The sequence below is a fragment of the Rhodococcus sp. 1168 genome (assembly GCF_002091955.1).
Lineage (GTDB): Bacteria > Actinomycetota > Actinomycetes > Mycobacteriales > Mycobacteriaceae > Rhodococcoides.
On the sequence record NZ_MKKY01000091.1, the window covers coordinates 293,358 to 345,796 of the forward strand.

Annotated in this window: 75 protein-coding genes (2 of these 75 cut by a window edge); 11 read left to right on the plus strand and 64 right to left on the minus strand. The window is 61.9% G+C overall.

All coding sequences use genetic code 11. The features are described 5' to 3' along the window. The 3 genes in view from BJI47_RS22160 to BJI47_RS22170 are tightly spaced (at most 20 nt apart) and all read right to left on the minus strand, a layout consistent with a single transcriptional unit that may run on beyond the window. Positions 1–1,565 carry the 5' end (the start) of a tape measure protein gene (locus tag BJI47_RS22160; RefSeq protein ID WP_125458781.1) on the minus strand. Its footprint begins 3,364 nt before the window's first position, so the window shows 1,565 of its 4,929 coding nt (coding positions 1–1,565); the start codon lies at positions 1,563–1,565; the stop codon falls past the left edge of the window. Positions 1,566–1,585: 20 nt separating this feature from the next. Then, positions 1,586–2,119, minus strand: coding sequence for a hypothetical protein (locus BJI47_RS24235; protein ID WP_176225001.1), 534 nt, complete (start codon positions 2,117–2,119; stop codon positions 1,586–1,588). Next, the gene (locus BJI47_RS22170; protein ID WP_088945715.1) at positions 2,035–2,451 is read right to left on the minus strand and encodes a hypothetical protein; all 417 of its coding nucleotides are present in this window, start codon (positions 2,449–2,451) and stop codon (positions 2,035–2,037) included. The genes BJI47_RS24235 and BJI47_RS22170 overlap by 85 nt, the downstream gene beginning before the upstream one ends. A 324-nt stretch (positions 2,452–2,775) precedes the next feature. On the opposite strand from BJI47_RS22170, the gene BJI47_RS22175 reads away from it, so the two are divergent. Together BJI47_RS22175 and BJI47_RS22180 are read left to right on the plus strand one after the other, a co-directional pair. Further along, positions 2,776–2,967: a hypothetical protein gene (locus BJI47_RS22175; RefSeq protein ID WP_088945716.1), complete on the plus strand. Its 192-nt coding sequence runs from the start codon at positions 2,776–2,778 to the stop codon at positions 2,965–2,967. Beyond that, entirely contained in the window at positions 2,964–3,494 is a 531-nt protein-coding gene (locus BJI47_RS22180; protein WP_088945717.1) for a DNA-binding transcriptional regulator, read from the plus strand. Before BJI47_RS22175 ends, BJI47_RS22180 begins: the two co-directional genes overlap by 4 nt. Before the next feature lie 126 nt (positions 3,495–3,620). Here the strand turns inward: BJI47_RS22180 and BJI47_RS22185 are convergent, their stop codons facing one another. The 53 genes from BJI47_RS22185 to BJI47_RS22415 form a co-directional block, all read right to left on the minus strand. Beyond that, the gene (locus BJI47_RS22185; RefSeq protein ID WP_088945718.1) at positions 3,621–5,501 is read right to left on the minus strand and encodes an SGNH/GDSL hydrolase family protein; all 1,881 of its coding nucleotides are present in this window, start codon (positions 5,499–5,501) and stop codon (positions 3,621–3,623) included. A gap of 127 nt (positions 5,502–5,628) precedes the next feature. Then, positions 5,629–6,204, minus strand: coding sequence for a hypothetical protein (locus BJI47_RS22190; RefSeq protein WP_254900746.1), 576 nt, complete (start codon positions 6,202–6,204; stop codon positions 5,629–5,631). Positions 6,205–6,293: 89 nt separating this feature from the next. After that, positions 6,294–6,677: a hypothetical protein gene (locus BJI47_RS22195; protein WP_125458782.1), complete on the minus strand. Its 384-nt coding sequence runs from the start codon at positions 6,675–6,677 to the stop codon at positions 6,294–6,296. Further along, entirely contained in the window at positions 6,670–6,858 is a 189-nt protein-coding gene (locus tag BJI47_RS23840; RefSeq protein WP_139804873.1) for a hypothetical protein, read from the minus strand. Before BJI47_RS23840 ends, BJI47_RS22195 begins: the two co-directional genes overlap by 8 nt. A gap of 40 nt (positions 6,859–6,898) precedes the next feature. Continuing rightward, complete coding sequence (locus BJI47_RS22200; RefSeq protein WP_088945721.1) at positions 6,899–7,108, minus strand: hypothetical protein; 210 nt, start codon at positions 7,106–7,108, stop codon at positions 6,899–6,901. Then, positions 7,105–7,446: a hypothetical protein gene (locus BJI47_RS22205; protein ID WP_139804874.1), complete on the minus strand. Its 342-nt coding sequence runs from the start codon at positions 7,444–7,446 to the stop codon at positions 7,105–7,107. Before BJI47_RS22205 ends, BJI47_RS22200 begins: the two co-directional genes overlap by 4 nt. A 20-nt stretch (positions 7,447–7,466) precedes the next feature. Next, a complete protein-coding gene (locus tag BJI47_RS22210; RefSeq protein WP_088945723.1) occupies positions 7,467–7,829 on the minus strand; it encodes a hypothetical protein in 363 nt (120 codons plus the stop codon). Next, the gene (locus BJI47_RS22215; protein WP_088945724.1) at positions 7,807–8,040 is read right to left on the minus strand and encodes a hypothetical protein; all 234 of its coding nucleotides are present in this window, start codon (positions 8,038–8,040) and stop codon (positions 7,807–7,809) included. The genes BJI47_RS22210 and BJI47_RS22215 overlap by 23 nt, the downstream gene beginning before the upstream one ends. Before the next feature lie 70 nt (positions 8,041–8,110). Further along, complete coding sequence (locus tag BJI47_RS22220; RefSeq protein WP_088945725.1) at positions 8,111–9,151, minus strand: major capsid protein; 1,041 nt, start codon at positions 9,149–9,151, stop codon at positions 8,111–8,113. A 13-nt stretch (positions 9,152–9,164) separates the two neighbouring features. Then, on the minus strand, positions 9,165–9,536 hold the full coding sequence (locus BJI47_RS22225; protein WP_088945726.1) for a potassium transporter: 372 nt from the start codon (positions 9,534–9,536) through the stop codon (positions 9,165–9,167). A 48-nt stretch (positions 9,537–9,584) separates the two neighbouring features. Next, positions 9,585–10,277 carry a hypothetical protein gene (locus tag BJI47_RS22230; protein ID WP_088945727.1) on the minus strand — a complete coding sequence of 231 codons (693 nt, stop codon included), beginning with the start codon at positions 10,275–10,277 and terminating at the stop codon, positions 9,585–9,587. Positions 10,278–10,400: 123 nt separating this feature from the next. Continuing rightward, complete coding sequence (locus tag BJI47_RS22235) at positions 10,401–10,625, minus strand: hypothetical protein (protein ID WP_125458785.1); 225 nt, start codon at positions 10,623–10,625, stop codon at positions 10,401–10,403. After that, positions 10,625–12,277 (minus strand): hypothetical protein, encoded by a 1,653-nt coding sequence (locus BJI47_RS22240; RefSeq protein ID WP_088945729.1) that lies wholly within the window; start codon positions 12,275–12,277, stop codon positions 10,625–10,627. Before BJI47_RS22240 ends, BJI47_RS22235 begins: the two co-directional genes overlap by 1 nt. Next, a complete protein-coding gene (locus BJI47_RS22245) occupies positions 12,264–13,736 on the minus strand; it encodes a phage portal protein (protein WP_088945730.1) in 1,473 nt (490 codons plus the stop codon). The genes BJI47_RS22240 and BJI47_RS22245 overlap by 14 nt, the downstream gene beginning before the upstream one ends. Beyond that, the gene (locus tag BJI47_RS22250) at positions 13,733–14,995 is read right to left on the minus strand and encodes a hypothetical protein (protein WP_368655916.1); all 1,263 of its coding nucleotides are present in this window, start codon (positions 14,993–14,995) and stop codon (positions 13,733–13,735) included. Before BJI47_RS22250 ends, BJI47_RS22245 begins: the two co-directional genes overlap by 4 nt. Positions 14,996–15,134: 139 nt before the next feature. Further along, a complete protein-coding gene (locus BJI47_RS23940) occupies positions 15,135–15,407 on the minus strand; it encodes a hypothetical protein (protein ID WP_139804875.1) in 273 nt (90 codons plus the stop codon). A gap of 10 nt (positions 15,408–15,417) precedes the next feature. Next, positions 15,418–16,338, minus strand: a complete 921-nt coding sequence (locus BJI47_RS25075) for an HNH endonuclease signature motif containing protein (protein WP_125458786.1) — start codon at positions 16,336–16,338, stop codon at positions 15,418–15,420. Positions 16,339–16,547: 209 nt separating this feature from the next. After that, on the minus strand, positions 16,548–16,820 hold the full coding sequence (locus tag BJI47_RS25080) for an HNH endonuclease (RefSeq protein ID WP_088945733.1): 273 nt from the start codon (positions 16,818–16,820) through the stop codon (positions 16,548–16,550). A 692-nt stretch (positions 16,821–17,512) separates the two neighbouring features. Then, positions 17,513–18,295, minus strand: a complete 783-nt coding sequence (locus tag BJI47_RS22265; protein ID WP_088945734.1) for a hypothetical protein — start codon at positions 18,293–18,295, stop codon at positions 17,513–17,515. A gap of 258 nt (positions 18,296–18,553) precedes the next feature. Further along, on the minus strand, positions 18,554–19,012 hold the full coding sequence (locus BJI47_RS22275; RefSeq protein WP_088945736.1) for a hypothetical protein: 459 nt from the start codon (positions 19,010–19,012) through the stop codon (positions 18,554–18,556). Beyond that, the gene (locus BJI47_RS22280; RefSeq protein ID WP_254900747.1) at positions 18,987–19,523 is read right to left on the minus strand and encodes an HAD family acid phosphatase; all 537 of its coding nucleotides are present in this window, start codon (positions 19,521–19,523) and stop codon (positions 18,987–18,989) included. The genes BJI47_RS22275 and BJI47_RS22280 overlap by 26 nt, the downstream gene beginning before the upstream one ends. Then, a complete protein-coding gene (locus BJI47_RS22285; protein WP_088945738.1) occupies positions 19,523–20,269 on the minus strand; it encodes a nucleotidyltransferase domain-containing protein in 747 nt (248 codons plus the stop codon). Before BJI47_RS22285 ends, BJI47_RS22280 begins: the two co-directional genes overlap by 1 nt. Then, complete coding sequence (locus BJI47_RS22290; protein ID WP_088945739.1) at positions 20,266–20,847, minus strand: hypothetical protein; 582 nt, start codon at positions 20,845–20,847, stop codon at positions 20,266–20,268. The genes BJI47_RS22285 and BJI47_RS22290 overlap by 4 nt, the downstream gene beginning before the upstream one ends. A 99-nt stretch (positions 20,848–20,946) precedes the next feature. Further along, a complete protein-coding gene (locus BJI47_RS22295) occupies positions 20,947–21,378 on the minus strand; it encodes a hypothetical protein (RefSeq protein ID WP_088945740.1) in 432 nt (143 codons plus the stop codon). Then, on the minus strand, positions 21,375–21,764 hold the full coding sequence (locus tag BJI47_RS22300) for a hypothetical protein (RefSeq protein WP_088945741.1): 390 nt from the start codon (positions 21,762–21,764) through the stop codon (positions 21,375–21,377). The genes BJI47_RS22295 and BJI47_RS22300 overlap by 4 nt, the downstream gene beginning before the upstream one ends. Before the next feature lie 175 nt (positions 21,765–21,939). Continuing rightward, positions 21,940–22,380, minus strand: a complete 441-nt coding sequence (locus BJI47_RS25085; RefSeq protein ID WP_088945742.1) for an endonuclease domain-containing protein — start codon at positions 22,378–22,380, stop codon at positions 21,940–21,942. Then, a complete protein-coding gene (locus BJI47_RS22310) occupies positions 22,377–22,676 on the minus strand; it encodes a hypothetical protein (protein WP_254900748.1) in 300 nt (99 codons plus the stop codon). Before BJI47_RS22310 ends, BJI47_RS25085 begins: the two co-directional genes overlap by 4 nt. A gap of 85 nt (positions 22,677–22,761) precedes the next feature. Continuing rightward, positions 22,762–22,914 (minus strand): hypothetical protein, encoded by a 153-nt coding sequence (locus tag BJI47_RS24245; RefSeq protein ID WP_176225003.1) that lies wholly within the window; start codon positions 22,912–22,914, stop codon positions 22,762–22,764. Further along, complete coding sequence (locus tag BJI47_RS22315) at positions 22,911–23,120, minus strand: hypothetical protein (RefSeq protein WP_125458788.1); 210 nt, start codon at positions 23,118–23,120, stop codon at positions 22,911–22,913. The genes BJI47_RS24245 and BJI47_RS22315 overlap by 4 nt, the downstream gene beginning before the upstream one ends. Beyond that, positions 23,117–23,371 carry a hypothetical protein gene (locus BJI47_RS22320; RefSeq protein WP_088945745.1) on the minus strand — a complete coding sequence of 85 codons (255 nt, stop codon included), beginning with the start codon at positions 23,369–23,371 and terminating at the stop codon, positions 23,117–23,119. The genes BJI47_RS22315 and BJI47_RS22320 overlap by 4 nt, the downstream gene beginning before the upstream one ends. Continuing rightward, on the minus strand, positions 23,368–23,973 hold the full coding sequence (locus BJI47_RS22325) for a hypothetical protein (protein ID WP_088945746.1): 606 nt from the start codon (positions 23,971–23,973) through the stop codon (positions 23,368–23,370). Before BJI47_RS22325 ends, BJI47_RS22320 begins: the two co-directional genes overlap by 4 nt. Further along, complete coding sequence (locus tag BJI47_RS22330) at positions 23,970–24,191, minus strand: hypothetical protein (RefSeq protein WP_088945747.1); 222 nt, start codon at positions 24,189–24,191, stop codon at positions 23,970–23,972. Before BJI47_RS22330 ends, BJI47_RS22325 begins: the two co-directional genes overlap by 4 nt. After that, positions 24,188–24,430 (minus strand): hypothetical protein, encoded by a 243-nt coding sequence (locus BJI47_RS22335; RefSeq protein WP_088945748.1) that lies wholly within the window; start codon positions 24,428–24,430, stop codon positions 24,188–24,190. The genes BJI47_RS22330 and BJI47_RS22335 overlap by 4 nt, the downstream gene beginning before the upstream one ends. Next, positions 24,427–24,789, minus strand: coding sequence for a hypothetical protein (locus BJI47_RS22340; protein ID WP_088945749.1), 363 nt, complete (start codon positions 24,787–24,789; stop codon positions 24,427–24,429). Before BJI47_RS22340 ends, BJI47_RS22335 begins: the two co-directional genes overlap by 4 nt. A gap of 110 nt (positions 24,790–24,899) precedes the next feature. Then, entirely contained in the window at positions 24,900–25,448 is a 549-nt protein-coding gene (locus BJI47_RS22345) for a glutaredoxin family protein (protein ID WP_088945750.1), read from the minus strand. Next, complete coding sequence (locus BJI47_RS22350; protein WP_088945751.1) at positions 25,445–25,675, minus strand: hypothetical protein; 231 nt, start codon at positions 25,673–25,675, stop codon at positions 25,445–25,447. The genes BJI47_RS22345 and BJI47_RS22350 overlap by 4 nt, the downstream gene beginning before the upstream one ends. Next, positions 25,672–25,980 carry a hypothetical protein gene (locus BJI47_RS22355; protein ID WP_088945752.1) on the minus strand — a complete coding sequence of 103 codons (309 nt, stop codon included), beginning with the start codon at positions 25,978–25,980 and terminating at the stop codon, positions 25,672–25,674. The genes BJI47_RS22350 and BJI47_RS22355 overlap by 4 nt, the downstream gene beginning before the upstream one ends. Further along, positions 25,977–26,192, minus strand: a complete 216-nt coding sequence (locus tag BJI47_RS22360; RefSeq protein ID WP_088945753.1) for a hypothetical protein — start codon at positions 26,190–26,192, stop codon at positions 25,977–25,979. Before BJI47_RS22360 ends, BJI47_RS22355 begins: the two co-directional genes overlap by 4 nt. Then, positions 26,189–27,070, minus strand: coding sequence for a hypothetical protein (locus tag BJI47_RS22365; protein ID WP_088945754.1), 882 nt, complete (start codon positions 27,068–27,070; stop codon positions 26,189–26,191). Before BJI47_RS22365 ends, BJI47_RS22360 begins: the two co-directional genes overlap by 4 nt. Beyond that, the gene (locus BJI47_RS22370) at positions 27,067–27,954 is read right to left on the minus strand and encodes a YqaJ viral recombinase family protein (RefSeq protein WP_088945755.1); all 888 of its coding nucleotides are present in this window, start codon (positions 27,952–27,954) and stop codon (positions 27,067–27,069) included. The genes BJI47_RS22365 and BJI47_RS22370 overlap by 4 nt, the downstream gene beginning before the upstream one ends. Next, complete coding sequence (locus BJI47_RS22375; protein ID WP_088945756.1) at positions 27,951–29,315, minus strand: DNA cytosine methyltransferase; 1,365 nt, start codon at positions 29,313–29,315, stop codon at positions 27,951–27,953. The genes BJI47_RS22370 and BJI47_RS22375 overlap by 4 nt, the downstream gene beginning before the upstream one ends. Further along, on the minus strand, positions 29,312–29,479 hold the full coding sequence (locus BJI47_RS24250; RefSeq protein ID WP_176225004.1) for a hypothetical protein: 168 nt from the start codon (positions 29,477–29,479) through the stop codon (positions 29,312–29,314). The genes BJI47_RS22375 and BJI47_RS24250 overlap by 4 nt, the downstream gene beginning before the upstream one ends. Beyond that, positions 29,476–29,883: a hypothetical protein gene (locus tag BJI47_RS22380; RefSeq protein WP_088945757.1), complete on the minus strand. Its 408-nt coding sequence runs from the start codon at positions 29,881–29,883 to the stop codon at positions 29,476–29,478. Before BJI47_RS22380 ends, BJI47_RS24250 begins: the two co-directional genes overlap by 4 nt. A gap of 109 nt (positions 29,884–29,992) precedes the next feature. Next, positions 29,993–30,184 carry a hypothetical protein gene (locus tag BJI47_RS22385; protein WP_088945758.1) on the minus strand — a complete coding sequence of 64 codons (192 nt, stop codon included), beginning with the start codon at positions 30,182–30,184 and terminating at the stop codon, positions 29,993–29,995. Next, positions 30,181–30,339: a hypothetical protein gene (locus BJI47_RS24255; protein ID WP_176225005.1), complete on the minus strand. Its 159-nt coding sequence runs from the start codon at positions 30,337–30,339 to the stop codon at positions 30,181–30,183. Before BJI47_RS24255 ends, BJI47_RS22385 begins: the two co-directional genes overlap by 4 nt. Further along, positions 30,336–30,551: a hypothetical protein gene (locus BJI47_RS22390; RefSeq protein WP_088945759.1), complete on the minus strand. Its 216-nt coding sequence runs from the start codon at positions 30,549–30,551 to the stop codon at positions 30,336–30,338. Before BJI47_RS22390 ends, BJI47_RS24255 begins: the two co-directional genes overlap by 4 nt. Continuing rightward, on the minus strand, positions 30,548–30,847 hold the full coding sequence (locus BJI47_RS22395; RefSeq protein ID WP_088945760.1) for a hypothetical protein: 300 nt from the start codon (positions 30,845–30,847) through the stop codon (positions 30,548–30,550). Before BJI47_RS22395 ends, BJI47_RS22390 begins: the two co-directional genes overlap by 4 nt. A gap of 112 nt (positions 30,848–30,959) precedes the next feature. Next, a complete protein-coding gene (locus BJI47_RS24260) occupies positions 30,960–31,121 on the minus strand; it encodes a hypothetical protein (protein ID WP_176225006.1) in 162 nt (53 codons plus the stop codon). Continuing rightward, complete coding sequence (locus BJI47_RS24265; protein WP_176225007.1) at positions 31,118–31,381, minus strand: helix-turn-helix domain-containing protein; 264 nt, start codon at positions 31,379–31,381, stop codon at positions 31,118–31,120. Before BJI47_RS24265 ends, BJI47_RS24260 begins: the two co-directional genes overlap by 4 nt. Continuing rightward, the gene (locus BJI47_RS24270; RefSeq protein ID WP_176225008.1) at positions 31,378–31,647 is read right to left on the minus strand and encodes a hypothetical protein; all 270 of its coding nucleotides are present in this window, start codon (positions 31,645–31,647) and stop codon (positions 31,378–31,380) included. The genes BJI47_RS24265 and BJI47_RS24270 overlap by 4 nt, the downstream gene beginning before the upstream one ends. After that, positions 31,644–32,447: a phage antirepressor N-terminal domain-containing protein gene (locus BJI47_RS22405; protein WP_176225009.1), complete on the minus strand. Its 804-nt coding sequence runs from the start codon at positions 32,445–32,447 to the stop codon at positions 31,644–31,646. Before BJI47_RS22405 ends, BJI47_RS24270 begins: the two co-directional genes overlap by 4 nt. 40 nt (positions 32,448–32,487) lie before the next feature. Next, entirely contained in the window at positions 32,488–33,285 is a 798-nt protein-coding gene (locus tag BJI47_RS22410; protein WP_088945763.1) for a GIY-YIG nuclease family protein, read from the minus strand. Continuing rightward, positions 33,282–33,533: a hypothetical protein gene (locus BJI47_RS22415; RefSeq protein ID WP_088945764.1), complete on the minus strand. Its 252-nt coding sequence runs from the start codon at positions 33,531–33,533 to the stop codon at positions 33,282–33,284. Before BJI47_RS22415 ends, BJI47_RS22410 begins: the two co-directional genes overlap by 4 nt. Before the next feature lie 235 nt (positions 33,534–33,768). Here BJI47_RS22415 and BJI47_RS22420 point away from each other — a divergent pair, with 235 nt between their 5' ends. From BJI47_RS22420 to BJI47_RS22440, 5 genes are all read left to right on the plus strand, one after another. Beyond that, positions 33,769–34,320: a hypothetical protein gene (locus BJI47_RS22420; protein WP_125458789.1), complete on the plus strand. Its 552-nt coding sequence runs from the start codon at positions 33,769–33,771 to the stop codon at positions 34,318–34,320. A gap of 93 nt (positions 34,321–34,413) precedes the next feature. After that, positions 34,414–34,839, plus strand: coding sequence for a hypothetical protein (locus BJI47_RS24835; RefSeq protein WP_254900749.1), 426 nt, complete (start codon positions 34,414–34,416; stop codon positions 34,837–34,839). After that, complete coding sequence (locus tag BJI47_RS22430) at positions 34,836–35,063, plus strand: DUF3263 domain-containing protein (protein ID WP_368655917.1); 228 nt, start codon at positions 34,836–34,838, stop codon at positions 35,061–35,063. Before BJI47_RS24835 ends, BJI47_RS22430 begins: the two co-directional genes overlap by 4 nt. After that, positions 35,060–36,163: a site-specific integrase gene (locus BJI47_RS22435; protein ID WP_088945768.1), complete on the plus strand. Its 1,104-nt coding sequence runs from the start codon at positions 35,060–35,062 to the stop codon at positions 36,161–36,163. Before BJI47_RS22430 ends, BJI47_RS22435 begins: the two co-directional genes overlap by 4 nt. Positions 36,164–36,568: 405 nt before the next feature. Further along, the gene (locus BJI47_RS22440) at positions 36,569–37,624 is read left to right on the plus strand and encodes an alpha/beta hydrolase (RefSeq protein WP_088945769.1); all 1,056 of its coding nucleotides are present in this window, start codon (positions 36,569–36,571) and stop codon (positions 37,622–37,624) included. Between the two features lie 114 nt (positions 37,625–37,738). Here the strand turns inward: BJI47_RS22440 and BJI47_RS22445 are convergent, their stop codons facing one another. Continuing rightward, positions 37,739–38,212: a universal stress protein gene (locus tag BJI47_RS22445; protein WP_088945770.1), complete on the minus strand. Its 474-nt coding sequence runs from the start codon at positions 38,210–38,212 to the stop codon at positions 37,739–37,741. 113 nt (positions 38,213–38,325) lie between these two features. Between BJI47_RS22445 and BJI47_RS22450 the strand changes: the two genes are divergently transcribed. Both BJI47_RS22450 and BJI47_RS22455 read left to right on the plus strand, forming a co-directional pair. Further along, entirely contained in the window at positions 38,326–38,778 is a 453-nt protein-coding gene (locus BJI47_RS22450) for a cupin (protein WP_088945771.1), read from the plus strand. 112 nt (positions 38,779–38,890) lie between these two features. After that, positions 38,891–39,631 carry a GAF and ANTAR domain-containing protein gene (locus BJI47_RS22455; RefSeq protein ID WP_176225010.1) on the plus strand — a complete coding sequence of 247 codons (741 nt, stop codon included), beginning with the start codon at positions 38,891–38,893 and terminating at the stop codon, positions 39,629–39,631. 68 nt (positions 39,632–39,699) lie between these two features. On the opposite strand, the gene BJI47_RS22460 is transcribed toward BJI47_RS22455, so the two are convergent. Together BJI47_RS22460 and BJI47_RS22465 are read right to left on the minus strand one after the other, a co-directional pair. Beyond that, positions 39,700–41,187 (minus strand): MFS transporter, encoded by a 1,488-nt coding sequence (locus tag BJI47_RS22460; protein WP_088945913.1) that lies wholly within the window; start codon positions 41,185–41,187, stop codon positions 39,700–39,702. A 20-nt stretch (positions 41,188–41,207) separates the two neighbouring features. Beyond that, positions 41,208–41,783 carry a PadR family transcriptional regulator gene (locus BJI47_RS22465; RefSeq protein ID WP_254900750.1) on the minus strand — a complete coding sequence of 192 codons (576 nt, stop codon included), beginning with the start codon at positions 41,781–41,783 and terminating at the stop codon, positions 41,208–41,210. A 137-nt stretch (positions 41,784–41,920) separates the two neighbouring features. Between BJI47_RS22465 and BJI47_RS22470 the strand changes: the two genes are divergently transcribed. After that, a complete protein-coding gene (locus tag BJI47_RS22470; protein ID WP_088945915.1) occupies positions 41,921–46,066 on the plus strand; it encodes a bifunctional nitrate reductase/sulfite reductase flavoprotein subunit alpha in 4,146 nt (1,381 codons plus the stop codon). A gap of 125 nt (positions 46,067–46,191) precedes the next feature. Here BJI47_RS22470 and BJI47_RS22475 read toward each other — a convergent pair whose 3' ends face one another. Next, positions 46,192–46,785: a cysteine hydrolase family protein gene (locus tag BJI47_RS22475; protein ID WP_088945773.1), complete on the minus strand. Its 594-nt coding sequence runs from the start codon at positions 46,783–46,785 to the stop codon at positions 46,192–46,194. An 89-nt stretch (positions 46,786–46,874) separates the two neighbouring features. Next, on the minus strand, positions 46,875–47,753 hold the full coding sequence (gene dapA, locus BJI47_RS22480; RefSeq protein ID WP_176225011.1) for a 4-hydroxy-tetrahydrodipicolinate synthase: 879 nt from the start codon (positions 47,751–47,753) through the stop codon (positions 46,875–46,877). 273 nt (positions 47,754–48,026) lie between these two features. Here dapA and BJI47_RS22485 point away from each other — a divergent pair, with 273 nt between their 5' ends. Then, on the plus strand, positions 48,027–49,136 hold the full coding sequence (locus tag BJI47_RS22485; RefSeq protein ID WP_088945917.1) for a class I SAM-dependent methyltransferase: 1,110 nt from the start codon (positions 48,027–48,029) through the stop codon (positions 49,134–49,136). An 18-nt stretch (positions 49,137–49,154) separates the two neighbouring features. Here BJI47_RS22485 and BJI47_RS22490 read toward each other — a convergent pair whose 3' ends face one another. The 3 genes from BJI47_RS22490 to BJI47_RS22500 all read right to left on the minus strand — a co-directional run. Continuing rightward, positions 49,155–50,096 carry a TAXI family TRAP transporter solute-binding subunit gene (locus tag BJI47_RS22490; protein ID WP_088945774.1) on the minus strand — a complete coding sequence of 314 codons (942 nt, stop codon included), beginning with the start codon at positions 50,094–50,096 and terminating at the stop codon, positions 49,155–49,157. A 25-nt stretch (positions 50,097–50,121) separates the two neighbouring features. After that, on the minus strand, positions 50,122–51,486 hold the full coding sequence (locus BJI47_RS22495; protein WP_088945775.1) for an MFS transporter: 1,365 nt from the start codon (positions 51,484–51,486) through the stop codon (positions 50,122–50,124). A gap of 113 nt (positions 51,487–51,599) precedes the next feature. After that, positions 51,600–52,439, minus strand: partial view of a HAMP domain-containing sensor histidine kinase gene (locus BJI47_RS22500; RefSeq protein WP_088945776.1) — the 3' portion only. Its footprint extends 552 nt past the window's final position; only the last 840 of its 1,392 coding nucleotides appear in the window; its start codon lies beyond the right edge, outside the window; the stop codon is at positions 51,600–51,602.

Sequence of the window (52,439 nt, forward strand, 5' to 3'; positions counted from 1 at the left end):
TTCGGTGCCTGCGCACCGGTATTCGCCCACAGTGCCGCAGTGTGTGCGACCAGAGCCTTAGTGAGCGCCATCTGCGCCGCGATCTGCGCCGGAAGCATGATGGCACTCGCGATCTTCGCAGCCTGATAGCCGGTCTGGATCACCTTCGCGCCGACCATCGCCACAGCGGCACCACCGAGAGCAACGCCAGCGAGATCGGCATTATCCGCCAAGAACCCCATCGCGGACGCCATCACCTTGATGCCAGCAGCGACGACGACAGTCGTATCCCCGCCGAGACTCAACAGGGAAGTGCCGACAGAGGAAGCGGCAGAGACCAGCTTGTCGAATACGGAACTGATCGAATCGGAGACACTACCGACGTTGTCGAGAGTGCTCGACGCTGAATCCCCAGCGCTCGTGATCCCACCGAGAACAGTGTTGACCTGATTGCCGGTGTCGCCGGAGAAGAACTTCGAGATTCCGTCGTACGCCGCGATCGCGCCTTCGCGGATCCGGAACAGGATGTCGACGACCTTCGAATCCTCATCGAGACCGAATGTCATCTTCGATCCAGCGAAGTCGCCCTTTGCGAGGATCGACCACACGCCCTGGATTCCATCGGTGACCGTCCGCAGTCGGGCGCCGAAGCGTTCCCACTTCGTCCCTGATCCTTCGATCGAGTCGCCGGACGACTTGAATGCCCCGATCAGGCCGGTAAGTCCTGTGGCAACCTTCGTCGACATCGCTTCGACTTTCGGGGCGAGCTTGTCAGCGAACCCGCCGACGCCGCCGAAGCTGTCCTGCGCGAGCTTTGCGAATGGCTTGAGTGCCGACTCGCCGACGCGGCCGAGAGCGGCTTTCATATTCTCGAACGAGCCACGGAGAGTCTTCCCGGATTCGAGTGCCGCGCCGCCGATATTCTCCTCGATGACCTTCTTGAAGGTCTCCGAATCGACCTCGCCCTTCTTGACCATGTCGGACAGCTCGTCGGCAGACACCTTGTACTCGTCCTGAAGCCACTGAAAGATCGGGATACCGCGGTCCGACAGCTGATTCAGGTTGTCAGTGAAGACGGTCCCCGAGGTCTGGACTTTATTGAAGATGGAGCCCATTTCTTCGAGAGATGTCCCCGCGATCGTCGCTGCGTCGCCGGTGAGCGAGAGGTACTTCGTGAGCTCCTGGCCGGGCTTGATGCCAGCCGCCACCGCGGATGCGGCGATCGTGGCTGCGTCACCGAGTCCATAGGCGGTGCCCTTCACCGACGCGAGGGCCGAGTCCATGATCGTGGCGATGCCCTGGGTGTCATGGCCGAGACCGGCGAGCTTGCCTTTCGCGTCGTCGATCGCAACGAGGCGGCCCATACCCTTGGTGAGGGCCGTGCCGACCGCAAGTCCTGCCACCGCGCCCGCGGCGAGCGCCCCGACCTTGAGGGTGGTGCCGATGCCGGAAGCGAGCCGTGAACCCATGCCGCGGCCCGACTTCTCGGCACCAGCCTGTGCGCCGTTGAGCGCCTGAGAGATCCCCGGACCTATCTTCGAGGTCTCAGGGACCACCGAAATGTAGCCAACGCCCAACTCTGTCAACGGAATTCGCCTCCTCGGCACTACTGCGCCGCGGCCGCTTGCCTCTCTTTGAGGGCAGCACGAATCCGTTGCGCTTCAGGGTTGGTCTTGCGGGGCCGAGACTTCGGCGACTCGCCACGCTGGCGGGCCGCAAGTTCCGCCCGGACGTCGATCACAGCCGCCGGTTTCGCGGTCTTCGCGCGCTCGTTCGCGGCGTACATCGCACGAGCACGTGCCGCGATACCGGCAGGCCTGTCTTTAGGCGGCGTCCCTGCGAGCATGTGGCCAAGATCGGCTACCTGATCTTCGAGTGCGGCGAGCCTCGCGATGTCCGGGTCGTAGAAGATCCCCATGGGGTCGACGAGGCTCCGGAATGCAGACCGGCCCGGCAGATGCTCGAGCCATGCGTCGAGATCGTGCCAGGCCAGTGTGCGGCCGAGCTCATCGAGAGATCGGCCGCGTTCGAGAAGGTCGGAGCGGATAGCCCCCTCTACTCCGTCGCGTCGGAGGAGTCCGAGGAGGCGTCGGATTTTTCCGGATCGGCCGGCTTCGACGCCTCGGTCCAGTCCTTCCAAAGCTCTTGGCGGGGCATCAGCGGCCATCCGTCCACTTCGACCGCCAGCTCGGGTGCGAGCCGCTTAAGTAGCTCGTCCATGACGTCGGAGTCGTCCGGGAACTGCAGTTTGCGGTCCGATCCGGGAATGACCTGGCGCTTCTTGTTCCGATCATCTCGGCGCTTCTGGACGTCTTCGATGCGCTTGGTGATGACATCGTCGACTTCCTCGTGCACCTCTTTCGGCACGTAGCCGATCATGGGGATTTCGTAGACGGTCGGCTCGTCGGATCCGGCTTTGTAGATTTCGACGGGGAATTTGGGGAAGACGTCGGGTCGGTACTGGAATGCCATGTTTGCACCAGGGCCTTTCTTGTGTGGTTTGTGGCGGCACCGGGCTCTGGTGGATCCCACCCGACTGGGGTGGCCCGGTGCAGTGGGGGTGATCTATCAGCCCCGGTCGGGTGGGAATGGGAGAAGCCCCGCACCGGGTGTGGTGCAGGGCTTCAGTGGGTGGAGCGGTCCGATCAGGCGAGCTTGGGGATTCGGATACTTCCAGCGACGGTATATGCCGTGTGCTGGTTGTCCGGGTCCGCTTGCGCACCCTGAAATAGGGTGCTAGCATTGGGGTATCAGGCCAGGGGATAGAGCCCCAGGCCACCTCGAAAGGACAGAGACATGACCGACTACTTCACCGACATCGAAGACGGCGACACGGCAGCCATCACCACAGTCGGGTCAGACCTCATCGCCACCAGCACGTCGGGTACCACCGAGCCGGTCAGCCAGAGCTACATCGACACCTACCTTCGTCCGGCCACAGCCGACGAGACCACCGCATACCTCGCAGCCATCGAGCAGAAGCGATGACCAGTAGCGGCTACGTGCAGACGATGCGCGAAGACCTCGGACTGACCGGTGACGAATTCGCCGGCCAGCTCGGGGTCAACCCCCGCACACTTCGATCGTGGGAGTCGGGGCGCGATTCGGTACCGGACCGGATTCAAGCCGAGATCGCCGAGATGCTCGCCGAGCGAGACCATCAGGTAGATGCCCTCACGGCAGACCTGGCAGCGGCAGGGTCGCCGGCTGTGGTTCCGGTGTGGCGTAGCGATGCCGAGATGCACGCCGCACGCCCCAGCTTGTATCCCCATCCGGCGCGGTGGTGGCGGCATGTCGTCGCACGCACTACAGGACAAGTCGATGGCGTGATCGTCGAGACTCACACCATCGTGGACTTGCCGGATTGGGAGCTGCTGGAGGTGTACCGCTTCGGTCCAGACCGTGCGGTCCGTGCAGGCTGGGAGGTCGTGGACATGGAAGCGCGGCACAGGGTTGTCGTAGCCGAGGCTGAGCGTCGGGGGCTACTCCCTTTCCCTTTCGACTTCGACCTGTGAAGCGCTTTTTGTAGGGCTTCAGTGGGTCGATACGGCTAGGGGTATGTGGGAGAACCAAGCTCCCGTCGTGTTATGTGCGGGGTTGTGCCGCGAATCGGGGAGCCTGTCGAAGCACTCCCCGACGCATCACGGCCTCGCCGGGGCTGCCTGCGCGAGCCTCAAATAGCCGAGACGCGAAAGGTGAATCCCATCGGTGTGCAAGTCGGACCGAAGATTCGTGATCGCCGCAGGATCACGGACAGCGGTATCGAAGTCCATCACTCCTGACACACCCATCGGCACCGACCGAATCCAGGCGTTGTACTGCTGCCTCAGGTTCTCCTTCTGCTCGATCACCAGATCGCCCGCAGCGTGCGCGACTGCCAGAGCAGGGACTGGGATCGTGTACGGACCTGCACCAGTAGGTGCTCCCGATGTGATGACGATGTCCTGATTCGACACCACCTCCCCGACCGCGTGAGCATTGACGAGAGCGGGCACCGTCGACACGTAGGGGCCGAACCCCGAAGCGCCGCTGGACGTGGTCACGACTTCGCGGGTGGCACCACTGCCGATGATGACCTGCGTTCCGTTCGGGATCGGCGAAGACGACGAGATCGACGTTGCCCCAGCGGATGCAGCTGCCGCGATGGCCCCGTTGGTGACATTCGGCCCGACAGCGATAGTCGTACCGGATGGGATTGACACTGACGACGAGATCGACGTTACGCCAGCGGATGCAGCTGCCGCGAGTGCCCCGATGATCGGGTTGAGGCGAGGCGGGACCAGCCCAAGATAAACCTTGCTGATCCCCTTCGCCTGCAAGTTCGCCAGAATCGCAGCCATGTTCGACTGAACCGAAGCGAGCGATACTAGCCCGAGAGAGTCGTTCGTGCCGAGCAGGATGCACGCATAGTCAGGCTTGATCGCGTCCAGGTCGAAGCGGTTGTACTTCGCGCCATTGCCGCCTGTGGCATTGATCCACGCTTCCGTGCGGTCACCGGAGCATCCACCGTTCAGTGCGACGATCCCCGCGCCGAGGGAATGCTGTGAAGGCCAGTTGTACTGATTCGGATTGCCCAGAACATTGTCGCCGCCGAGACCTTCGGTCAGTGAATCCCCAATGTAGAACCCGACCTTGTTTTCTCCGTTGTCGATGTACTCGTAGTCGATGATGACATCGAAAAGCCCGACCTTCGACTGTGATGGATTCGGCGCGACCGTGCCACCGGACCCGGCATTGAAGCCGAGGTATGAACCCATGTTGGTGCGCTGAATCACGATGGACGCCGACGCGAATGTTTGAATCGACAGGAGCCAGTTCTGCGCTGCTGGGATCTGCATTGCGGGGTCTGTGATCCATGGGGAGGTGTAGTACGTGAATGTCGAGCCGGGGATCGGTGCTGCTCCTGCGCCGGGGTTGGGTATCGGGTTGAGTGGCGCGGAGGTGAAGTTGCCCGTCCCCTCACTGGTGCCGAATGCGTGCGGGCCGATCCACGCGCCGCGGAACTCTTGGCCGTCTGCTCCTGCCGAGAGGTTCTTGATGTTGAAGTTCGAGATCCGCAAGCGCCATCGGGTAGTCCCGACTGGGAGCCGGACTGGGTAGCGCGGGTTGATGCTGCCGGTGGAGAATGTTCCGTTGCTGCCGCCTGTGCCGAATGCGATTGCGCCGAGCCGGGACCTGCGGGGCGCGTACCGGGTGTCGGCGGTCCCCTGACTTAGCCCGCCTGCCGCCACTGTCCAGAGACCCTGCTCGGTCGCATCGAATGCGGGCCGGGACGTTCCCGATGTGGTGCGCTTGCCGGTGGTGCCGGTCGGGAGCAGCACCGGGGCGTCCTTCACGTAGGCAGTCGAGGGCTGCCAGAGCGGTGCATAATTCGCGTCGAGTGCCGCTTTGGACAGGCGTCCGTCGATCGCCTCGTGCGCGCCCTGGACGCCCGTCTCGATCCGTGTCAAATCTTCGGCCATCACCGGCGTGAGGGGGGCACCCTGACTTCGGTTACGCCAAGTTTTCGGGTTGAAAGCCATCAGTGATTCCCATCTCGTCAGTAAAAGCCTTGCGCTTGCCGGTACCCCTCACGCCCCCCTGGCGCTGCGCATCATCCAGGGAGCGTGCCACTGCCCGGCACAAAATCAGTGCCGGGCAGTAGGGGACCTAGGGGCCCGTGACCGCCAAAGCGGCATCGTTACGGAGCTCGACGACGTTCTCGCCCTTCGAGCCGATCGAGGACTCGTAGGTCTTGATCGTGATCTGGTACTTCGTCAGATCCGTGTGGACATCAGTCACCTCGGCAATCTCGGTGACCTGCCCCTTCTGGATCACGTACCGCTTCGTCTTCTCGCCGTCGATCGAATCGACGACCCACGAGCGAATCGGCAGCGGATTCGACGTGTGGTAAATCGTCCGCGACAAACCGTCTGCATCGGGCGCATCCGTCACAACATTGTCGGCACCATTGATCGTGTCGAGCACAGCCGCGTTGTCATCCTCGAGCAAAGTGATGACAACAGACTCGTCGAACTCGGTCTGCACCGTACGGAACGTCTTCCCACCGAAAGCCTTGATGTCAGTCGTCGTTCGGGAACGGTTGATAGCGATACCGTTCTCGCCGACCGCACCGTGATCGTTCGCCAAGAACTCCGCACCGAGAACCTCGAGTGCGGTAGCCGGCAAAACCGTTCCGACCGGAGCGGCATGCAGGACGCCGCCGTCGATCGGAGGAGTAGCCACGTACGAGTTATTTACATTGACCATGAGAGTGAGCCCCTTCCAGGCATCGTGTGCACCGGGCCGCGAAAGAGGGATGAAAGGAAAAAGAGTCAGCCGATCTTGATCAGCAGCTCGCCTTGAAACTGAAACCGAGCCTGATTCGACTCGTCCGGATGATCCACGGGGCCGAACGTTAGACGCCAATGACGAATGAATGACCCGTCGAACCACCGGCCCCTGATCGAAGGCAAAGAGTCGACAACATGATTCGCCAATTCCTCCGCCTCGATATCCGAACTGGCCCAGCATTCGAAAAGCAGAACTGCCTGATCGGTCACCGGATTCGAACGTGTACCGCCGATCCGGGAAATCCGGACCAGTTTCTTCGGTCGAGGATTCGGCACCCTGGTAGCGACCTTGACGCCAGGCGGTACGAGCGTCATCGTGGCCGCGTACGCAACCGCCAGCGCCGAGCGCGGTTTGACCTCAGCCACTTCCGCCACCCATCGCGCGAACAAGAGTGTTGTCACGCGCATTCTTCGCGCGCGCCGAGAACGTCGCCGGATACACGATCGCTCGCCAACGCCCCGACGGATTGCGGGCACCCTGCCGTGAGGACCACTCGAAGCCATCCCCTGCCCGCGACGCGATCTGCGCCGCAGTACTATCGACCAACGATCGAACCTGCGGCGAATGCCGAAGCTCGTAGAACGCGTTAGGTTTCGGGACAAACTTCGCCTTCGCCATCATCCGCCTCCTCCACGAACTCGGCGACGATCCAGAATTCCGCATTGAAAGCCGCGAGAAGCCGCTTCTGCGCCGGATCATCGAACACCAGCAGCACGCCGGTTTTGTCCTCCGTGCGGAAGATTGTCGTGTCATAGACGGTCTGACCGGCCGCGTGACGAACCAGTAGCTTCTTCATCCATCCACCTTCCGCAGCTTGACCTGCAAGAGGCCCGGAACCCACCAAGGGTTGTGATCCCAATCCCCCGGCGTGCCCTGAATCTCGAACCAGGCATGACCGGGCAATTCGATGTGATCCCGCGCTGTAATCCCGAGAGAGGACGGAGGGAATACCGTCGCGTCCGAAATCACCCGCTCGACATGACCATTCGCCGACTCCTCGGTCCCGCCGAGATGCCACGCGAACACGAGAACATCACCGGCACCGGCGTGCGCCGCATCCCAATCCGTGACCATGTTCCCGCCGCGATCGACAGTCTGCGAATCCTCGTAACGTGCGAGCCTGATGGGCATCATGCAAGGAAAATCGGCGCCCATCAGTACATCGCCACATTCACGACACCACGCCGATAGCGACGAAGAACGAGCTTGTCGCCCTTCGTCAGCCAGGCGCCGCCCGCAGTGGAATCAGACGAATAGTTCTGCGTCCGCTGAAACGGCCCCGCCGACATCTGCGTCGATTCCAGCCCCAACTGCTCCTCGTCGACACCCATCGCGCGGGCCACGATCCGGGCGACCCTACGAGTCACCGGTCCCGGAATCGGCACATCGAATTCGCGGTAGCAATACCCCTCCACGAGATCGGATGCCTCTTCCAGGAGCCCCGGCAGCAATGCTTCGTCATCGGAACTCAGCGTGCCCGTGAACTTCTCGACATCAGCCTTCGTCGCCAGAATCATCGGCAGCCGCCTTCGTCGAGCGCGTAGCGCGCTTCTTGGGAGCGGAATCCCCCGACACCGGTGCAGACTCCACCTTCACCGGCCCGCCGCCGGTGTGCTCGGGAGCAACATCCACACCCTGAGGCACATCGTCACCGGCCGCGAGCTTGACGACATCGGCACCCGATCGGACGTAGATCACGCCCTCGAAATCTTCACGAATCTTCGCCATGACCGCACCTCCTCTTCTCGACCCACCGGTGCGCCGCAGTCACGAGACGCACCGGTGCGAAAGTGTCGGATCAGAGAACAGTCGCGACGAGCGACAGGTTCGAGTTCGCCAGGACCGGCAACGAAATCGCAGCCGAATGGACCCACACCGCGATCGGATCGCGAGTCTTCCAGGTACCGACAACGATTCCTGGCTGATCACCGGCCTCGATGCCATAGTCCGACTCGGACGCTTCCAAGGTCTGGCCCCAGAAAGTACCGCCGAGGTCAGTGCCTTCGGCGTCGAACGGATCGACCGGCGCCGGCAACATGAACACCTTGTTGTCGCTGAGCACCTTCGACGCGCCCGCAGCACCGACCTTGACCTGACGGTCGTACGCGACAATCGCGGGCAGGCCATGCGCGAGGAGGACATCCTGCACAGCGGCCTGCGAGACCAACGACGGAGTGCCCGCGGTAGTGGCAGCGAGTGAACGGAACTCGGCAGTACGAGACAAGGCAGCGAACACCTTCGTCGACACGACCATCGCCCCGGGCTGCTCACCGTTCGCAGCGACATACACATCACGCCACAAGGTGATGTCATCGAGAGGCTTCGCTGTAGCCGAAGACGACCACAACACCGCCGCGGTCACCGTATTGCCCGCATCACGCGACCACGTACCGGTCTGCATGAAACCGTTCTCGTTGATATTGAGCGCCGCAGTCTCGAGCGCCCTACCGCGCTCGAGTTCGACACGATCGATGACCGCACCGACCACGCGAGTCGTGGCGCGCTCGATCGAGGTCAGCACCTGCTCGTCGGAATCGGCACCGCGAGCGCGGAGCTGATCGTATTCCGAAACCCGGTACTTCAAGCCCACCGGAGGGAGCTCGATCGTGACGCGCTTACCGCCAGGCAGCGAGCCGATCGGAGTCTCGGCGTCATACGAGCGGTACTCGGCGACAGGCTGGAGACCGGTCGCGCCGACCGAGAATCGAGCCACGATGTCAGCGACATCACGGTTCGGGAGCCACCGCGCCAGCGTGCCCTTGTTGCGCTCGTAATCCTCCAGCGCAGCACGGGCATAGCCGGTCAGTTCGGCGGGGGTAACAACGTCAGTCCACAACATGTGCGAACCCCTTTCAGACGAAGACGAACTGGCCGGACGACGTCGCGGTAGCGAGGACGGTCGACGGCAGCTTGGACAGGATCACTCGACCGTGGTCGAGCAGCGGCGCAACAGCATTGCCGGCACCGGCAACCACTGGAACGTCGACGAGGAGGAACCCGGCGAGCACTTCAGTGCCGCCCGTTCCGCCGGAGTTGTAGGGAACAGCGAGACCGGACACGATCGCGACGGGCTCGCCCGACTTGATGCGACCATCCGAGATCTTCGCTGCGGCAGCAGTGACGTTGACCGTCACCGTGCGTGCGTTGCCTGTTCCGTGTGAGCTTCCGAGCCAGGACTGATCTCCTGCGCCGAAAGTTTCGGACCGTGGCGCGAGCTGCGTCATGGTTGTCTCCTTCCGAGACGATTCGCGCAGGAGCTGGATGCCCTGCGGCTATTTGGACTTGGCGCCGTGCTTCGCTTGGTAGCGCTCACGGCCTGCGGACAGCGAGGTCTCACGACCTTGCGATGGGGAACCCTGCTGTGGGTTCGGGCGCGGCCCCTTCGGGCCGGCCCCGAGCGATGGGTCGGCCTCGGTGGCCGCCTTGATCGCCGCTGCGACTTTCGAACCGAACTCCGCGTCGGACGGGTCCAAGTCGGCAAGGCTCGCTATGAACGAGCGGGAATCGAGCAGACGTGAGCCGTCGACGTCCTTGCCTGCCTTGCGAAGTACTGCGAGCTCGACCTTCGTCTCCCGGGCCTCGCGCTGAGCGGCCGTCAATTCGCCCGCCAGCTTCTCCGGGTCAGGCGCTTGACCTTCCCCGGCGCCGTCGAACTGCTTCTTGAACGCGCGGTATTTCTCCGCATCGTCGAAGTTGTCTTTCGACCGGGTCTCCCACTTGCGGGAGTTTTCGAGCTTGGTTTTCACCTCCGTAGGTGTCAGCCCCTCGAATGTCGAACTCCACTCGGCGGCCGGATCAGGGTTGTTGCCGCCCTGATCGTTCGGTTCGTTGCCGCCATCTCCCCCGCCTCCTGGGTGCCCTTCCGGGTCGCGCCTGGGGTGCATCCGTAGCGGACGCATACTCGCGCGAGCGAAAGGATCGATGAGAGTTGGAGCGATGACAGTGCGAGGATCTCGAGTGTTCATTTGCTGCCTCCCGTGCGGGATAAGTCGACGCCGTGCGGCATCGGAAAATTGAGAGCCGATATATCGGCATGAAAAAAGCGCCTACCCGTAGCGGGTGGCGCTTCTCGGAATGGAAAAGTACGGTCAGGTCAGTCGCCGAGCGACGATGGCAGCCATCTCGTTCGCATCGGCCATCACGTCATCCGGAACATCGAATTCGCCAGCATCGCCGACCTCCCGGGGCGTGACACCGCGCGCCTGAACCGAATCGGCCAACACCGCGCCGAGACCGTCCACGACGAGCACGCCGGGGAACACCTCCGCGGCATCGAACCCGGAATCGAGACGGTGAGTGACTCGAACCATCATCAACCGCCCCCTCTCTTTGAGAGCTTCTCCAGCTTGACCACCGAGAACGGTAACCCAGCCTCGTTCAATCTTCGGATCAGATCCGCGGACGGTTCATCCCGGAACACGACCTCGGCAACATCGGACGACCTGACCTCGCGCTGAATCTGCGCCTCGACGTACTGCCGCTCGTAATGCCGGCCGTTCAGTTCCGCCGCCCACTCATCTGCGCTCCCGAAGCCTGACGCTTTCGCGGGCGACCCCGTAAATGGCCCAGGACTGCCCAGCTTCCCAGGGACCGTGTAATCCATCCGGCCCATCGAGTCACCCACCGACACAGTCACACCCGAACGGACATCATCCTTGAGCACCAACGCGATTCGACCATACGCATCCGCACCAGATCTCTTACCGGACGGATCCCGAAGGTACCCATATATCGGGGCTGGAGAGTCCATCCCGAACCAAGCTTGCTCGTAGGTCGCCCGATTGGCCGGATCGAACATCGTGCCAGTGCCGGTCTCGAACTGAGTCTTGTACCGCCCATCGGCAAGAAAACCGTCGAATGCATCCTCGCGGAGATTCAGCGCCACCTGTTTTCCCTCGGCGAATTGGGTGAGGCCACCGTTCGCTGTGCCGATCAAGTCCTCGCGTGTACGGCCCGACTCCTTGATGGCGTATTCGAGATTAAATTCGGCGTCCTCGATCTGGGCCTTCCGTGCTCGCCCGACCGACGCCGCATCGACGCCAGCCACGGGCGTCCGCGCCGCCAACGCTGCCGGCGCTGCATCGACCTTAGCGGCCGCAGCTGTCGCCTTCTCCGCACCGGCAAGCAACTTCGTCTTCGTCGGCACCCTTGATGCCGCACGCCCGCCGTCGAGTTCGTCCATCTTCGACAGAACGGCCTTCAGGTTGATCGCGCCGCCAGTCGAGGTCGCCCTTACTGCCGCGGCGTACTGCTCGTCCCAATCTTTCGCGTGGTCCGGAGGCAAATACGTCTGGCCAGGACGCACCGAGATCGCGCGGCAGCGACAGTGATCGTGATACCTCGTGCCAAGATCCCGAGACCCACGCGTCCTCGACCCGCCAGCCAGGAAACGCCCCCGCCCACCACGAGACTCGCCTCGCGCACGAGCGGCCCGATCCGAGGCGGACATTTCCCTGCCGCGGCCGACAACCGACGTCGCCGCAGCCTTCGAGGAGTACACCTCAGCCCGCGAGGCCAACATGCGACAGAACGCGCAAGCATCCGCTGACGCGTACCGCGCCCACTTCGCGCCCGGCTCCCTGTCCGCATTCTCGACAATCGTATTGCGAGCCTGATCGTAAATCGTTCTCGAACTAAATCCCGCGATCTTCATGAGCGCGGCCTCACCGCTCGCCTGCAGCGCCCACGCCGTAGATGCCGCGATCTGCTCAGTGGGAGCCAATGCGGCCGGATTTGCCTTGTACGCCAACTCCGGAGCCGCATCCTCGTACCACGTCGCCGCCAGATCACCCGCCGACGCGGCGTACGGATCCAGCAACTCCGGCACACCCGACGTCATCACACCCCGAAACGCCGGGGAATCGATATTTAGCATCGACGCGTCCTGCCATAAATCCGTGACATCTTGCATCGCCAGCGTGTGCAGATCATCGAGAATCTGCTTCTGCTCATCAGGTGTCGGCATTGCCATCCTCCGAAACTCGACGGCTGGCTAGGTTCACCACCGAAGGATCAGTGACCTGAGATGCAGCCTCACGTAACCGGCCCGGAAGATCCGCAGCACGAGCGCGCCGCTTCTCCTCGGTGATCTTCGCCTGATCCTGCTGCGAAAGACCGATCCGGTCGTAGGTGATCTCCGAATCGGGCAGCAATATCTCGGACGACACGAGCTTGAGGGCTTCATCCGCAGACGCCGCACGAGTCGGCGTCGACGCATCACGCCACTTCACATCGATCTCACGGAACTTGTCCCGATCAACGGTGCCGTCCCGGACGAGCAGCGACAGATACGCGACCTCACGCCACCCGACCCCGAACGTCACCTGCCGACGCTCAGCGCGCTTCACAAGCCGATACTCGAGCTGGCGAATCGAGTCCGCAGACGGCGGGTTATCCGTCACAAAACCCAGATACGAAGACGGAATACCAGTCTCAGCCGAAACGAGCTGCGAGTACGCCTTCATCTGGTCGATATACGGCGTCGGAGGCGACGGCGTGGTCTGCTGAATCTTGACCTCAGGGCCTTCGCCATCCTCGTTCGGAGGGACGATGTTCATCCGGCCCATCGTGTTCTTCCAGCCCGCAGCCTTCTTCGCCTCCGGTGACGAATTCTCATCGACACCAAACTGTTCCGGATAGGCATTCAACGCGAACCATTGCGGCGCCGTATAGAACTCCCGGTTGATCTCCATCCCAAGCAGAGTCCGCAAAGCCGCATCGGTGTAATACCGGACAGGCCGCGTAATCTCCGAGCGCCCCTCGAGATCGGACGCCCGATCACGATTGACGAACCGCGACATCAGAACCCGACCGAGCCCATGAGTGTCACGGTCAACAGCTTCAAGCTTCCTGCTGCGCGGATTCCGCTCGAACAGAATCGTCTCATCCGGCAGATACAGTGATTCGAGAATGACCTGACCCGCAGCATCGCGAGTCTGAGACAGTGCCGCATCAGCGCGGCGCCTACGGTAGTTCCACTGCATCGTCGCCGAAGACGCCGACTCGATCGCCACCATCACTTCCGGCTCATCCGAATTCGGGTCACCCTTGCCGACCGACACGAAATCCGTGCCCGTGATCAACGCATCCAGATGAGCCCGGCCACCCTCGATCGCAAGCTGGTTGTCGCGGAAAATCTCATCGAGACCCATCATGTCGTTCAAGGAGGTCCAGCCCAGCCAATCGAGACGCTCCTCGAGCACATCAACCGCAGTGCCCGGCCAGCCCATCGACACATCCAACAGATCGCGAAGATGCGGCGGGACAGCAATATCGAGGTGCTTTATCTTCTGCTTCGCCTCGTAATAATCTTCCTTGACCTTGTTCTTCTTCGCGAACTTGCGGATCTTCCCCCGAAGGAACGCGACAAGCATGGCCTGATCGTCGTCGAGAGTGAGATCAGGAAGAGCGATCGCAACAGTCATCCGAGGACCACCGCCTTTCGTCTCACGTTAGATCGCATCGGCCGTTTCACGCCGGACGCTTCGAAGCCCCAAAGGGCCAGGGTGGCTCCGACCAGCGGAGTGATATCAGAGTCGGCATCCTTGCGATTCCATGCCCACGCATCACCAAGGCGACGCTTGCGTGCGACCGCCACCGCGTGATTCAGCGATGGCTGATCAAGGTGAAGCACTTTCGCGTCCATAACGGCGTCATACAGACCGCCGCACGCCTTGGCCATGTCACGAGCGTTCGTCTCCGTGACCTTCACTCGGCGCTTCAGCAAAGGCTCGATAAGAGAGGAGGCGGCCCCTGCATTGTCGATAACGACAGCCCTCACATCGGAGCCCTTGCAGATCTCAGCGATCCGCTCGGGAACCCAAGCTGGAGAACCCCTTCGGGACTCGATTACATCGATGTACGGCAGGCCCGAGTTCTCAAGAGTCACCGCCACAATGGTCGACGTGTCACGGTCCGGTGATACATCTACCGCCAAAGCGACCGCCGCGCCCGCATCGCGCAGATTCGACTTCGCTACAGTCCGCCAAGCGTCCGCCGAGATGACCCGCTGAACGCCCGAAACCGACCACATGCCGAGCCGTTCACGCATGAACGTCTCATCATCCATCGCCGCGCGTTCATCCTCGATCGTCTCCGCATTCAGTCGCATACCAAGAGCGGGATTCGCAGCGGCCCACACGTGAGGATCGTCCAGATCAACCACCCCAAGGCATGACCACTCGAACCACGACAGTCGACGATCCTGCCCCTCGACACCGGAATTCCGCATGCGCGTGAAAGCGTCGCCAGCCATCCCCTCATCAGGCGGAGTGCCGGCCAAAATCATCTGCGGATTACCTGAGGGGGCCGCGGACATTGTAGGCATCAACGCTGCCAGAGATTCCTCTGACAGCTCCTGGGCCTCATCCAAAACCAGCTTGTCTACAGTAAATCCGCGGCCAGACCCCTTGGACCTAGCAATGAACTCGCACGATCCGCCATTTACAAGCACGATCGCCTCTTGGCCGTTCGTATTCCGAACCTCGCGTACGAGTTGATTCAACTCTGGAAAACGAGCTGTCGGATCGTTGGCTTTTTCACCGAAAAAATACTTCAGGCGAATGAACGCCTTTCGCGCCGTCTTGACCTCGTGGGCAGTGTGTAGGAACTTCTCAGCACGGAGCACCATGCCGAATAATTCGATGATCTCGATAATGCCATTCTTGCCGTTCTGGCGAGGCACAGCTATGCCGCATCGAGGGTGTTTCCATTTGCCATCTTTCCGGACCTCGAGCCAGCTTCGAACAACCTTCTCTTGCCACTCGTCGGGCTGCAGCTCGTACGCACTCGACAGTGCAATCGCATCATCACCCTCTGGCGAATCAGCGGGCTCTACGCCGACCCGAGGAATCTGGCACCCCACCACGGATTTGAATGAGCTTGGCAAGCGGGGTCACCTCCTCAGCTTCCTTCGGGGTCAATTCCTCGATCTGACGAAGCACATCGGTGAACTGCCGAGAAAGAGCAGCGACATCTCGTGACGATTCGGCGCCCTCGATCTCGCGCGCGAGCTTCCCGCGCAACGCCTTCAGCGCGTCACTTCGGTCACCTTCATCAGCCGCCATCGCGAGCGGCCCACGCCTTTTCCCTGGCATTAACCACTCCTCACACGGACAACAGCATCAGTTGATCACCGGAACCTCGGTCACCTTTGGTCGCGTTGCATAAAAAGCACGCAGTCCGGCAATTTCTTGGCTCATGGGTGCCACCACGCGCCAATGGGATGACATGGTCGATTGTTGGAGCACGCGGATGCGGCACAACCTTCGCGGGGTCAGTCTTTCGCTTGCAGAGATGGCAGCGGTACCCATCCGCGACAAAGACTCGCTTGCGGATGACGTTTGCAACGAAAGCGTTTCGCTTCCGGGCGCGCCTCTTGCCTCGATGGGCGTGTCGAACCTCCTTGAACCGCAGCTCCGCACACTCCGCCGAGCAGGTGACGTCCAAATGCCGTGAAACGAACCATGCCCGACACACTCGACACTGACCCGAGGTGAGCCGTGATGCGGTTCGGATATGCACGTTCAATCGCGGCTCCGGTTGCGGCGGGCCGACGTACAAAACCGGAAGCGATCGGGTGCGGAACCACTCCAGGCGGCCACGCCAGCAGGACTCGCAGTTCTTCGAGCTGTTGTGAATCGGCTTTGTCAGATTGCAACTCGGACACATGCGCTCAGTGAATGCTTTGCTTCGACAGTCCAGGCACCACTTCGGAATCTGCCCGCGCGTCCGAGGCCGCGTCCATGCCTTGCCGCAGCGTTTGCATTGGTGCGTCTCAGCTCCAGGCGGCTTCGTGCACGCCTGGCATTTCCCTCCGCCGCGGTTGGACCGGGATATGAAGAGCGCTCCGCACTTCCCGCAATCCTTGACGCACACGCTTGACCGAGGTGCGTAGGTCGACTTCGCTCTCCCGTTGGCGCGATTCGTTTTAGCGCGACATGTCTCCGAACACCAGCGGCGGATATTTCTTTCGCGAGGCCCCGGCATAATCAACGTCGAGCATCCAAGGCACGTACGATCTGACATGTCGAACTCCTAAACGGTTCGGCCACGCCTCTGGGGAGTTACAGCTCCCGCAGGGGCACTTTTTTGACTCAGCACGCTGAACGCGCCGGCCAGGCAGGAAATTCTTTTCGGGGGGATCGTGTGAATTACAAGGTCGGGGGGGTATTGATAGCTATGCCCTGAGTGCTTCCACCCCCCCAGGGGGGAGGGACGCACCCCTAGGGGTCTAACTACCAGGCTCGGCCGTGCCGTACCGGTGTCTCAGATCCCGGCAGGCCGTTGCGATTGCCTCGCCTGATGTTGCATCGCAGATGTGCTGCCCGAAGCTCGCCAGTGTTACTGCCGCCTCGGCTGACCGGTTGGACATGATCGGCGCTGGCGGACATGGGATCTGGGTATTTCAGGTCGGGGTCGATCCATCCGCCGCAGAGGTGGCATACGTCGCTGTTGCGTAGCGCCCGGGCTCGGTTGCGTCGGTACCCTCGATGGCCCGTGCGACTCACTGTGACCCCCTGGGCTTCCGGTCGGTCGTGACACGCTCACTCCATGCCATTGCCCGCATCACCTCGAATGATGTCGTCGGCGGGTTCGGGTGTGACGTGCGCCCTGGTTACCGCCTGTAGCCTGCCCACTTGGCTATGGCCTTGGTGAGTAGGTAGATGGCTTCGTCGAGGATCCACATCATGGGGTCTCCTCGAAGACTGGTGTGTAGCGGCACATCATGGTGCCGTTGGGCATGAGGACTTGGGTTCGGATGTAGTGGTGGACTCGTCGCATGCCGACCGTTGGGATGCGGCCACCTGTTGCCGAGCCTTGCCTGTTGGGTGTCGGTGGGTGCGAGCCGGGGCGCGTGCCCACGGTGGCGCTCATCGGGTTGTCATGTCTCGTGGGACTTGCGCGAGGAGTTGGTCGAGGAGTGTTCGGTGTCTGCATTCGGCGACTGGATCGTCGCGTTCGCGTGCTCCTCGAACGAGTTGTAGTTCGTGTTCGATCTGGTCGAAGAGTGTTGGCATGACAGCCTCCGATGCAGGGGTCCAGGCATGCGGGTGTGCCCGCCGGTGTGGGGGGCGGGTGTTTGGCACCCTGGGGGTGTGGTGAGTGTGCGCTGTGCTGCGCCGAGGGGATTGGGTGCGACTACTCGGTACCGTCACGAGTTGCGCAAGCGCAGCATATCACCCGCGATGGCCGATGCTGGTCAGGCGCTCGCCATGGCATCCAAGGCCCGGGCCTCGACTTCTTGTAGTGCGCAGTGCGCATCGAGTACTGAGCCGACGTGGTACTTGAGCTGGACACGCGTCCGAGTTGAGGGCTCGAATACGGGCTTGATCCGTCGCGCCTCCCGCAGGTATTTCACCCTGCGCTTGTTGAGTGTTCGGTACTCATCCGATCCGTAGCTGACTAGCTCTTGGGCGAGGGTGGCGATTCCGTTCGCATTCAGTTCGAGTGCTCGCACTGACGCGAGTCGTTCGATGGTGGGTTGTGGTCGTGGCCGGATGGGTGGGCAGATGATCCACCTGATGGCAGTGACGGCGTCGCTGATCTCCTCTCGGGCTTCGTGTGCACCTTCGGTCATGCCGAGTGACATCAGGTGATCGACGAGCCACCGCACGAGCACGACATCGGCGTCGATGACGTACCCGTGCGGTATGCGCCGGTCTTGTTCTTGTAGCGGGCCGATGAATGTGGACAGGTGCGTGTATCCGCTGGGCCAGTATTCGATGCCACGTTGTTCGCAGATCATGCGCACCCATGTCACGAGCACGTTGTGTAGCTCTTGGGCTGCGTCGGATGCGCTGACGGAGAACGGTATCGGGAATTCGCTGGGCTTGGTGCGCTTGTTGCCTGCGCTTACCTTCCCGATCCGATCTTGCCGGAGTAGTGATACTTCGAGGTCTTCGAGTAGTCCGGGTATTTCGCTCAACAGTTCGCCGATTTCTCGCAGTGTTGCGCGCGAGACGAAGAGATGTTCATCGTCCATGTTCACACCTTCCGAACGGCGGTAGATTTACCCGGATTCTACCACACGATTATGCCAGTTACCTTGTGTTACAACAGGTCTCGTCTACTTTCACAGGGGCACGTGTCGGGATGATCGCCTTGTGTTGACCCATGATCTCGACGTCGCTGTAGTAGGTGCGGAACATGGTCTGTCCGCATTTGCCGCACGCTCCCCCGAACTCGTGCTCAGGCTTCAAATGCGGCGTGATCGTGATGTCGTGTCGCTCAACTCCGGCGCTCACGCCTCCTCCTCGGCTGGCATCCAATTACCGACTGTCGGCATACGTTTGACGTTGAGCCGTATTCGCTTCCCTTCATCGTCGATGCGGACTTCCCCACCATCTCGCCCGTGCTCGCCACGATGGATGACGAGTTCGTCGTACATGTCGATGCTGATGTCGGTCAGCCGGACTATCGGATTCCAATCGATACCGAATGGAGTCGGGATGGTTCGGGATGGAGTGGCGATGACGTTCGCGTCCCAGCATTCGAGCCAGCGCGGTTCATCCCATTCGTCTTCGGTCGACAGTTGGCCTTCGAGGGGTCCTCGCGTGTGGATAAATCCTGCGGGCTCCATGCCTCGCGGTTTGTTGGCGAGGTCTCGCCTGGACTGGTCACGTTCGAGGCTGGCGGCGATCCTGCGTAGCACTGAGATCAGTTCGGCGCGGTACTCAGCGCGTTCGGTTCGCTTGCTCATACTGCATCCCTTCAGTGTTCGCCTGCTGTACGAGCGATGAATCCCCGACTGGTCGCGCGACAGTCTCGGTCGGGATGTCAAGCGATTCCCATAGCTCGATGATGTTGGGGTTGTCGTCGATGGCGCCGACGATGTCGTATCGGCCGGCCAGTTTCGTATGGATCTCGGTCTTGATGTCGACGTCTTTGCGGTAGTCGCGGTCCCGGCGCATGAATGGTCCGCTGTATGGCACGGTCAGCTCGGCGTCGAGCCATTCGGTGGTGACGTGTCGCCATTGCTCCATTCGGGCGGTGACGATGACGATGGCGTGCCCTGCGGCATGGGCACGCTCGCAGTACTGGACTGCTTGCGGGTTGGCTGGGCAGAACGCTGATGCCGCGTGGAACTTGTCGAAGTTCTTGATCGGCTTGCCTGACTTTGTGGTGCCGAGGGAACCGTTGACGTAGTGCAGGACGCCGGATACGTCGACGAGTGTTCCGTCTACATCGACGAGGACTGCGGTTGGTTTCACTATGGGATTTCCTTCAGGTAGTGACGCCGCACGCGCTGCAGGAAGTCTTCGAGTGGCGGCTCGTTCGGCTGCTCCGGGAGCGGCGATGTTGCCGCGTCGAACTTCTGTGAGTACTGGACGATAAGCGCGTTCGCGGCCTTCGCTTCCGGGTCGGACTTGATGGACTCGCCGAAGTCGAAGAATGGTTGCGGGTCTGGCACTCGGATCGGTAGATGTCCGGTGGTGTAGAGCTCGTAGCCTTGCCAGAGGAGTCGCATTGTGTGGCGTGCGTGCTTTTCGCGGCGAGTTTCGAGTGATCCTTGGAATCTTCCTCGGTGGACGAGTCGGTGGAACTGGCTTGTGGCGTAGCCGAAGAAGGAATCGCGTACGCGTTGGCGGGATAGGAAGTTTGTGCGTAGTGAGATCAGCTCTTCGCCGAGCTCGGTCTTGCGTTGGTGGTGGTCGAGCCAGAGGATTTCGGAGGCGGTCGGGTTGCAGCCGAGCATGAGCCCCATCGCTTTCCCGACCTCATGAAATGTCGTGTCTGGGTCTTCGCGTTTCCAGGTTGCGCGTTCTCGTTGGGGCGGGTGTAGGCCGAGTAGGGATTCGGTTGGGGCGGCGTAGATCCCGGCGTAGTCAACGTCGGAGGATGGCGTATTGAGTCCGTAGGCGACTGATCCGACGATGCCTTCGAGAAGGATGTGGGTTGTTCGGGTTTCAGGACTGAATTTCGGGTGTGGGCGTGCGAGTTTCGCGCTGTCGCTCATCTTGTCCCCTGCCTCGTTGGTTGATTCTTTTTGCGCTTCGGCCGGCGTGAGCGTGTCGGGTCGTGTGCCCACATTGGCGGTGTGGTGGATGGTTGCGGGAGTGCGCGCTGCTGGGGTGTGCGGGTGTCGGGTTCGGGCACATCGCCGGTGACACGAAAGCCGCCGACCGCGAAGGTGCCCGAAGCGTCTGAGATCGAGCCAGAAGCCCAGTCGTACGGCGCACCGTCTGGGATTGTGACCGGGAACGTCCGCAAGGCGGCCATATTCGCTCGTGCGCTTCGTAGACCGTTGAGGGTGTAGGCGTTCCGTGGTGGAAGGTCCGTTGCGGAGTCGGTATCTGCAGCACCGTCGAACGCCGGATGGAATACCTCGATGTTGCGTGACTCGCTGAAGTCGATGTTCCAGGTTCGGACCGTCATTGGGGCGGTCCCGACATTGACGAATCCCATGCGAGCAAGCTCGTCCGAGAAGGTCGATCCGGGACGCCACGGCCCTGGCGTATTCGATCCGACGCACATGATCGGCGTCTCGTCATCGGCGTACACGTAGCTCGGATCGAGGTCGCCGAATGATCGCATCGAGTCGATGCGTTGTGTGATCGGTAGCCCATGCCAGTCTCGGCCGCAGCGGCAGTGGGCCTGGTTGATGTTGTGGTCGTAGCCGGTCGATGATGTCGCTCACTTCTGGCCCCATTCCTGGCCGCACTCGCAGGTGCGGATCGTGTCGTATTTGGATTCGTCGGGTCCAGTGGTGGTCATGCCCGAGAATGCCCAGACCTCGTCGCGTGTGCCGTCCTCTCGTTCGATGACTCGGATCGGTCCGCGAACGGGCTTAGGTTTCGGCTTCCGCATCCCGTGGACTGCAATTCGGTCACATGTCGGGCATTGCGTCCATGCCTCGAATCGGCCGTAGCCCGGGAAGTCGACCTTCCCGATTCTGTCGATCCGGTCCTGTATTTGCGCCCACTGCTGTGCGGCATCCTTGGCGCTGCGCGGTCGGCCGCCAAAGAGGTCTGTGAACAAGTCGCGGATGAAGTCGCGCTCGTCCCATGCCCACCATGCGAGGTAACTGGCCGTGATTACGAGAAGGAAGATCCCGACCTCGCTCATGCCGGCAACTCCCTTGACTCGTCGGATGTGACGATCTCGAGCCACATGCTCGGCTTCCCTTTGCGGTGGATGACGGGTTCGAGTTTGGCCATGTATTCGGGGGTGTCGTCCGGGACGAGCCCGAAGTCCACGAGTCCGTCGTAGATCGGCTTCGCTGTGGCCGTCAGGTTGTCTGTGTCGCGTCGGCGGGTGGTTTTGGGCCGGTAGTGCAATTCGACGCTCGCGTGGCCGCAGTCGCGCGGCAGGCGGGCTGCAATCGCCAGGATGCGCGAGGTCTCACGGATCGAGGTGACTTCACGGCTCTTGGCGTAGACGGCTTTGAGTGAAGCGCCCCGATCGTTCATCGAAAGCGGCGGGGATTTCCATGGGAGTTCGATGATCTTCATGGTCGGCCACCCCTGTGGATAACCGCGATCCGGCCGCGCGAAGCGCCGGCTACCGATCCATTCCAGCCTGAACCCAGCGAAGAATCCGCTCGAATCTCGCGTACGTTTCTTACTGCAGCTGACGAGATTTTTCTGGTGTTGGGAGTCTTCGTTAGTTCGTTCTCTACGTTCGTGCTCATGCCGGTCGCTCATCCTTTCCGCATATGCGTTTGGCACATGCGACCGGCATATGCCAAACGCATGACTTTTCGGCTTCGAGATAGTCAGCTGCCGCCCTGAGGATTTGCGGTCGGTCGAAGGCGTTGGCGAGCAGTACGTTGCACCAATGGCAGACCACGCCACGGCGACACTTCGGGCAGGATTTCTCGCCCGAGCAGCACTCGTGGTCGTGGTCGACCATCCATCCGCGTGATGAAGGCTCGGGATGGCCACAGATACTGCAACCGCCTTGATGTGCTGCGATCTCCGCACGTTGACCAGTGTCGATGCCATGCTTTGCGATCTGCACACGCCGCCTGTCACATGGCCGGCAGTAGTGCGTCTTCTCGGGCCACAGTGGCGCCGATGGGGCGAAATGCTCTGCCGTGAGATCCTGGCGGCACCCTGCACATATCATTTCCCCTTCTCCTTCTCCCACCGCTTCGCAGCCGCCTCTTGTGCCCGCTTCCGACGCGCCATTGCGTCATCGGATGACTGCTGGAACTCGCCCCATCCGTTGATTTCCCAGCCGCCTGAGCACTGTTTCCACAGCCCAACGTCGGCAAGATGGCTCGCGTCCGACCTTGTGGCATGGATGAAAGGGAGGCATAAATCAGGCAGGAATCCGTCCGTTCCGTGCGCTCCCGAGTAGCCAAGTGCGGCCACATACGCGAATGCGGCGCGGTATTTCTTGTCCGCGAGGAGCGTTAACACCTTCGGATTGCTTGCAAATTGGGTATCCAGTCGTATCCAGGGCAGTCCCATTACTGCCCCCGGCTGGTTGGTGGAGGCTCTTCGGTCATTTCTGTTGCTCCAGTATCCGGCGCTCGGCACTCCCGTTTGGGTATGCCTGGGCGCGGTCGTGTGGGTTGTCGTGTAGCGAGTAGGTGAGGCCGATGGCGCGGATGTGTTCAAGAGCTGCATCCTGCCGAGCGACATCACGAGTGCTCATGACTTCTCCTGTGGGGTGTCCTCGCAGCCGCATGTCGGCGTGTGAAGCTCGCCATGCTTGCCGTTCGATGCCGCTGGTCGATGCAGCTGCAGTAAGCTCGCCAATTCGTTGATCTTGTCGCGTGTCAGATCATCGGGCGCATGGACGACTTGACCGTTCAGCTTCTCCATCAGCATCTTTGGGCACCAGCGGTTCGGGGTGCTCATGGCTTCTCCTGGGCGGTAGATGGGCGGGCAGCCCTCTCGCGGTCCCTACGCCTGTTGTTGCGTTCGTTGGCGACACACGTGCCGCCGTGGAACCCGAGGGCGTACACCTCCGCCGCCACACTGTGCAGGTGGGAGATACCGGCCTCGTCCAACGGTGTTCGGTTCTCCCACTTCTCGGCTGAGACATGTTCGTCCTCGATGTACTCCTCGATGAGGCGTACGACATCGTTCGGCTCAATAGGCAAAGTCATTTGGTGGCCTCCTGGGCGGTAGATGAAGCAGCAGCGAGGATCGCCAAAGCCGCCAGTCTCGCGGACTCCGAATCTGTCCATCGGACCGTTACGGGGCCGCCCTCAGGAAGGTCCGGGGTGTCGCCTTGATACTCGATGTAGCCTTCGGGAGACTTGTGGACGACGTCGGTGGTGCCGGTGTAGTCGATCCCCCGCTCCTCACAGGTGAACCGTGCCCACGTCGCACACTGGTAATGCAGGTAGTTCGCGGCGACGGAGGCGTGTTCGTTGAATGGTAGGGGTTGGGTGTCGTCGCCGCGTGCCATCTTCGGGCCGCGTGGACTCATGCGGTCCTGCCGGGTTATGGCGATGGTGAGGTCTTCGATGAGGGACGGGATTTGGCGGAGTTGTTCGAGGAGTAGCGACTGCTCACACCTGGGCAGGAAGAAATGATCGGAACTCATCTGTTTCCGTACGTCGAAACTGGGCGTCAGTCCGACGTTCGCCCATGCTCGGTAGGTGATGTCAGTGATGGCGTCGAGGAGGTCGTTGTGGACTTTTGTCTGCCATAGGGCTAGTCCGATGTGGTACGCGACCTCGTCGGACGTCAGAGACTCGCTCATGCTCTGTCCTCTTCGATGCGTTGGCGGAGATAGCAGGCCAGGTCGAGCACTTCCTCGTAGGCGTCCTGTAGCGCGTTGCGCCCATTCCCTGCCTGTAGCGGCGTCCCGTATTTGGCAAGGCCGAATACTTTGCGCTGTGCGAGGTCTGTGGTGACGAGGTCGTGGATGCTGGGGTTGTCGTTGGGGGTGGGGTCGGGCAGGTTACCGACACCGTTCACTGGATGACCTCGGTGGGAATGATGGTGGTCATCAGGCCGTGGGATGCTGCGACGTCTTCCGCTTGCCGGGCTGCCGCCTTCTTCGTCGACAGTTCATCCTCGACTTCGCGGAGCTTCTTCTGGAGGGTTCCGATGATGGTGTGGAGGCCGACGATGCCCGCGCCTTGTGTCGCAACCTCGCCACGCAATGTCACGTTTTCGTCGAGGAGTTCCTGGATGGCTGAAACGTCTTCGCTCACAATGCCTCCGTGATGGTCAGTTCGATCCTGGGGTTGGCTCGGTCGAGGTCGATCCGGCACGCTTCGGTACGCACCCATCCGAAGTGGTCATCGGGCCACACGCCCGCATCCACTAAGCCGTCGAGAGTGTGCTTCAGCAGGACGGACAGGCTGCCAGCGTCGCGCCGGTGGAGGTTCGGGACGTACCAGGTGAGGAGAACATCGGACCGGGGATGCGATCGGATGTGCATAGATTTCGCGAGGAGTGCTGCCGTCCACCGCATCTGCTTCTTCGCCCGTGCGTGTGCCCGCCCCGTCGACCGTGATGCTTGATTGCTGGTGAGTGGTGGGCGTTGGTATGGCAGGACGATGGTGGTCATTGGAATTGTCCGCAGTCGGTGCCGTTGTTGGTGCCGTGCCAGCCGGGGCCTTCGGCTGGTTCGCCGCAGCCGGTGCACACCCAGACACGCTCGTAGTTGTCACTCATGGCTCACTCGCTGCCATATTCGTCAGTGCCGTGCCGTAACACATTCCACGCAGTCGGCACGCGGTCACGGACCTCGCCCCTGACCTTCCGGCAACGGAGGGTGACACGGCCACGCAGAGTGGCTTCCCAACGCTCACGGGCCAGACGTTCCGCTTCACGCTGTGCCCGCTTGGCAAAGAACATGCCGACAGCTTGCCGGTCCCACGATTTTAGGAGGTGCGCTTCAAGCTCCTCATCGGTCGGTGGTGTCCACTCCGGCGCATCCTCTGGATTGAGTAGGGACAGGTACGGTATCTGTGTGAATCGGTACGCGTCGTACTCGATTGATGACTGCCGTTTTATCTCGGCGAAAGCGGAGATGATGTCTGTCATGGCTTCTCCTGGGCGTCGATGTACTGCACGTGCCATGTCGGATGGCTCGAGGATCGGGTCGGCGGCATCTGGTGCAGATGTCACGTCGACCTCGGTGAATGGGACTTCGTAGCGGGTCAAGGCGCGCTTGGTGCCTAGGCATGGCATGCAGTGGGGTGAGGTGTAGATGGTGATTTTCATTCCGCCCCTTTCTTTGCGATGAGAACGGTGTCGAGTGGCGTGAATGCCTGCTGGTGATTGCGTCCGGCACTGTCGATGCCATGGACGACGATGTACGGGCCACCGGTGTGGGCGGTGCCGCGGTGAGTGCCGGTGAACCGGGCCTCGGTGCCGTTGAGTAGGACGGCCCGCCCGCGGTACTCACTGATCGTGAGGTCGGCGACCCGAACGTCGGAGTAGCCGCTCATGCCGTCGCCTCGATCCCCAGCGTGCCCAGCACGAACCGCGCGATGAACTCCTCGTGGTCGACGGGCGAGGGTGCGGCCCGGTAGCCGTCGCGGATCGCGCCGGCCATCTTCTGGACGCTGACGGCCGGGACGCGTTCGGGTGTGCCGTGTCCGACGATCGCGAGGGTGAGTGCATGCATCGCATCGCGTTGTGCCAGAGCGGACATGATGATCGCGGTCGTGCCGTCCCGCGTGTCCTGCAATGCAGTGAGGGCGTCGGTGGCGCGATCCTCGGACAGGATGAGGATGTCGTCGATGGTGCTCATTTCGCCACCCGCCCCTCGATGAGCGCGAGGGTGTACATGGGCATCTCGCCCCGCTGGTCGTACGTCTTGGAGGTGACCGTCACGATGGTGTCCCGATCCCAGGCGGCAGACTGATTCATGATCTCGTCGAGGTCAGCCAGGGTGATGTGATCTCGAGCGTCAAGTTCGAGCTTCGTCGTCAATGAGGCTCGGCGCTTCTGTGGTGCGCTCATGCTGGCTCACCGTTCCCGGCTGGATCGTTGGCCTTGTCGAGCTCAGCGAACACTGCGGACGCTTCAGTCTTGGTGAGTTCCTTCGACGAGGCGACCTCACGGTCCAGGACGTTCGACAGGTACGCGAGACCCTGATCCCTGTCAGTCAGGCCGACGTCGGTGAATGTCGCGTGCAGCTTCTTGAGTTGCGCTGTCGAGATCATCTCGACGCTCGCATGATCGGTCACGTCCGGGACGTCGTCGGCTTTCACGCCGAGCGCTTCTCCGAGGCCGGCCGTCCCGGTGCGGATACGTTCGGACTTCACCTTGATCGGCGGGTTTGTCTCTCGATCCACCTCGTCGACGAGGCCGAGAAGTGCTCCGGGGGTGAGGAGGTCGGCCAGTTCGGACTGGCATTTGGCGCGGAGCATTTGCTGCGGGTTGGTCGCATACTTGACGTTGGTCGTGTACCTGGCCTTCTGGGCGCGCTCGATTGTCCACGTCACCGACTGCACCTGATCGTCGCCGGGCTTCGTGCCCGCCCACGTCACCGACGCGTCGGACGCTTCGACCTCGTACATGTCAGCGCCGCGGGAGATCGCAACGGCATACTTCGCCCTGGCGTACATGCCGACCTTGCCGTAGATCACGAACAGCGATTCGAGCGACGAGTCCGGATCGAACCCGAGCATCGCACCACGCAGGATGGCGACGGTCGCATCCTTCGGCTTGCCGCGGAAGATCTCCGGGCACATGCCGGTCGAGGTGATGAACTCGGCGTACTCGAATGCCTCGGCCTTGGCGAGCGCGTGCTCGTGAAGCTTCGAAAAACCTGTCGAGCGGGCAACCTCGAGCGACTTGGTCTCGTCGACGATCGTGGCGATTTCGTTGGTGCTCATGCTGTCATTCCTTTGATTGTTCCGAGGTCGAGTTTCGTGTTGGCGTAGAGCGAGACCGAGCCGCCGCGGCCCGGTCGGCGGTCGGCGATCTTCTCGCCGTTGCAGGTGGCGTACTGGGCGTTACCCATCGCGTCGAGCAGTTTGGATTTGAGGCCCGTGACGGTCTTGTTCGTGTCCTTCTGTTCCTGGTGCCAGCCGATGAAGCGGTGCGCCAGTTCTGGATCGACTTCGACTGAACTGCCGTCGATGTCGGGATGCAGGGCCTTGACGCACTCATAGGTGGCGATGGTGTTGTCGAGGGCCGGTTCCACGCCGTCGACGAGCGAGAGGTGCCACGCCTGCGCCTTCGACTCGATGTGCTCGGCGATCCGGGCGTTGTAGTCGATGGTGTAGATCCGCGGCATGCCGTACTGCGGCCACAGGATGAGATCGGCGGGTACGTGCCAGCCGGTGATGAATTGTTGCCAGATCACCTGCGCCACATAGTCGGCCGGGGCATTGCCTGAACCGTCGTCGCCCCACTCTTCGAGGCTGCGTGCGGTCTTCACTTCGACGATGCGGCGCTTACTCCCCCGCGACCCTCTGCGGTCGATGGTGGCCGCGTTCGGGTACGGCAGATCGTCGCGTTTGAACTGCACCTCACCGCGCGACAGGCGCCAGCCTTTGTTGCGGAACTTCCAGAATTCAGCGGCCGCAATTTCGGCGGCGTGCCCGTAGTCGAAGTTTTCTTGCTTCGCCGCCGAGATGTGCTCGACGGTGTTGCCGGCCATCTGATGCCACAGGGCGTACTGCGAGTTCCAGCGGGAGATCCCAAGGATGCTTGGTATTTTTGAGGCGGTGATCGTGCGAGTCCACTCGGGTGAACCTGGTTCGAGTTTCGTCATGCTGCACCAACCAATGACTCGGCGACGGCCGAGATTAGATCCCGTGCAGCAGGCGGCGTGACCGCATTGCCTGCCTGCTTGACCTGCTCGCGCTTGTTGCCGAGGATCTTGTATCCCTCGGTGAACGCCATACCGCGCGCGATCTCGTGCGGTTCGAGCATCCGGAACATACAGTCGGTGATGTCGATCGACGTGGCGTCGGCGAGACCGTGATGAAGTCCGTTCGCTGCGAACGTATCCAGTGGTTCGGCTACCGACTTCGGAGCATTGGTGCCACGGAGCGTCGTGACGAATGCGTGGTGAATGCCACCGACCAAGACCGTTGAGATGGGTTGATCGACAGGATGGTTCTTCGACTGGCCACGCATCACCGCCGTGGCTTCGAGTGTGAACGAGCTGGGATGGACAAGGCCGTGGTTCGCGCCGTCTGCGACGATCGTCGTCAACGGGTCTACGAATGGATCGATGTTCCGCATCCGCTCCCGAAACTGGCTGAGGAAGGGTTCACCAGAGAACTTGTCGAGGCCCGCCTGGATGCGAGCGAGCGTCTTCGGTGCGAGTGGCTTCGGGCGGTCCCCGATCCGCGCGCCCTCGATGCTCCAGTCGATAGCCGATGCTGCGGGCAGCCAGCCCGGTTCGACGACACTGTTCCGGCACTTCACTCGAGGGCAGCGATACAGGAACTGGGCACGGTAGCGGCCCCACTCGGTCTGCTTCTTGAACACCTGCATCGCGTTCACGGTCTCGTCACACGTCGGGCAGTACGCCTTCGGCCGGGTCCACTTCTCGATGTCCGGTGCGCGATTCCCCTTGAGCCAGAAAACTACGTACATGCGGTCACGGGACTGCGGTGCCGGGAGGCCAGCCGCCTGAGCGTGCATGCTGTTGAGGTAGACGATCTTCTTGTCGTAGCCGAGGAGTTCCATCGCGTAGAGCCACGCCGGGAATTGAATCCACTTTGCAGCGTCGACGACGTTCTCGGTGATGATCGCCTTGTAACGGTGACGCTCGGCGAAGCGCGGTACGTCCCACATCGTCGCCCGCGATCGGTCAGCGGCTTCGTCGGGAAGGACCTCGTCGAATAGGTCAGGGGTCGCATCCACGTTGCGTTTCTTGCCGCGCGCCACACTGTGATTCGTGCACTCCGGAGACGCCCACAGGATGTCCGATCCTGGGTAGAACCGAGGGTCGGCTGCCGAGATATCAGCAAGTGCGTGGTCCGCGGTTGGGTGGTTCGTGTTGTGCGTTTCGATCGCAAGTGCCCAGTGGTTCATTGCGAGCTTGACCTCGACACCGGGCACCTGGATGGCGCCAGTCGATGATCCGCCAGCACCGCAAAACATGTCAGTAAGCGTGATCATGCCTTCACCCGCTTACGTGCCCGCTCGGCCTTGGCCGCTTGGATGCGTTCGCGGCGTGCCCATTCGGCGTCCTGTTCGGCGAGGGACTTCGGGCGGTCCTGGTGTCGGGTCGAGTACTGCTCGTCGCTGATGGGTCGCTCGAACTCGTCGATGCGCCGGGTCATGACGCCACCGCCATGGGCTCAGTCCAGGCGAGTAATTCGCCGATCGGGCGGTCCGCTGGGGCCATCGCTGCGAGCGCGAAGACCAGTGCCAACATGCGAGTAGGCGCCATTTGTGTGAGGTCCATCCATAGGGTGCGCGGATCTTCCTCTCGGATGCGCGAGATAGCTTCCGCTGCATCTTCGATGGACTGATCGGCGAGGTTCGCGACGTCGCCTGGTTGCGGGAAGGCCGTAGGCCGGGGTGGCTCGGTGACGATCGTCGGGCGGTTGTTGATGCGGCGGAATCGCGCGCCGAGGCCGTCCAGTGTGATGCCGAAGCGTCCCGCGATTTCAGCGTCGTCCAATCCCATTTCACGGAGGTGGGAGTATTCGTGGAGCCAGTGTTGGTCTTTGTGCCTGCTCATTGCGGTACTCCGAGTTCTTGATCGATCGTTCTGTCGTATGCGCGGTCGGGCGCGCTGTCGTCTTCGTCCCAGGCTTCAGAGGCGAGCCCGTCGCTGTGGTCGAAGTGCGTCACAGTGCCGCCCAGATGAGGAAGCCGATGGATGCGGTGAGGATGGCGAGCCAGAATGCGGCGGCGATGGGGTTTCCGTCGTCGACGTAGTGCTGGTCGGTGTCGGTCTCGTCGGGCCATCCGGTCGTGATGATGCGGAGGTGGCGGGGTGCGACGATGTCGCCGTGGTCGATGGTGAGGTGGTAGATCATGGCCGCACCACGATCTCGTCACCGAATGCGGCGAAGGTCGCACCGGATGCGGTGGTGCACCAGAAGATGCCGCCGAAGGTGGACGAGGACGCCGGGGTCATTCGCTCGATCTCGACGATGTGGGCGGCGGACTTCTTCGGGGCGAGTGCGATCACCAGTTCGCTCCTTGCGTGCGGGCCTGCTCGAGACTGGTGGCGATTGCGCCGTATTTCGTTTCGAAGTCGCGGGCTACCTGGATGGCTTCGTCGATCCCGAGGATCGAGATGTTGATCCATGCGTCATGCCCGGTGCGGCCCTTGATGTCGGCGCGGATCATCTGGTTACCGCCGGTCCGGGTTTTCGTGATGAGGATGTCGGGGTTGCTCATTCGCTTCTCGTTTCGTTTGGGGTGCCGGGAGCGGTAGGAAGTCCGCTCACCGGCACCGGGGAACCTGCGCCGCTCAGCCCAGCGGCAGCAGGAAGGATGGGCAGGAGTCCAGCGGCTGCGGAGTACGCCGCGGTGAAGGCGTCCGCAATCAGGCCGGGGACATCACGGATGTAGCGCTGCTCGTATGCCGCGTAGCGTCCTTGGACTATCGCGTCGAGGTCGCACTCCGCGTACGGCGGCAGGTCGTAGATGTCGCCGTGTCCGATGAACTTCACGGTGCCCATCTCGGCGGTCATGATCCCGCCCACATTCCGAACAGGGGCGCGGCAACCAGCGTCACCAGGAGCGCGACGGACAGGATGACGTGCGGGAGAATGTCTCGGCGGACCGAGCGCCGGCCGGGGGCGTTCATGCCGTCTCCCGCAGGATGTCGCGGACTGCGGCGACGATCGAGAGCTGGCCCATCTTGTACTCGTCGCCCCGGTCCGCACCGCGACGCGCGATGACCTCGTAGGCGTCGCACAGGGATTCGAGGGATCCGACGAGATTCTCGATGGCCGTGTTGCTCATGCGGACCTCTTCAATCGTCGCGGTTCGCCCGTGACGCGCTTGAGCTTGACCGGAGCCTGGTCGGGCGACTGCCCGCGTATCCATGCTTCGAGGTCGTCGCGGTGAATCCGCCACGTCCCCTTGCGCATCGGCGCCGGACGTCCGCCTTGAGTTGCCGCCAGTTCGCCAGTGCGGAGGGCGCGGTACAGATGGTTCGTTCCGCAACGCGCGTACGCGGCGGCGTCCTTGACGGTGAAGATCGGGGAGATTGAGGTGGTCATACAGCACCGCCGAGAGCGATATCTCGATACTGGACAAGTGCCGCATTCAGGGCACGAACGTCCGTAGCCGAGAGACTGTACGGTCCAATCTCGATACACAGACCGGCGACTGGAGAATGAACGATACGGAGAGGCAAGTTCACCCACGCGTCGATTTCGTCGACGACCGGCTCCATCGAGTCGCATTCAGCCAGAAGGATTCGGCCGTTGTCGGCAGCCGTGGAGGTGGAGTCTCGATCGAAGTCGAGTACGTCGACGCGGATCATGCTGCAACCCCGACCTTGAAGTACTGCGGCTCGATTGCGGATCCGAGAATGCCCCACGCTTTGTCGAACAGTGCACGGTCCCGCTCTGCGTACGCGGCGACCGGACGGTCAGCGCCATTGATGAATCGCGTTGCCTTTCCTGGCTCGCGATCATGCAACTCCCGGTACGCCTTCTTGATCAGTGCGCCCATGGATGATGCGAACTTGCGCTGTCCTCCGTCATTGACGCCCATCTCGTCGAGGTAGTCCGACACGGTGAGGGTGCGCTTCTGTGGATCGATCTCCGGCTCTTCACCTAGGGCGACAGCGACCTGATGCCGAACCTTGGTTTCGAGCCAGTTGTCGTCGACGAGACCCTTGGTGAGCGCGAGTAGCTGGATGCGCTGCTGAGCCTTGGCCGCGAGGGCGTCGAGCTGGATGACCGTCGCGGACGGGTTGATCGCGCCACCGTCATGGAAGTACGCGTCGAGTGCTTCGGCCGCTTCCGCCTGTAGCGCGATGAGTGTCGGGCGGAACTCCTCTTTCACTCGACTCTCGTCGAGAGTTGCGAGGTACATGGTGAGCGTTTTGCGATCGACCCCCACCATTTCCTGAATTCGGCCGCTCGAATCACGTGTGGCGATTTTCGCCATGCACGCCCAGGACTTCCCTTTGAGCTTTGCGAGCTGCGATGAGTAGTCCATGCCGAGCATCTGCACGATCGGCCGAAGTGCCGCGACAGGCTTGCCGTCGACCTCCATTGCGGCGATACCACTCGTGCCCGCTATCGGGATGGTTACGAGTTGCGTAGAATCGGTCACTGACGTTCCTTTCCTGAATGTTGGGTCTGTCTCATGGCCGTCACCTGTTCGTGCAGGTGGCGGCTTTTGTCTGTTCCGATACGAGCGATCGGAAGTCGATAGCGTCGGCCTCTTCGAGTACCGGCACGATGGCCTGCTCCCATGAATCGCCAAGTTCCATCCGGGCACGAATTCCGACCTCAAAGAAGTGCCGACGAGCGGCATCCGTCGCCTTGGCAGTCGGAGCCGAACTCACATGGACCGGGTCGCGATTGACGGCATCGGCATACAACTCCGCCGCTTTGCGTTTTGTGTACGGCCCTCGGACAGAAAACCTCGCGACGTCACTTGCCCAGTCCCGTTGGGCGTATCGAACCTGCTGGATCCAATGCGCGGACGGGTCGATCGTGCGGGCCGCGAACAGGAACTCTCCAGAGTCGCTGTAGCACTCATAGACGTAAAACATCCGGTCTTCGGCCGCAGCTTCAATCGCGCGATTCCTTCGACCATGACCCGCTTGTGGGTGCGGAGTGCGTCGTATCCGGCTGGACTCTCTGCGCCGTACTGCGGGGTTCTTCTTCGAGACCGGCTTCCACGCATCGAAGGGCACATCTGCGGCATGCCTCTCCACGTATGAGCGGAGTTCGCTTGTCGCGCGAAACCATTCACCGTGGACGCGTAGGTGCCTGAAGTCCCCATGCAGCGCCTGCTCCCCTTCCACGCCTACGTTCGGCATAAGGCCGACGAGACGACAAGGTTCTGGCGTTTGCAGCCCTCGCACCCGCTTGAGGGGGTTCGAGGCAACGCCGATCTTGATGACGTTCGCCTTCGGCGCGAAGAGGAAATACACGTCGCTCATGCGACCTGCTTGTTACTTGCCGAAGCACCAATCACCGTGGCCGCAAAAAGCGATCCAGGTGGCGCGTTGAGTGCGCTTTCGATACGCGCGGCGGTCGCGGCCCCGACCGTGTCGCGGCTGCTCTTCCCGCTACTGCGAAGGAACGCGATGGTCGATACCGAGCACTTCGCTTCCTTCGCGAGCTCGGCGTTACTGAGCTTCCGGAATCCCATGTACTGACGGAATGCCTGCTTACTGATGAGTCGCACCCAGAGCCTCCCTGTGTCGACGTGGTGCGTGCGGATTCTGTGCGACCTCAATGTAACTCCCTGGTTGATAGTTGGTCAAGCAACAAGCGATATGTAACCACCATCAGTTAAAAAACGCAAGCGGTGTAACCAGCTCCGACCAGCGGACCCGGAAAATACACAGGGGTAGTTTGTAACGAGCGCAGTTACAGAGCGACTATTCGAACACCGCGTCCATCTGGGAGTGTCTGAAACCGTGAGCAAGCTAAGCGACCTGCTGAACAGTCAGCCGGTGACCGCCCGACAGGCAGCGGAGATAGCCGACAAGCGCGGCGTCCCCCTCCCCTACGGGACGATCGCCGCCTACTGGTCCGGCCGGCATGGGCGGCCATCCGCCCAGACGCTCGAGCGGCTCGCAGAGGTGCTGACGATCCCGATAGAGCAGCTACAGAAAGCGGCATGGAACAAGACGGCCCCGGTCGAAACTTGGAACCCGCCCGCAGAAGTACGGCTCCTGAACGAACGCCAGCGCCGAGCACTCGACGAACTGATCCGCAGTTTCGCCGCGACGCAAGGAGCTTTCGATGAAGACACGAGCACGCAGGGCCCGCCGAGCAATCCGCCGACTGATGGAAAAGTTGGGCCTCGCGGAGCCTCCAATACGCGCGCCGCTAACGGCGGCGCACCGGACAACCCAGATGCCTTGATCGAGGCTGATCAAGGCTCGCAGGCTGACCACGCACTCGCCGCACGCAAGGGCGAGACCGAGGACGAGAAGCGCGAGCGGCTCGGGATTGCCTACGAGTAGGTCGTTCGGTTGAACGACACCCGCGCGCCATTTCCGCAGCTCGGGTAATTACGTCTGCGTAATTTGTCGGAGTCATACCGCAAGGTGTGTTTTATGTCCTGGCACCCGTGGCGGCACCTCCGTGACCATCATCCACACGTGCACGTCACGTACCCGGATGGCGGTACTGGATGTCTCGGACGGTGGACCGAAGATGGAATCGAGATCAATCGCCATTCCAACCAGCGTGAGCGACGATGCACCCTCACTCATGAGATCGTGCACGTCGAACGCGGACCCGTCCCCAAGGATCTCAGGCTCGCCAGGCGTGAGGAAACGATCGTCGACTGCATCGCAGCCCGGCGTCTGATCGAGCTGGATCGACTCGTCGACGTCCTCGCATGGAATCGACACCGTGTCGACGACGAGGCCGCCGAAGAACTGTGGGTCGACCTACCCACACTCATCGCACGCGTTCGCAATCTCACCGAAGACGAACGCTCATTCATCAACCGAGAACTATCGCGGAGGCAACCGTGACACCACAACAAATCGAGATTCTTCAATTCGAAAAGCATTGGTACGCAGCGCAAGGCAACAAGGAGAACGACATTGCCGAGAAGTTTCAGATCTCGGCGGTACGCTACTACCAACTTCTCAACGCCCTACTCGACGATCCGGATGCACTCGCAGTCGATCCGATGCTCGTCAAACGGCTACGGCGGATCCGCGACAGCCGCGCGAAACAACGAAGGGCGGGATGATGGCCACCGTTTCGAAATATCAGACCGCCAAAGGCGAGCGCTACCGTGTCCGCTACCGCACTCCAGACGGACGCTCGACAGACAAGCGCGGATTCCAATCCAAGGACGCCGCCGAGAAGTGGGCGAACCACGTCGAGGTCGACATGATGGCGGGCAAGTACGTCTCGCCCGCAGCAGGCATGGTGACCGTGGGGCAACTCGCGCAGGAGTGGTACGACAGCAAGATCGACGTGAAACCATCCTCGCTGGAGCGGTACCGGCAGACGCTCGAGCAACAGATACTCCCCCACTGGGAGAACTGGAACGTCTCGAAGCTCACCCCGGCCGGGCTTCAAGCATGGATCAACGAGCTCTCGCGTGACCGCGCGCCCTCGACGGTGAAGAAGGCGCACCATGCGATATCGATGATCCTCGACGTCGCGGTGCGTGACAATCGGATCGCGGCCAACCCTGCGGCGAAGCTGAACCTGCCTCGCTCACGACACGACGAGCCGACGTTCCTCACTCGGGACCAGGTGTTCACGCTCGCCGAGAAGGCCGGCGCGGGCGAGCTGGTCGTGTTGACGCTCGGATTTACCGGGCTGCGATGGGGCGAGATGGCGGCGCTCAAGGTTCGGCGGTGGGATGCAGCACGGCGGCGGCTCACTGTCGCGGAGTCGGTGACCGAGATCAACGGGACTCTCAATTGGGGAACCCCGAAGACGCACGCCTCACGGACAGTTCCTGTGCCGACGTGGCTCGCGGATCGGATCACCGAGAGCGTCGAAGGCAAGGGACCGGACGATCTCTTGTTCTCGACGCGATCGGGCGGAGTCCTCCGCAACAAGAACGCGCGCAGAGATTGGTTCGATCAGGCCGTCGTCGATGCCCGACTGCCGCGGGTCACCCCTCACGATCTGCGGCACACTGCGGCCTCGATTGCGATCTCGGTCGGGGCGAATGTGAAGGCCGTGCAACGGATGCTCGGGCATGCTTCGGCAGCGATGACGCTCGATCTGTACGCGGGTTTGTTCGAGGACGATCTGAACGATGTCGCGGATCGCATCGAGGGTCCGTCGACTGCCTCGGTGACGGCGTTGCGTGTGGTTCGCGATGCCTGATTTCTTGCCCACATTTTGCCCACAAAAACGAGTTAACACTGGGGGTAGACGGGTAACACCGGTCGGTAAAGCCCCCGCTCACAAGGCATTCGACGACCTGACCTGCACCCCGGTTCGATCTCATAATCCATTGGTCGCGGGTTCGAGCCCCGCCCGCCCCACCATCTGACCGGTATTCGACACGGACACCCAAAAAAACGTTGGTAAGTGATCCCCCGATTCCAGCCCGGGGCAGCGCTAGGGTCTGATCGACCTCCAAGACGAGTGTGGTTAGACTCTGGGTCGCCGCAACGGCCAATCTCGATTCTCCTATCCGGGAACGGGACTCAGCGCGGCGCGGCCTGACCAACCGGACGGCCGGCGAGACGTGTCGACGTGTCGGCACACTGACTTGCGTAGGGGTCCATGAGCATCGACGCGCGCACCAAAGAATCCGCAAGCCCGAAGACGGCCCGCAGGCCCTGGCAACGAGCGAAGGTCGTCCTCGGCACAGTCGTAGCCGTGGGCGCCGTTGTCGCTATCGCTGGAGCTCTCACACCATGGCCCTCGGCCATGGTGATCCGTGCCGTCTTCACCAAGGGCGGTGACGACACCGCCGCGGAGATGGACAAGCACGTCCCCGAGACGAAGCTCTCGGTGCAGGGCGATGTCGCCTACGGCGATGACGGAGCCGACACCACAATGGATGTCTTCCGTCCGGCATCCGCCACCGGTCCGCTGCCGGCGATCGTCTGGATCCACGGTGGCGCCTGGATCTCGGGTTCGAAGGAGAATGTCGACCCGTACATGCGCATCCTCGCCGCCGAGGGATACACGACCATCGCGGTGAACTACACGATCGGGCCCGAGGGCGTGTATCCGCTCGCCGTGCACCAGCTCGACGCGGCACTGGGCTACATCGATGAACACGCCGAGGAGCTGGGCGTGGACACGAACCAGATCGTGCTTGCCGGAGATTCGGCCGGTGCACAGCTCGCCAGTCAGATGGCGACCCTCATCACGAACCCGGACTACGCCGAGATCATGGGCATCACTCCGTCTCTGAAGCCCGATCAACTGGTCGCGACCGTCCTCAACTGCGGTGTCTACGACCTGTCGGCGCTCGCCCAGCTCGACGGCATCACAGGCTGGGGATTCAAGTCGGCCATGTGGGCGTACTCCGGCACGAAAACCTGGGCTGCGGACTCCGCCGGCGCCACGATGTCGACGATCGACTGGGTCACCGCGGACTTCCCGACGACCTATATCTCCGGCGGCAACGGCGACGGTCTCACCTGGCTGCAGTCGATCCCGATGGCGCAGCGCCTCACCGAGCTCGGTATCGAGGTGACGACCCAGTTCTGGCCGGCACCACACGAACCGCAGCTCCCGCACGAATACCAATTCCACCTCGATCTGCCCGACGCGCAGACAGCACTGCAGAAGACCATCACCTTCCTGAACACGCAGACCAAACGCTGACGACCGGCGCGCTTTACTTCGCGCTGCTCCAGAATCGAATGCTCGTCCGGCCCCGCTTCGATACGTTGGCGCAGTTCAGGCGGGATTTCACAGAAGTAGGAGGTCCTCGGCTTGCTACGGAACCACGGTGACGGGCCAGCGTCCGGTTTTCACCAACCGCACCGCGACGGACCCGAACATCCGGTGACCTGCATGTTCGGATGCCCCGACGACAATGGCATCGACCCGTAGTTCGGCGGCGATTGCGACGAGGCCGCTGTAGGGATCCCCCTGGGCGGTGCGGAACTCCCACCGGATCGATTCCATCCGCGTGGCGGAATCTCTTATGTAGGCGAGCAGTTCTTCGGCGATCTCTTCGCCCGTCTCGACGAGCGGGATTCCAGCCTGGCCCCATCCGGTGGTGAACAGTTGCTGAACGTAGGCGAGAACCAGCAACGAGTCCTGGCGTCTCGCCAGCCCCGCGGCGTATGCCGCTGCTCTCCATGCGGAATCCGACCCGTCGATGCCGACGAGAATCGCTTTCGGCCCGTCGACACCGTATTCGAAGATGTGCGTTCGGTTATCGCGGGTTTCCGCTGACTCATCCACGTCTGCAGGTTACCCAGGCACGGAACGTAACTCGCTGATAGGTGCCCCGGACCCCATTTCCGGGTTCTAGTCTGGACTTCCGCTACTGAGCCACCGACGAGAGGTTCACGAACATGTCCAAGATCGTCCGCTCGGTCACTGTCGGGTTCTGCTGTATCGCTACTGCGACACTGTCTCCTGCGCTCGCCTTTGCCACTCCGCCGTCTGGCGTAACGGCCGAGACACTGGCACACGTATCTTCTCCGCTCATCCCCGGCAGTGCCGACCTTGCCGGAACCAACTTCACTGCACGCAAGATCACGATCGCGCCCGGCGGCTCTACTGGATGGCATTTTCACGATGGCCCGGTGTACGCCTATATCGAATACGGTGTCTTGACCAGGACCCTGACGGATTGCAGCGAGGTGTCGACCCCGGCAGGAAATGTTGTGGTCGAGGATGTCGGGAGCAACCACGTTCACGAGGGCATCAATGCCGGGACTGTTCCGGTCGTTCTGTACGCGGCGTACATCGAGCCTCCCGGTAAGCCGTTCGCAGAGGATGCGCCTGCTCTGCCGTGCGCCTGAGCAACCTGACGCTGGATCGGAGCTGTGCGGTCGGTACCCTGTATGTCGAATGTGGCTCCTCGGGAAACGGGCAGCGCACGGAAAGCATTATATTTTTTCGAACGGAGTCTTGATGAACGACGACTCGATTCTCGACAAATCGGCCACGGCCGACCCCGCTACGGTCTTCGCCGCACTTGCGGACATCGTCTATCGCGGTCGGGAAGCTGAGGAGGTCTACACAGCCATCTGCGTGGCGGCGACGCTGCTGGTGCCCGGGTGCGATCATGCCAGCCTGATGCTGACCGGTCGGGGCAAGCCGGTGACGGTTGCGGCTTCGGATCAGATCGCACGGGTCGTCGACGACATCGAGCGCGCTACCGGCGAAGGACCCTGTCTCGACGCAATCATCAGTGAGGCAGCTCAGATGGAACCGGACTTCAACACTCCAGGACCGTGGCCCGCCCTTGCCCGCGGGGTCCTTGCGCGGACGCCCGTGCGTGGCGCCATGGGTTTTCGATTGATGCTCGACAGCAAGAAGGTAGGCGCACTCAACCTGTTCAGCGACACTGCCGGCCGATTCGACAGCGATACAGCTGACCGTGCAATCGTGGTCGCAGCGTTCGCAGCCGTCACAGTTACCGCAATCATCAAAGGCGAACAGGCCGACACTCTGCGTCTCGGTCTAGAAAGTAACAGGGAGATCGGGAAGGCCATCGGCTTGTTGATGGCCATGCACGAGGTCACCGACGATCAGGCTTTCGAGATGCTGCGCAAGACATCTCAGGATATGAACGTCAAGATCGCAGCGCTGGCGCGATCGGTAATCGAGTCGCACACCCAAAGCCTGCACAGCCAGAGCCTGCAGCCCTGAGGGCCTGAGTGCCTGACCGCTCGGGTTGTGTGCGGCCAGTCGGCGGACTGCACACAACCCCGTGCGGGTTACTCGCTCGGAACCATCGGCCCGGGAGCGTCCACGCGCTTGGGCAACGCAAAAACCAGCAGCAGTGCCACTACTCCAAAGGCTGCGCTGACAGACATCGCAATCGACGCCCCGTGCATGAATCCGCTGGCCACAGTATCGGGTCCGGTGATATCCAGATTGCCGAACAGAACGCTGCCGATGATTGCGATACCGACGGCGCTGCCTATCCGCTGCATCGTGGCGATGACGCCGCTCGCTGCACCTGCATCTGCGCGGTCGACGGTTGCCACGATGAACTGAGCATTCGGGGCGATGAATGCGCCGTTGCCCAGACCGCCGATCAGCATGGGCAGCAACAATTTCCAGTTGGTGAGATCGGCAGCATCGGTAGTAGCCAAGATCAGCCACATCCAGATCAGGCTGATCGCGACGAACGAGGTGCCGATCAACAGAACTGTACGACCGAGCCGCTGTGTGAGCCGGTTGCTCTGGGACGCGGCAATGATGCTGCCGATTGCGAACGGAAGCATCACGATGCCGGAAGACAGTGCAGAGTTTCCGAGCCCGCTCTGCCACAGCAGCGAGATAGTGAAGAAGATACTGGTGAACGACGCGAAATAGACGAGCGCGAGAATGGTCCCACCGGTGAAGGCGGGGTGCGCGAACAGCTTCGGCGGCACCAAGGGGTTGTCACGACGCTTGGTGTAGAACACTTCCCACGCAGCGAAAACTGCAATGAGAACGACACCCGCCACGATCGAGACATAGGTCCAGACCGGCCAACCTTGGTCCTGCCCTTCGATGAGAGGGACCAACAGTGCGACCAGACCTGCGGTGATGAGGATAAGTCCGATCCAGTCGATTCCAGTCTTCGCCGCAACTGTTCGGTTCTCCGAGCGTCCTGGAAGCAACAGTGCAGCAGCAACGAGTCCGACGATTCCGATCGGTAGGTTCACCCAGAACACGCCACGCCAACCGTTTTCATCCCCGAAGGCTTCGATGATGAGACCGCCGGCAATCGGCCCCAACGCCGTCGAGACACCGATGACTGCGCCCATAATCGCAAAGGCTTTGCCTCGCACCTGAGCTGGGAACAGAAGTTGGATGAAGGCCGTCACGGCGGGGACGAAGATACCGCCTGCGAGTCCCTGCACGATTCGCGAGATGACCAATTGGAGGTCGTTCTGTGCGAGGCCGCAGGCAAAGCTGGCGACGGTGAACAGTGCCAGTCCGGTGAAGAAGACCCACTTGTGGCCGACGCGGTCACCGATCTTTCCTGCAGGAATCAACGCCAGCCCGAAAGCAAGGGCGTATCCGGAAATGATCCACGAAAGAGTTGCCTCGGAGGCATCGAGGCTTGTGCTGATCGTCGGTAGCGCAACGTTGACGATGGTCGTGTCCAACAATGCCATGAACATCCCGAGCAGCAGTACAACCAGTGCCTGCCATGCGCGACGTGGCACTTCGACGGGAGGCGCCGATACCCGTGAGCTGTTGTCGGTCATCTTGTCTCGCTGTTCTGTATTCACGTGGGAAGTGGGGGGTGAATTCTGTGTCGTTCGTCGGCGAGAATGCCCGGTAATGCAGCAACGAATCCTTCGTGCCATTCGATCTCTGCCCGCAGACGATGTTCGCGATGCTCGAGCGCGTAGGTTTCTGCCAACGTCAGATACGGATGCGCTTGCTCGTTCGCATCGACGGTGGTTCGAAGGAGTTCGTTCAACAGGCGGACCCGTTCTTCGATCACCTCGGGTAAGTGGTCGAGCCTGTCGGGGTCGAGCCTGGTCAGAGCCAAGTCGAACGGATCGGGGCGAAGCACGAAGTTGGACAGGCCTTCGCTCTGCAACGCTCGCAGCTGCTCCCGCCCACCATCGGTGATCGCATACACCTGCCGGGCCGGGAAGTTTCCGTCCTGTTCGGTCCGCACATCGGCGATCAGCCCCTCGGCATGAAGTCTCTTCAGCGCACCGTAGAGGCCCCCCACCGAAATATCCGTCCACATCTGCACATGTTCTTCTTCCGCCAAGAGGCGAAGTTGATGACCATGCATCTCGCCTCGCTGCGCGAACGAGCCGAGAATGAACAATCGGATCGAAGACACGCGAGTACTCTTGCATGAGTACTTATTGGTGTCAAAATTCGCATCACCATCTCTGATGTGCCTCTGTGAGGACAACGTCACCTCGGGCTAACTGATGCGTCATCGACGTGAATCGTCCGGTGCGCATCGTGGGAGTCGTGTTACCGAAGCCGATCGATATCTCCGTAGTCGCGCATTCCGTCAAGACGGTGTGCGCCTACTGCGGCGTCGGTTGCGGCATGAAACTGCAGATCGAACAACGCCATGACCAATCCTCGACAATCACCACATCAGTCGGCGACAAGTCCCACCCTGCCAATTTCGGGCGTCTCTGCACCAAGGGCTCGACGACGTCGGACATGCTCGCTGCGCCCGGACGGCTCGACACCGCGCGTGTGCGGGCCAGCCGCGGCGATGATCCGCAACCGGCGGACGCGATGGAAACGATCGAGCGAACAGCGCGGAAGCTGCGCGCGCTGATCGACGAGCACGGTCCCGACGCTTTTGCCCTCTATGTCTCGGGGCAGATGTCCATCGAGGCGCAGTATCTGTCCAACAAGTTGGCCAAAGGTTTCATCGGAACCAATCAGATCGAATCGAACTCTCGCCTCTGCATGGCCAGCGCGGGCACCGGCTACAAGCAGTCACTCGGTGCCGACGGGCCGCCCGGGTCGTACGAGGATTTCGATCATGCCGATGTCTTTCTGGTGACCGGGGCGAATATGGCCGACTGTCACCCGATTCTGTTTCTGCGGATGATGGACCGCGTCAAGCGAGGCGCGAAGTTGATCGTCGTCGACCCTCGACGGAACGCGACTGCCGACAAAGCTGATCTTCACCTGAAGCTCGCGCCAGGGACGGACTTGGACCTACTCAACGGAGTGCTGCACATCCTGCTCGCGGAGGGGTTGACCGACGACCGGTTCATCGCCGAGTTCACCGACGGCTGGGACGTCATGGAGGACTTTCTGGCCGACTACACACCGTCTCGCGTGAGCGCCAAGACTGGTATCCCCGAGGCCGATCTGTACACGGTCGCACGGTGGATCGGTGAGGCAGAGAACTGGATGAGCTGCTGGACAATGGGACTCAATCAGTCGACGCACGGGACGTGGAACACCAATGCCCTGGTCAATCTGCACTTGGCGACCGGTGCGATCTGCAAACGTGGAAGCGGACCGTTTTCGCTCACCGGCCAACCGAACGCCATGGGCGGCCGTGAAATGGGTTACATGGGACCGGGGCTTCCCGGCCAGCGGACAGTATTGGTCGACGAGGATCGAGCCTTCGTCGAGAACAAGTGGAACCTCCCATCAGGCACGCTGCGTACCGATGTCGGTGCGGGCACCATCGACATGTTCGCCCGGATGGCCGACGGGGAGATCAAGGCATGTTGGATCATCTGTACCAATCCGGTTGCGTCGGTAGCTAATCAAAAGACAGTTATCGCAGGTCTCGGGCGGGCCGAATTGGTGATCACCCAGGACGCATTCGCCGACACGGAAACCAACGGCTATGCCGACGCCATCCTCCCAGCGGCCCTGTGGACCGAGTCCGAGGGCGTCATGATCAATTCCGAACGGAATCTCACTCTGTTCCAGAAGGCCGTCGACGCTCCCGGTCAAGCAATGCCGGATTGGCAGATCATCGCGCTGATGGCGTGCGAGCTCGGCTACTCCGAGGCGTTCACCTATTCGTGCGCAGAGGACATATTCGAGGAGATCAAGGAGTTCTCCAACCCCAAAACCGGATACGACCTACGCGGCGTCACCTACGAGCGACTCCGTACGACGCCGCTGCAGTGGCCGTGCCCGCCGGACGACGACGAGGATCGCCACCCGATCAGATACCTCAACGACGGCGTCAGCCAACCTCTGCGCACGCTCGACGACGGCAGTACACCGCACCTGTCCTTTCCCACGCCATCCGGTCGGGCCCAGTTCTTCGCCCGACCATCGATGTCACCGGCAGAGATGCCGGACGACGACTACCCCTTCCTACTCAATACCGGCCGCCTGCAACATCAATGGCACACGATGACCAAGACCGGGAAAGTGGCGAAGCTCAACAAGCTGAATCCGGGTCCTTTCGTCGAGATACATCCGAGTGACGCCGAACGCCTCGGGTGCGAGTCAGGTGACCGGGTCGAGATCGCATCGCGTCGGGGGCGGGCGGTACTGCCCGCGCTCGTCAGCGACCGGGTGAGGCCGGGTGACTGCTTCGCCCCGTTCCACTGGAATGATTCGTTCGGTGAATACCTGTCGATCAACGCGGTGACCAACGACGCGGTCGATCCGTACTCACAGCAACCGGAGTTCAAGATCTGTGCGGTCACTTTGACGAAAGTCCTTGCAGCGCAATCGCAGTCGCATTCCGCCCCTGAGGACGGAGGAAATGCCCCGTCGCCGATCGACGCCTTTGCCAACCTCGTGGGTGAAGTCTCCGGGCCGTCGCTGCCCCTTCCGCTGATCGAGCAGCGTTATGTAGCGGGCCTGTTGGCCGGATTACGGACGGACGCCGGCCGTAGTGCCGCGGGAGTTCCCACTCTGCCGGCGACGACGCCGTTGTCCGCTGAAACCCACGCCTGGCTCGGCGGCATGCTCGCCGGCTTGTTCTCCCGCAGCGCCGCGATTTTGACGCCGGAGACTCCCGTTCCCGTCGACTCGGCCGGCGGTGACAATGACAATGACGAACCCCCGGTACTCGTACTGTGGGCTTCCCAGACCGGGACGGCAGAAGAATTCGCGTTCAACTGCGTCGAGCATCTCCGGTCGACGGGTCTTCTCGTCGAAGAGCACGTCATGGAGAAATTCGCACCAACCGAGTTGGTGCGGTACCGCGATGTGCTCCTGATCAGCAGCACTACCGGCGACGGTGACGCCCCCGACAACGGCATGTCCTTCCTCGACGGACTGTCCGAAGACTGCGCTCCTGATTTGTCTGGAAACAGATTCGCTGTTCTCGCCCTCGGTGATTCGAGCTACGATAATTTCTGCGGAAACGGTCGACGTCTCGACAGTCGATTCACCGAACTAGGTGCGCAGCGCCTGGTGGGACGCGTCGACTGCGAGCCGGAATTCGAGGAAGCGGCGTCGGCATGGCTGGACCGCGTGGTGTCCAAGCTAGGAACACCGCCACCAGTGCAACCCATCACCTCCGCTGGAACCACGGTCGAGATGGTCCCGACCTACGGGAAGAAAGCACCGCTGGCAACGGCTTTGGTACGCAATACTGTTCTGACAGCGACCGGGTCGCGAAAGGATGTCCGCCAATTCGGATTCCACCTTCCCGACGGCACGTTGAGCTACGAGGCAGGCGATGCGCTCGGTGTGTGGCCGCGCAACAGCATTGCACTGGTGGACGAGTGGCTCGAACTGACCGAGCTCGACGGCGAGCGCGTCGTAGACATTGCCGGGCACGATCCGATGCCGCTTCGCAGCGCTTTACGCGAACGGTTGGAGATCGCGAAAGTTTCCCCGGATCTTTTGAAGTTCGTCCACTCCCGCACGCGCGACGACGATCTGGAACGCTTGTTGATGCCGGAGAGCAAAAATGACCTCCAGGATTGGATTTGGGGCCGTCAGGCGGTCGACGTTCTCACGCACCTTCCGGTGCGGGCGGGGATCGACGAATGGCTCGGTGTCCTCAAACCGCTTCAGCCGCGGCTGTATTCGATCTCTTCGAGTCCCAAGGAGAATCCGCGGGAAGTGCAGCTGACAGTGTCCACGGTGCGCTACAACATCCATGGTGTCCCTCGACGTGGTGTCTGCTCGACCTATTTGGCCGATCACGCCGAAGGTGAAGACGTCGGCATCTTCGTGCAGAAGTCGGCGCACTTCAAACCACCGGAGGACCCGGCCGCGCCTATGATCATGGTTGGGCCCGGAACCGGCGTCGCCCCGTTCCGTGCGTTCCTGCACGAGCGCCGAGCACGCGGACACACCGGACCGAACTGGTTGTTCTTCGGCGAACAGCATGCCTCCACGGACTTCTACTATCGCGAGGAACTGACCACGATGCTCGACGACGGGTCGTTGACCCGGCTGGATCTGGCTTTCTCGCGCGATCAGAGCGCGAAAGTCTACGTGCAGGATCGAATGAGCGAACACGGTGCTCAGCTGTGGGAATGGCTCCAGCGTGGTGCGCACTTCTACGTATGCGGTGACGCTTCACGAATGGCAAAAGATGTCGACAATGCCCTGAAAGGCGTTGTTGCTCAACATGGTCGGCTCGCGCCCGCCAGCGCAGAGGCCTACGTCAAAGCATTGGCGGCAGAAAAGCGTTACGTGCGGGACGTGTACTGAGCCCCTCCCCCTGCAGAGGTCGTTTCGCACACCAACCTGTACTGGAATTTCCAGACCGCACCGGGACGAGAAGCAGGGACTATCGACACCGAATCCGTCGTGTTCTGACGCGAACCGGCTGATCGTCAGTCCGGGATTGCTGCCACGTCCGGGGCTACGACGCCGAACAGATCCGCGATCGAAGCCAGGCTCGCTGCCTGGAGTGCACCGGCGTCGACGCCGCCCGCACCGGGCAACGATCGGGTGGCCGTGGTGCTGGCGACGACCGTCGGACTGTAGCCCAGACTGAACGCTCCCCGGGCGGTGGAGTTGACGCACATGTGTGTCATGAATCCGGCGAGCAGCAGATTTTCCACTCCGAGTGCACGCAACCTCTCGTCGAGGTCGGTGCTCACGAATGAGTTCGGGTAATTCTTCACGATCACCGATTCATCGCCGCGGGGAGCGACTCGCTCGACGATCTGACCGATGTTGGCGCTGATGTCGTACGGACTTCCTACCCCGGCGTCGTGCATGATGTGGAAGACCGGGGTACCGGCGCTGCGAGCCCGCTCGAGCAGGTCGGCAGCAGCATCCAGTGCAGGTTGAACCCCGACGAGTTCCAAGACACCCTGGGTGTAGGTGTTTTGGCAGTCGATCATGATCAAAGCCGAATCGGCGAGCGCAGACGGCGCGTCGGGCATTCCGGTCAGTTGGCGAAGCGTCACGTTGTCGGTCATTCTTACATCCTCCTGGATGCTCGGAACTCGGACATCGAACCTAAATCCGCGCAGGTTGCTTCCACGTTGCAACACGCCCCGGTCGAGCGTCAGCCCAGCAAACCCGCAGTACGAAGCGCTGCCCGAACGTCCTCGTAATGCCATTCGTCGAGCGGAACGAGTGGAAGCCTGATGCCCCCGGGCATCAATCCCATCTCCGCCAGCGCCCACTTCACCGGAATGGGGTTCGGTTCGGCGAACAAGGCTGTGTGCAGGCCGACGAGCTTCGCATCGATTTCCGACGCACCTTCGGAGTCACCTGCCAGCGCAGCTGCACACATCCGAGCCATTGCTTCCGGTGCAACGTTCGCGGTCACCGAGATGTTGCCGTGGAACCCGGCCAACATGCTGGCCCTGGCCGTACCGTCGTCACCCGAATACAACGCGAATTCTCCGAGTTCGAGAGCCACCAATTCGCGGACGCGATCCAGGTCGCCTGCGGCCTCTTTCAGGCCGACTATGTTCGGGATTTCAGCGAGCCTGGAGACGGTCGAGGGCAGCATGTCGCACCCCGTACGCGAGGGGACGTTGTACAGGTACTGAGGGATGTCGACGGCTTCTGCGACCGCACGGAAGTGTCGGTACAGGCCCTCTTGCGGGGGCTTGTTGTAGTACGGGGTGACCAGCAGCGCACCATCGGCTCCGGCGGCCTTGGCAGCCCGGGTGAGATGAATCGCCTCGGACGTCGAATTCGCGCCGGTCCCCGCGATGACCGGAATCCGCCCGGCAACCACGTTGATCGTTTCTCGAATGATCTCCGTGTGCTCGGCCACCGAGAGAGTCGACGATTCGCCGGTGGTGCCAGCTGCAACAATGGCCGAGGTTCCGCCACTGACCTGGCGCTCGACTAGCTCAGAGAACGATGCATGGTCGATCTCGCCGCTATCGGTCATAGGCGTGACAATTGCAACGATGCTTCCGGTGATCACAGCGTGATGCCTTCCATCCAGAGTTCGATCTACGTCCGGAATGGTAGACGAACGCGCCGGCGCCCGGGCTTCGGCCATGTCCCTCGTGTTCGCGGCGCCGCTGGGACGGCCGACTCCGGTCGCTGTGGTTGACTTGAATTTCAACCGAAGGGGCCCCGTGAACCAGCTCAACGTCGCAGCCACAACGCGGCCGCTCGCAAGCGCGGAAGCATGATCGTCGACCCAACCACCCTGGCCTCGAAAGATCGCGGACTCGCCGAACCCGAGGGCCCGATGGTCGTGTGGACCGAAAACGGGCAGGAACGCGCGGCACGGTGGCGTTCGGAGAACAACGCTCCGCCTCCTAAGGCCATCCACATCGTCGGCGACGACATCCCCGCCGACGTCGCGTACAAACGCGCGTCGATCGGTGAGTTCTTACTGTGGCGTGGCGATTTCAACAATGCACGCCAACTACTGAAGGCGATCACCCGGCGAGCCGAGCCCCGGACACGACGGCCGTCGTCCACTCCGGCAGAGGACTTTTACCTACACCGCCAGGATCAGGCGCGGCGAGCACGCACTCTCGGAATGCTGCTCGTCGAACTCGATTCGAATTTTGTTCTGAATTACGGACGAGCACCCGACGTCGCACAACCCGCCCGTGAGGTTTACGGCGAGGCCTCGACGCCTTCGCTGCTCTCTCTTCGAGAACTGCTCAGTCTCATCGGCGCACACGAATGGCGACGCAAAGGTGTTCGCATTCCTGCACTGGACGCCACCATCGAGCCACACTTCGGCGTTTTCTCGCCGCTGCGTGGCGAATACATACAGCTGGTGGCAGACACTCCCCTTCCCGACGGAACGACCACGGCCTTCGATATCGGTACCGGCACAGGAGTTTTGGCTGCTGTCCTGGCGCAGCGCGGTGTCACCGACATCGTCGCGACGGATCGGGACCCACGGGCGGTTGCATGCGCCATCTCCAATCTCGAGCGACTGGGTTTCACCGAAAGCGTCGACGTGGAGCTCACCGACATCTTTCCTGCCGGACGCGCATCCCTGGTGGTGTGCAATCCGCCGTGGATTCCCACGAAGCCGACCTCGGGGATAGAACACGCGATCTACGACCCGGGAAGCCGCATGTTGCGGGCCTTCCTCGATCGGCTTCCCAAGCATCTCGATCCCGGCGGCGAGGCCTGGCTGGTGATCTCCGATCTGGCGGAACACCTCGGGCTCGCGACACGCGAGGATCTCCTCGCGGCAATCGACCGCGCAGGCCTGGAGGTACTCGGCAAAACAGACACCGCGCCGACGCATTCCCGTGCGCGCGACACCGACGATCTCTTCCACGCCGCTCGGTCACGCGAGACGACGTCCCTGTGGCGATTGGCTGCGCGCTGACCGACCGACCTGGTCATCTCACCCGTGCCGCCTGCGATACTCCGCTTCGGCCCCGGGATGGAGAGGAATGGCGCCGGTCATGACGAGCGACCGGGCGTCGAGGAATTGGCTACCGATCGCCTGCCGTGGAACCAGCGAGGACGACTGATCGAGCAGTAGGCTCACCAACCCCGCTACAGTCCGATCTGGCACGTCCGGATGGGCCAGCAGCAGGTTCGGGATTCCGACGGTGGTCACTTCCGGATGTTCGCCGTACACGTCCGCCGGCACCAACACCGCTTCGTACGCCGTCCCGAACTCACGCCGCAAGTCTGCGACCACGGCGCCCAGATCGAGTAACCGGATCGCCATCGGCGGGTCGGCGAACGCCGGGGTCGGCAATCCCCCAGCCCACATCACGGCATCGATCTCGTTGTTGGACAACGCATCTGCCGCCGAACTCATCGACATCTGGACTTCACGGACAGCACCCGGACCGGACAGACCCGTCGCGTCGAAAATGCGCTGGGACACCAGGGTGGCACCGGATCCCGGGGCGCCGACGCTCACCGGCCGCCCCCGCAGATCACTTACCGTCTCGATGCCCGAGTCGGCTCGCACCGCGACCTGGAAGTAGTTCTCGTACACGCACCCCACCGCCGCCAAATCTCGACTCGGATGGCCGTATGCGGCGTCGGCCAATGAAAGTGCAAGCTCGGCACGTCGAGAGTCCAAGGCCTCCAGGTTGTCGAGGGAGCCCGCCGTCGTCAGCGGAACGACCTCCGCCGTAGGCGTCGAGGCGGCCGCGTCGGCGAGCAGGCCCGAGAACTCCCAGAAGAAGCCTCCGACCTCACCTGATGCGAGACGGAGTTGCGGTGGAGGATCCGACGCGCAGGCAGTGCCCACCGCGGCGGCGCTCACAGCCAGCAGTCCCGCCCGCAGCGCCGCTCTGCGGGAGAGCAACGCTGCGGGCGGGACCATGTTCGTCACTGTAGGGCGTGGCGGATCACTCGAACGCTCGACCCTGCTCCCGGTCGAGGACGGTCTCGGACTTGTTCCGCAGAACGAAGATGTAGACCAGCAGCGATACTGCGATCACCACCGTCACGTAGACGATGAACCAGGTGACCTGCCCGCTGTTCTTCGCAGCCTGGTAGATCAGCGGGGCGGTGCCGCCGAAGGCGGAGTTGGCGAGCGCGTAGCCGAGACCGACGCCGAGTGCGCGCACGTGAGAGGGGAACAATTCGGCTTTGACGATCGCGTTGATCGAGGTGTAGCCGGTCAAGATGACGTAACCCACGCACACCAGGGTGACCGACGCGAAGACGGAGGTAGCCGTCGGCAGATACGTGATGAGGAAGTAGGTGTACAGCACGCCGCCGATTCCGAAGAAGATCAGGAGGGGTTTGCGACCCACCTTGTCGCTGATCATCCCGCCGATGGGCTGCAGAAGCATGAGGAAGACCAGGCCGAAGAGGTTGATCCACGTTCCGGTCATCCCCCGGTCCTCGTACGCGGTCCTGATCATCGAGGGGGCGTTGACGCTGTAGGTGTAGAACGCGATGGTTCCACCGGCGGTCACCAAGAAGCAGACCAGAAGTGCGCGCCAATGGTTGCTCAGAAGTTCCCTCATCGAACCGGAGGCCCGATCGACTCCGCTGCGAACTGCGTCGAGTTGGTCCTTCGTCAGCGATTCGTCCATGCTGCGCCGCAGCCAGAAGACGACCACTGCCGCGACGCCACCGATGAAGAACGCGATACGCCAGCCGAAGTCCTCCATCTGCCCGCGATCGAGGAACAACTGCATGATCAACAGGGTCACCTGTGCGAGAACATGCCCGCCGACCAGCGTCACGTACTGGAACGAAGAGAAGAAGCCACGACGCTCACGAGTGGCGGCCTCGGACATGTAGGTCGCCGACGCACCGTACTCACCTCCGGTGGCGAAGCCCTGTACCAGGCGGCTCAAAATGAGGATGATCGCCGCCCATACGCCGATGCTCTCCCGCCCCGGGGTGAGCGAGATGACCAGCGAGCACGCGGCCATCAACGAGACACTGAACGTGAGTGCAGCGCGTCGACCGTTCCTGTCCGCGTAGCGGCCGAAGAACCACGAGCCGACCGGTCGCATCAGGAAAGTGACCGCGAAGATCGCGTACACGTAGAGGGTCGAGTTCTTGTCCGCCGAATCGAAGAACTGATTCTCGAAGTACGTCGCAAAGACGGTGTAGACGTACACGTCGTACCACTCGACGAGATTGCCCGACGACCCCCGCAACGTGTTGTAGACGGCGCGACGAGTGGCGGCGGGAGAGGAGACAGGCGGGGTCGTGCGCGACGGATCGGCGATCGAGGTGGCCTCGTTGGCCATGGGCTGGTCCTTCCACAGAGTGCTGTTGGGCTATTGCCATGGGGCGAAGCGGCAACCGGAGTTCCCTTACTGTGACCGCAGGCACAGCCCAAAACCAAGCTGTTCCGACTTTCCTAACACTCCCTTAGGAAAGTGAGCTCTATTTTCAAACCCGAGGGTCGACGCGCACTCACCTCGATAGTTCCGCCGGCCCGCTCGGTCAGCGCGTGGACGATCGACAAGCCGAGACCGGTGCCTTCACCGTGGGCGCTCGATGCCCGATAGAACCGATCGACGATTTTCGGGAGTTCGTCGGCGGGCACACCCGGCCCACTATCGGACACCCATACGGTGACGTGGCCTTCGCTTGTTCGGTGGCCGATTTCGACGTCTGCACCAGCGTCTGCGTATTTCGTCGCGTTGCTGAGTAAGGCGTCGAGAATTCGAATCAGGTCGTCCTCCGATATCGAGGCAAGGGTGTTCTCGTCACGGTCTTCTATGTGCACACTGATCCCCGCCACTGTCAGTGTGCTCGACCAGAATTCGACACGATCGGAGATCGCCGCTCCCACGTCGCACCCGGTTGCTTGCTTCGCGAAGGGCGTCTCGGCGGCAGCGAGAACGAGTAGATCTTCGACGACGGTAGTGAGGCGGTCGACTTCGAGCGTGGTCTTGACGTGTGCGTCGGTTGCCGAATCGGGCACCTTCATGCCCAGCACATCCAGTCGGATTCTCAGTGCCGCCAACGGGTTACGAAGGGCGTGGGCGGTGTCCGCCACCAGCCGGCGCTGCGCAGCCGTCGCTGCTTCGACGTCGTCTGCCATGGCGTCGAACGCTCTGGACAGTTCTCGAACTTCCGGCGGCCCTACATACTCCGCGGGCTTCGGCACGCGGGAACCTGCGATCGGCAGTCGATCGTGGAACTTATCGCCGAACGAATGGACACGCGAGGACAATGCGGTCAGTGGACGAAC

Excerpts from the sequence above, each read along its gene's own strand:
- BJI47_RS22170 (WP_088945715.1), bottom strand. The coding sequence starts at position 2,451 with ATGGCATTCCAGTACCGACCCGACGTCTTCCCCAAATTCCCCGTCGAA.
- BJI47_RS22175 (WP_088945716.1), top strand. The coding sequence starts at position 2,776 with ATGACCGACTACTTCACCGACATCGAAGACGGCGACACGGCAGCCATC.
- BJI47_RS22180 (WP_088945717.1), top strand. The coding sequence starts at position 2,964 with ATGACCAGTAGCGGCTACGTGCAGACGATGCGCGAAGACCTCGGACTG.
- BJI47_RS22185 (WP_088945718.1), bottom strand. The coding sequence starts at position 5,501 with ATGGCTTTCAACCCGAAAACTTGGCGTAACCGAAGTCAGGGTGCCCCC.
- BJI47_RS22200 (WP_088945721.1), bottom strand. The coding sequence starts at position 7,108 with ATGAAGAAGCTACTGGTTCGTCACGCGGCCGGTCAGACCGTCTATGAC.
- BJI47_RS22205 (WP_139804874.1), bottom strand. The coding sequence starts at position 7,446 with ATGATGCCCATCAGGCTCGCACGTTACGAGGATTCGCAGACTGTCGAT.
- BJI47_RS22210 (WP_088945723.1), bottom strand. The coding sequence starts at position 7,829 with ATGATTCTGGCGACGAAGGCTGATGTCGAGAAGTTCACGGGCACGCTG.
- BJI47_RS22215 (WP_088945724.1), bottom strand. The coding sequence starts at position 8,040 with ATGGCGAAGATTCGTGAAGATTTCGAGGGCGTGATCTACGTCCGATCG.
- BJI47_RS22220 (WP_088945725.1), bottom strand. The coding sequence starts at position 9,151 with ATGTTGTGGACTGACGTTGTTACCCCCGCCGAACTGACCGGCTATGCC.
- BJI47_RS22225 (WP_088945726.1), bottom strand. The coding sequence starts at position 9,536 with ATGACGCAGCTCGCGCCACGGTCCGAAACTTTCGGCGCAGGAGATCAG.
- BJI47_RS22230 (WP_088945727.1), bottom strand. The coding sequence starts at position 10,277 with ATGAACACTCGAGATCCTCGCACTGTCATCGCTCCAACTCTCATCGAT.
- BJI47_RS22235 (WP_125458785.1), bottom strand. The coding sequence starts at position 10,625 with ATGATGGTTCGAGTCACTCACCGTCTCGATTCCGGGTTCGATGCCGCG.
- BJI47_RS22240 (WP_088945729.1), bottom strand. The coding sequence starts at position 12,277 with ATGCCGACACCTGATGAGCAGAAGCAGATTCTCGATGATCTGCACACG.
- BJI47_RS22245 (WP_088945730.1), bottom strand. The coding sequence starts at position 13,736 with ATGACTGTTGCGATCGCTCTTCCTGATCTCACTCTCGACGACGATCAG.
- BJI47_RS23940 (WP_139804875.1), bottom strand. The coding sequence starts at position 15,407 with ATGCCAGGGAAAAGGCGTGGGCCGCTCGCGATGGCGGCTGATGAAGGT.
- BJI47_RS25075 (WP_125458786.1), bottom strand. The coding sequence starts at position 16,338 with ATGTCAGATCGTACGTGCCTTGGATGCTCGACGTTGATTATGCCGGGG.
- BJI47_RS22265 (WP_088945734.1), bottom strand. The coding sequence starts at position 18,295 with ATGGACGATGAACATCTCTTCGTCTCGCGCGCAACACTGCGAGAAATC.
- BJI47_RS22275 (WP_088945736.1), bottom strand. The coding sequence starts at position 19,012 with ATGAGCAAGCGAACCGAACGCGCTGAGTACCGCGCCGAACTGATCTCA.
- BJI47_RS22285 (WP_088945738.1), bottom strand. The coding sequence starts at position 20,269 with ATGAGCGACAGCGCGAAACTCGCACGCCCACACCCGAAATTCAGTCCT.
- BJI47_RS22290 (WP_088945739.1), bottom strand. The coding sequence starts at position 20,847 with ATGCGATCATTCGGCGACCTCGATCCGAGCTACGTGTACGCCGATGAC.
- BJI47_RS22295 (WP_088945740.1), bottom strand. The coding sequence starts at position 21,378 with ATGAGCGAGGTCGGGATCTTCCTTCTCGTAATCACGGCCAGTTACCTC.
- BJI47_RS22300 (WP_088945741.1), bottom strand. The coding sequence starts at position 21,764 with ATGAAGATCATCGAACTCCCATGGAAATCCCCGCCGCTTTCGATGAAC.
- BJI47_RS25085 (WP_088945742.1), bottom strand. The coding sequence starts at position 22,380 with ATGATATGTGCAGGGTGCCGCCAGGATCTCACGGCAGAGCATTTCGCC.
- BJI47_RS24245 (WP_176225003.1), bottom strand. The coding sequence starts at position 22,914 with ATGAGCACTCGTGATGTCGCTCGGCAGGATGCAGCTCTTGAACACATC.
- BJI47_RS22315 (WP_125458788.1), bottom strand. The coding sequence starts at position 23,120 with ATGAGCACCCCGAACCGCTGGTGCCCAAAGATGCTGATGGAGAAGCTG.
- BJI47_RS22320 (WP_088945745.1), bottom strand. The coding sequence starts at position 23,371 with ATGACTTTGCCTATTGAGCCGAACGATGTCGTACGCCTCATCGAGGAG.
- BJI47_RS22325 (WP_088945746.1), bottom strand. The coding sequence starts at position 23,973 with ATGAGCGAGTCTCTGACGTCCGACGAGGTCGCGTACCACATCGGACTA.
- BJI47_RS22340 (WP_088945749.1), bottom strand. The coding sequence starts at position 24,789 with ATGACCACCATCGTCCTGCCATACCAACGCCCACCACTCACCAGCAAT.
- BJI47_RS22345 (WP_088945750.1), bottom strand. The coding sequence starts at position 25,448 with ATGAAAATCACCATCTACACCTCACCCCACTGCATGCCATGCCTAGGC.
- BJI47_RS22350 (WP_088945751.1), bottom strand. The coding sequence starts at position 25,675 with ATGAGCGGCTACTCCGACGTTCGGGTCGCCGACCTCACGATCAGTGAG.
- BJI47_RS22355 (WP_088945752.1), bottom strand. The coding sequence starts at position 25,980 with ATGAGCACCATCGACGACATCCTCATCCTGTCCGAGGATCGCGCCACC.
- BJI47_RS22360 (WP_088945753.1), bottom strand. The coding sequence starts at position 26,192 with ATGAGCGCACCACAGAAGCGCCGAGCCTCATTGACGACGAAGCTCGAA.
- BJI47_RS22365 (WP_088945754.1), bottom strand. The coding sequence starts at position 27,070 with ATGAGCACCAACGAAATCGCCACGATCGTCGACGAGACCAAGTCGCTC.
- BJI47_RS22370 (WP_088945755.1), bottom strand. The coding sequence starts at position 27,954 with ATGACGAAACTCGAACCAGGTTCACCCGAGTGGACTCGCACGATCACC.
- BJI47_RS22375 (WP_088945756.1), bottom strand. The coding sequence starts at position 29,315 with ATGATCACGCTTACTGACATGTTTTGCGGTGCTGGCGGATCATCGACT.
- BJI47_RS24250 (WP_176225004.1), bottom strand. The coding sequence starts at position 29,479 with ATGACCCGGCGCATCGACGAGTTCGAGCGACCCATCAGCGACGAGCAG.
- BJI47_RS22380 (WP_088945757.1), bottom strand. The coding sequence starts at position 29,883 with ATGAGCAGGCACAAAGACCAACACTGGCTCCACGAATACTCCCACCTC.
- BJI47_RS22385 (WP_088945758.1), bottom strand. The coding sequence starts at position 30,184 with ATGATCTACCACCTCACCATCGACCACGGCGACATCGTCGCACCCCGC.
- BJI47_RS22390 (WP_088945759.1), bottom strand. The coding sequence starts at position 30,551 with ATGAGCAACCCCGACATCCTCATCACGAAAACCCGGACCGGCGGTAAC.
- BJI47_RS22395 (WP_088945760.1), bottom strand. The coding sequence starts at position 30,847 with ATGACCGCCGAGATGGGCACCGTGAAGTTCATCGGACACGGCGACATC.
- BJI47_RS24260 (WP_176225006.1), bottom strand. The coding sequence starts at position 31,121 with ATGAGCAACACGGCCATCGAGAATCTCGTCGGATCCCTCGAATCCCTG.
- BJI47_RS24265 (WP_176225007.1), bottom strand. The coding sequence starts at position 31,381 with ATGACCACCTCAATCTCCCCGATCTTCACCGTCAAGGACGCCGCCGCG.
- BJI47_RS24270 (WP_176225008.1), bottom strand. The coding sequence starts at position 31,647 with ATGATCCGCGTCGACGTACTCGACTTCGATCGAGACTCCACCTCCACG.
- BJI47_RS22410 (WP_088945763.1), bottom strand. The coding sequence starts at position 33,285 with ATGAGCGACGTGTATTTCCTCTTCGCGCCGAAGGCGAACGTCATCAAG.
- BJI47_RS24835 (WP_254900749.1), top strand. The coding sequence starts at position 34,414 with ATGTCCTGGCACCCGTGGCGGCACCTCCGTGACCATCATCCACACGTG.
- BJI47_RS22435 (WP_088945768.1), top strand. The coding sequence starts at position 35,060 with ATGATGGCCACCGTTTCGAAATATCAGACCGCCAAAGGCGAGCGCTAC.
- BJI47_RS22440 (WP_088945769.1), top strand. The coding sequence starts at position 36,569 with ATGAGCATCGACGCGCGCACCAAAGAATCCGCAAGCCCGAAGACGGCC.
- BJI47_RS22450 (WP_088945771.1), top strand. The coding sequence starts at position 38,326 with ATGTCCAAGATCGTCCGCTCGGTCACTGTCGGGTTCTGCTGTATCGCT.
- BJI47_RS22455 (WP_176225010.1), top strand. The coding sequence starts at position 38,891 with ATGAACGACGACTCGATTCTCGACAAATCGGCCACGGCCGACCCCGCT.
- BJI47_RS22460 (WP_088945913.1), bottom strand. The coding sequence starts at position 41,187 with ATGACCGACAACAGCTCACGGGTATCGGCGCCTCCCGTCGAAGTGCCA.
- BJI47_RS22475 (WP_088945773.1), bottom strand. The coding sequence starts at position 46,785 with ATGACCGACAACGTGACGCTTCGCCAACTGACCGGAATGCCCGACGCG.
- BJI47_RS22485 (WP_088945917.1), top strand. The coding sequence starts at position 48,027 with ATGGTCGTGTGGACCGAAAACGGGCAGGAACGCGCGGCACGGTGGCGT.
- BJI47_RS22490 (WP_088945774.1), bottom strand. The coding sequence starts at position 50,096 with ATGGTCCCGCCCGCAGCGTTGCTCTCCCGCAGAGCGGCGCTGCGGGCG.
- BJI47_RS22495 (WP_088945775.1), bottom strand. The coding sequence starts at position 51,486 with ATGGCCAACGAGGCCACCTCGATCGCCGATCCGTCGCGCACGACCCCG.